Source organism: Pseudomonas sp. MN1F (assembly GCF_009391885.1).
Lineage (GTDB): Bacteria > Pseudomonadota > Gammaproteobacteria > Pseudomonadales > Pseudomonadaceae > Aquipseudomonas.
This window is the reverse complement of the sequence record NZ_VZII01000064.1, coordinates 1-53,862: the sequence shown is the minus strand read 5'-3', so window position 1 is coordinate 53,862 and position 53,862 is coordinate 1. Positions and strand designations below refer to the sequence as shown.

The 53,862-nt window shown below is 62.7% G+C and carries 48 protein-coding genes and 2 tRNA genes; 12 read left to right on the top strand and 38 right to left on the bottom strand.

All coding sequences use genetic code 11. The features are described 5' to 3' along the window. Position 1 precedes the first annotated feature (1 nt). Both F6X59_RS27205 and gltX read right to left on the bottom strand, forming a co-directional pair. A tRNA-Ala gene (locus F6X59_RS27205) sits at positions 2-77 on the bottom strand. A 233-nt stretch (positions 78-310) separates the two neighbouring features. Next, positions 311-1,792, bottom strand: coding sequence for a glutamate--tRNA ligase (gltX, locus tag F6X59_RS27200; protein WP_152959157.1), 1,482 nt, complete (start codon positions 1,790-1,792; stop codon positions 311-313). A 142-nt stretch (positions 1,793-1,934) separates the two neighbouring features. Between gltX and F6X59_RS27195 the strand changes: the two genes are divergently transcribed. Together F6X59_RS27195 and F6X59_RS27190 are read left to right on the top strand one after the other, a co-directional pair. Beyond that, on the top strand, positions 1,935-2,990 hold the full coding sequence (locus tag F6X59_RS27195; protein ID WP_152959156.1) for an HlyD family secretion protein: 1,056 nt from the start codon (positions 1,935-1,937) through the stop codon (positions 2,988-2,990). After that, positions 2,980-4,530 (top strand): MDR family MFS transporter, encoded by a 1,551-nt coding sequence (locus tag F6X59_RS27190; RefSeq protein WP_152959155.1) that lies wholly within the window; start codon positions 2,980-2,982, stop codon positions 4,528-4,530. Before F6X59_RS27195 ends, F6X59_RS27190 begins: the two co-directional genes overlap by 11 nt. A 57-nt stretch (positions 4,531-4,587) precedes the next feature. On the opposite strand, the gene uvrB is transcribed toward F6X59_RS27190, so the two are convergent. Further along, on the bottom strand, positions 4,588-6,603 hold the full coding sequence (gene uvrB / locus F6X59_RS27185; RefSeq protein WP_152959154.1) for an excinuclease ABC subunit UvrB: 2,016 nt from the start codon (positions 6,601-6,603) through the stop codon (positions 4,588-4,590). Positions 6,604-6,890: 287 nt separating this feature from the next. On the opposite strand from uvrB, the gene F6X59_RS27180 reads away from it, so the two are divergent. Next, a complete protein-coding gene (locus F6X59_RS27180; protein ID WP_152959153.1) occupies positions 6,891-8,087 on the top strand; it encodes an amino acid aminotransferase in 1,197 nt (398 codons plus the stop codon). Between the two features lie 62 nt (positions 8,088-8,149). Further along, positions 8,150-8,225 (top strand) — tRNA-Asn (locus F6X59_RS27175). Between the two features lie 82 nt (positions 8,226-8,307). Here the strand turns inward: F6X59_RS27175 and F6X59_RS27170 are convergent. From F6X59_RS27170 to F6X59_RS27150, 5 genes are all read right to left on the bottom strand, one after another. Next, the gene (locus tag F6X59_RS27170; protein WP_372240556.1) at positions 8,308-8,724 is read right to left on the bottom strand and encodes a cupin domain-containing protein; all 417 of its coding nucleotides are present in this window, start codon (positions 8,722-8,724) and stop codon (positions 8,308-8,310) included. A gap of 101 nt (positions 8,725-8,825) precedes the next feature. Next, positions 8,826-9,386, bottom strand: coding sequence for a DUF1285 domain-containing protein (locus tag F6X59_RS27165; protein ID WP_152959152.1), 561 nt, complete (start codon positions 9,384-9,386; stop codon positions 8,826-8,828). A gap of 10 nt (positions 9,387-9,396) precedes the next feature. Continuing rightward, positions 9,397-10,002 (bottom strand): DUF4823 domain-containing protein, encoded by a 606-nt coding sequence (locus tag F6X59_RS27160; protein ID WP_152959151.1) that lies wholly within the window; start codon positions 10,000-10,002, stop codon positions 9,397-9,399. A 66-nt stretch (positions 10,003-10,068) separates the two neighbouring features. Further along, a complete protein-coding gene (locus tag F6X59_RS27155) occupies positions 10,069-11,037 on the bottom strand; it encodes a GTP 3',8-cyclase MoaA (RefSeq protein ID WP_152959150.1) in 969 nt (322 codons plus the stop codon). Positions 11,038-11,145: 108 nt separating this feature from the next. Then, a complete protein-coding gene (locus tag F6X59_RS27150) occupies positions 11,146-11,781 on the bottom strand; it encodes a TetR/AcrR family transcriptional regulator (RefSeq protein WP_152959149.1) in 636 nt (211 codons plus the stop codon). A gap of 71 nt (positions 11,782-11,852) precedes the next feature. Between F6X59_RS27150 and F6X59_RS27145 the strand changes: the two genes are divergently transcribed. Continuing rightward, entirely contained in the window at positions 11,853-12,986 is a 1,134-nt protein-coding gene (locus tag F6X59_RS27145; RefSeq protein ID WP_152959148.1) for an aminotransferase class V-fold PLP-dependent enzyme, read from the top strand. A gap of 281 nt (positions 12,987-13,267) precedes the next feature. On the opposite strand, the gene F6X59_RS27140 is transcribed toward F6X59_RS27145, so the two are convergent. From F6X59_RS27140 to F6X59_RS27085, 12 genes are all read right to left on the bottom strand, one after another. Further along, the gene (locus F6X59_RS27140; protein WP_152959147.1) at positions 13,268-14,050 is read right to left on the bottom strand and encodes a TatD family hydrolase; all 783 of its coding nucleotides are present in this window, start codon (positions 14,048-14,050) and stop codon (positions 13,268-13,270) included. A 30-nt stretch (positions 14,051-14,080) separates the two neighbouring features. Next, complete coding sequence (locus F6X59_RS27135; RefSeq protein ID WP_159409411.1) at positions 14,081-15,067, bottom strand: DNA polymerase III subunit delta'; 987 nt, start codon at positions 15,065-15,067, stop codon at positions 14,081-14,083. Continuing rightward, entirely contained in the window at positions 15,060-15,692 is a 633-nt protein-coding gene (tmk, locus tag F6X59_RS27130) for a dTMP kinase (protein WP_346652831.1), read from the bottom strand. Before tmk ends, F6X59_RS27135 begins: the two co-directional genes overlap by 8 nt. A gap of 9 nt (positions 15,693-15,701) precedes the next feature. Then, positions 15,702-16,829, bottom strand: a complete 1,128-nt coding sequence (gene mltG, locus F6X59_RS27125; protein ID WP_346652832.1) for an endolytic transglycosylase MltG — start codon at positions 16,827-16,829, stop codon at positions 15,702-15,704. Positions 16,830-16,833: 4 nt separating this feature from the next. Further along, positions 16,834-17,649, bottom strand: a complete 816-nt coding sequence (gene pabC, locus F6X59_RS27120; RefSeq protein WP_152959144.1) for an aminodeoxychorismate lyase — start codon at positions 17,647-17,649, stop codon at positions 16,834-16,836. Continuing rightward, positions 17,649-18,893 carry a beta-ketoacyl-ACP synthase II gene (gene fabF / locus F6X59_RS27115; protein ID WP_346652834.1) on the bottom strand — a complete coding sequence of 415 codons (1,245 nt, stop codon included), beginning with the start codon at positions 18,891-18,893 and terminating at the stop codon, positions 17,649-17,651. Before fabF ends, pabC begins: the two co-directional genes overlap by 1 nt. Positions 18,894-19,066: 173 nt before the next feature. After that, complete coding sequence (gene acpP, locus F6X59_RS27110) at positions 19,067-19,303, bottom strand: acyl carrier protein (protein WP_060513099.1); 237 nt, start codon at positions 19,301-19,303, stop codon at positions 19,067-19,069. A gap of 203 nt (positions 19,304-19,506) precedes the next feature. Next, positions 19,507-20,247 carry a 3-oxoacyl-ACP reductase FabG gene (gene fabG, locus F6X59_RS27105; protein WP_054883751.1) on the bottom strand — a complete coding sequence of 247 codons (741 nt, stop codon included), beginning with the start codon at positions 20,245-20,247 and terminating at the stop codon, positions 19,507-19,509. Between the two features lie 15 nt (positions 20,248-20,262). Next, entirely contained in the window at positions 20,263-21,201 is a 939-nt protein-coding gene (gene fabD, locus F6X59_RS27100; RefSeq protein WP_152959143.1) for an ACP S-malonyltransferase, read from the bottom strand. A 127-nt stretch (positions 21,202-21,328) separates the two neighbouring features. Beyond that, the gene (gene plsX, locus F6X59_RS27095) at positions 21,329-22,339 is read right to left on the bottom strand and encodes a phosphate acyltransferase PlsX (RefSeq protein ID WP_152959142.1); all 1,011 of its coding nucleotides are present in this window, start codon (positions 22,337-22,339) and stop codon (positions 21,329-21,331) included. A gap of 3 nt (positions 22,340-22,342) precedes the next feature. Beyond that, the gene (gene rpmF, locus F6X59_RS27090; RefSeq protein ID WP_010223221.1) at positions 22,343-22,525 is read right to left on the bottom strand and encodes a 50S ribosomal protein L32; all 183 of its coding nucleotides are present in this window, start codon (positions 22,523-22,525) and stop codon (positions 22,343-22,345) included. A 13-nt stretch (positions 22,526-22,538) separates the two neighbouring features. Next, positions 22,539-23,066 (bottom strand): YceD family protein, encoded by a 528-nt coding sequence (locus F6X59_RS27085; protein WP_152959141.1) that lies wholly within the window; start codon positions 23,064-23,066, stop codon positions 22,539-22,541. Positions 23,067-23,162: 96 nt separating this feature from the next. Between F6X59_RS27085 and F6X59_RS27080 the strand changes: the two genes are divergently transcribed. Continuing rightward, positions 23,163-23,741 (top strand): nucleoside triphosphate pyrophosphatase, encoded by a 579-nt coding sequence (locus F6X59_RS27080; RefSeq protein WP_152959140.1) that lies wholly within the window; start codon positions 23,163-23,165, stop codon positions 23,739-23,741. 76 nt (positions 23,742-23,817) lie between these two features. Here F6X59_RS27080 and F6X59_RS27075 read toward each other — a convergent pair whose 3' ends face one another. From F6X59_RS27075 to rluC, 3 genes are read right to left on the bottom strand one after another with little or no spacing between them, the layout of a single operon-like run. Next, positions 23,818-24,852: a S49 family peptidase gene (locus F6X59_RS27075; RefSeq protein ID WP_152959139.1), complete on the bottom strand. Its 1,035-nt coding sequence runs from the start codon at positions 24,850-24,852 to the stop codon at positions 23,818-23,820. 2 nt (positions 24,853-24,854) lie between these two features. Next, the gene (locus F6X59_RS27070; RefSeq protein ID WP_346652836.1) at positions 24,855-25,535 is read right to left on the bottom strand and encodes an HAD family hydrolase; all 681 of its coding nucleotides are present in this window, start codon (positions 25,533-25,535) and stop codon (positions 24,855-24,857) included. Further along, positions 25,525-26,481 carry a 23S rRNA pseudouridine(955/2504/2580) synthase RluC gene (rluC, locus tag F6X59_RS27065; RefSeq protein WP_152959138.1) on the bottom strand — a complete coding sequence of 319 codons (957 nt, stop codon included), beginning with the start codon at positions 26,479-26,481 and terminating at the stop codon, positions 25,525-25,527. Before rluC ends, F6X59_RS27070 begins: the two co-directional genes overlap by 11 nt. A gap of 802 nt (positions 26,482-27,283) precedes the next feature. Here rluC and rne point away from each other — a divergent pair. After that, on the top strand, positions 27,284-30,496 hold the full coding sequence (rne, locus tag F6X59_RS27060; protein WP_152959137.1) for a ribonuclease E: 3,213 nt from the start codon (positions 27,284-27,286) through the stop codon (positions 30,494-30,496). Between the two features lie 98 nt (positions 30,497-30,594). Here the strand turns inward: rne and murB are convergent, their stop codons facing one another. The 8 genes from murB to F6X59_RS27020 form a co-directional block, all read right to left on the bottom strand. After that, positions 30,595-31,614 (bottom strand): UDP-N-acetylmuramate dehydrogenase, encoded by a 1,020-nt coding sequence (gene murB, locus F6X59_RS27055; protein WP_152959136.1) that lies wholly within the window; start codon positions 31,612-31,614, stop codon positions 30,595-30,597. Beyond that, positions 31,611-32,075, bottom strand: coding sequence for a low molecular weight protein-tyrosine-phosphatase (locus F6X59_RS27050; RefSeq protein ID WP_152959135.1), 465 nt, complete (start codon positions 32,073-32,075; stop codon positions 31,611-31,613). Before F6X59_RS27050 ends, murB begins: the two co-directional genes overlap by 4 nt. Then, positions 32,075-32,839 carry a 3-deoxy-manno-octulosonate cytidylyltransferase gene (kdsB, locus tag F6X59_RS27045; RefSeq protein ID WP_152959134.1) on the bottom strand — a complete coding sequence of 255 codons (765 nt, stop codon included), beginning with the start codon at positions 32,837-32,839 and terminating at the stop codon, positions 32,075-32,077. The genes F6X59_RS27050 and kdsB overlap by 1 nt, the downstream gene beginning before the upstream one ends. Further along, complete coding sequence (locus tag F6X59_RS27040) at positions 32,836-33,021, bottom strand: Trm112 family protein (RefSeq protein WP_003247142.1); 186 nt, start codon at positions 33,019-33,021, stop codon at positions 32,836-32,838. Before F6X59_RS27040 ends, kdsB begins: the two co-directional genes overlap by 4 nt. Positions 33,022-33,064: 43 nt before the next feature. Continuing rightward, positions 33,065-34,066, bottom strand: coding sequence for a tetraacyldisaccharide 4'-kinase (lpxK, locus tag F6X59_RS27035; protein ID WP_152959133.1), 1,002 nt, complete (start codon positions 34,064-34,066; stop codon positions 33,065-33,067). Continuing rightward, positions 34,066-34,500: a biopolymer transporter ExbD gene (locus tag F6X59_RS27030; protein ID WP_085675533.1), complete on the bottom strand. Its 435-nt coding sequence runs from the start codon at positions 34,498-34,500 to the stop codon at positions 34,066-34,068. Before F6X59_RS27030 ends, lpxK begins: the two co-directional genes overlap by 1 nt. Further along, a complete protein-coding gene (locus F6X59_RS27025; protein WP_346652841.1) occupies positions 34,497-35,132 on the bottom strand; it encodes a MotA/TolQ/ExbB proton channel family protein in 636 nt (211 codons plus the stop codon). Before F6X59_RS27025 ends, F6X59_RS27030 begins: the two co-directional genes overlap by 4 nt. A gap of 77 nt (positions 35,133-35,209) precedes the next feature. Beyond that, the gene (locus tag F6X59_RS27020) at positions 35,210-37,426 is read right to left on the bottom strand and encodes a DNA internalization-related competence protein ComEC/Rec2 (protein ID WP_152959132.1); all 2,217 of its coding nucleotides are present in this window, start codon (positions 37,424-37,426) and stop codon (positions 35,210-35,212) included. A gap of 142 nt (positions 37,427-37,568) precedes the next feature. Between F6X59_RS27020 and F6X59_RS27015 the strand changes: the two genes are divergently transcribed. Further along, positions 37,569-38,195 carry a DUF2062 domain-containing protein gene (locus F6X59_RS27015; RefSeq protein WP_152959131.1) on the top strand — a complete coding sequence of 209 codons (627 nt, stop codon included), beginning with the start codon at positions 37,569-37,571 and terminating at the stop codon, positions 38,193-38,195. On the opposite strand, the gene F6X59_RS27010 is transcribed toward F6X59_RS27015, so the two are convergent. The 3 genes from F6X59_RS27010 to F6X59_RS27000 form a co-directional block, all read right to left on the bottom strand. Continuing rightward, entirely contained in the window at positions 38,079-38,858 is a 780-nt protein-coding gene (locus F6X59_RS27010) for an ABC transporter permease (protein WP_152959130.1), read from the bottom strand. The genes F6X59_RS27015 and F6X59_RS27010 overlap by 117 nt on opposite strands. Then, positions 38,855-39,787 (bottom strand): ABC transporter ATP-binding protein, encoded by a 933-nt coding sequence (locus tag F6X59_RS27005; protein WP_152959129.1) that lies wholly within the window; start codon positions 39,785-39,787, stop codon positions 38,855-38,857. The genes F6X59_RS27010 and F6X59_RS27005 overlap by 4 nt, the downstream gene beginning before the upstream one ends. 144 nt (positions 39,788-39,931) lie before the next feature. After that, the gene (locus F6X59_RS27000; RefSeq protein WP_152959128.1) at positions 39,932-40,555 is read right to left on the bottom strand and encodes a glutathione S-transferase; all 624 of its coding nucleotides are present in this window, start codon (positions 40,553-40,555) and stop codon (positions 39,932-39,934) included. Between the two features lie 169 nt (positions 40,556-40,724). Here F6X59_RS27000 and F6X59_RS26995 point away from each other — a divergent pair, with 169 nt between their 5' ends. The 4 genes from F6X59_RS26995 to F6X59_RS26980 all read left to right on the top strand — a co-directional run bounded on the left by F6X59_RS26995 (position 40,725) and on the right by F6X59_RS26980 (position 45,177). Continuing rightward, positions 40,725-43,172: an acyl-CoA dehydrogenase gene (locus F6X59_RS26995; RefSeq protein ID WP_152959127.1), complete on the top strand. Its 2,448-nt coding sequence runs from the start codon at positions 40,725-40,727 to the stop codon at positions 43,170-43,172. A 78-nt stretch (positions 43,173-43,250) separates the two neighbouring features. Further along, positions 43,251-43,661, top strand: coding sequence for a PA2817 family protein (locus F6X59_RS26990; RefSeq protein WP_152959126.1), 411 nt, complete (start codon positions 43,251-43,253; stop codon positions 43,659-43,661). A gap of 171 nt (positions 43,662-43,832) precedes the next feature. Further along, entirely contained in the window at positions 43,833-44,378 is a 546-nt protein-coding gene (locus F6X59_RS26985) for a fimbrial protein (protein WP_152959125.1), read from the top strand. A gap of 58 nt (positions 44,379-44,436) precedes the next feature. Further along, positions 44,437-45,177 carry a molecular chaperone gene (locus tag F6X59_RS26980; RefSeq protein WP_152959124.1) on the top strand — a complete coding sequence of 247 codons (741 nt, stop codon included), beginning with the start codon at positions 44,437-44,439 and terminating at the stop codon, positions 45,175-45,177. A gap of 9 nt (positions 45,178-45,186) precedes the next feature. Here the strand turns inward: F6X59_RS26980 and F6X59_RS26975 are convergent, their stop codons facing one another. The 4 genes from F6X59_RS26975 to F6X59_RS28475 all read right to left on the bottom strand — a co-directional run. After that, positions 45,187-46,656 carry a hypothetical protein gene (locus tag F6X59_RS26975; RefSeq protein WP_152959123.1) on the bottom strand — a complete coding sequence of 490 codons (1,470 nt, stop codon included), beginning with the start codon at positions 46,654-46,656 and terminating at the stop codon, positions 45,187-45,189. Positions 46,657-46,719: 63 nt separating this feature from the next. After that, positions 46,720-48,879 (bottom strand): autotransporter outer membrane beta-barrel domain-containing protein, encoded by a 2,160-nt coding sequence (locus tag F6X59_RS26970; RefSeq protein ID WP_256669467.1) that lies wholly within the window; start codon positions 48,877-48,879, stop codon positions 46,720-46,722. A gap of 166 nt (positions 48,880-49,045) precedes the next feature. Continuing rightward, complete coding sequence (locus F6X59_RS26965; protein WP_152959121.1) at positions 49,046-51,022, bottom strand: hypothetical protein; 1,977 nt, start codon at positions 51,020-51,022, stop codon at positions 49,046-49,048. A 175-nt stretch (positions 51,023-51,197) separates the two neighbouring features. Continuing rightward, positions 51,198-53,862, bottom strand: a 2,665-nt coding sequence (locus F6X59_RS28475) for an RHS repeat domain-containing protein (protein ID WP_372240555.1), incomplete at its 5' end; no start/stop codon positions are given.

Here is a 53,862-nt window from a genome sequence, read left to right as displayed (position 1 = left end):
TTGGTGGAGCTAAGCGGGATCGAACCGCTGACCTCCTGCATGCCATGCAGGCGCTCTCCCAGCTGAGCTATAGCCCCACAATGTCGCTCTGAACAGAAGCGCTGGCTGGGTGCCTGGCGTTTCGTTTTCGTTCATCGCTGTGGACGGGGCGCATATTAAGATCGGATTGCAGGGCTGTCAAACTAATTTTTGAAAATATTCAAAATTTTTTTCACAGATAACAATCACTTACCGCCCTGCCCCGCTGCCTGGGGGTATTCGCTCCCGCAGGAGCAGGCGAGCCTGCTCCTGCAAGTGCCATGGGCAAGCCTCAGGCGATGGTCGCCAGCAGCTTTTCCCATTCCTTGTTTTCTTTCTTCGACACACCACCGAGCAGGTCCAGGGCCTGGCGCAGACGGTAGCGAGTCAGGTCAGGGCCAAGGATTTCCATGGCATCGAGCACCGACACCGAGCTGGCCTGGCCGGTAATGGCGGCGAACATCAGCGGCATGGCGTCACGCAGCTTCAGTTCCAGCGCTTCGACCACGGCCTGGATGCAGCCGGTGATGCGCTCTTTCTCCCACTGGCGCAGGCTTTCCAGTTTCCACAGGATCAGCTGCATCACCTGGCGCACCTGGTCGGCGGACAGCTTCTTGCTTTCGAACAGCTTGGCATCGAGCTTGAGCGCGCCTTCGAAGAAGAAACCACCCAGCGGGGCGACCTGGCTGAAAGTCTCGACCCGGCCCTGCACATGCGGGGCGATCTTCATCATGTAGTCGCTGTTGAACGCCCACTTCTGTACGCGCGCCGCGAATTCTTCCACCGGCAACTCACGCAGCCACTGGCCGTTGAGCCAGGACAGCTTCTCGATGTCGAAGATCGGGCCACCCAGGGAAATGCGCGACAGGTCGAAGTGCTCGACCATCTCGGCCAGGGAGAACTTCTCGCGCTCGTCCGGCATCGACCAGCCCATGCGGCCCAGGTAGTTGAGCATGGCCTCGGGCATGAAGCCCATGCGCTCGTAGAAGGTCACCGACGTCGGGTTCTTGCGCTTGGACAGCTTGGACTTGTCCGGGTTACGCAGCAGCGGCATGTAGCACAGCTTCGGCTGCTCCCAACCGAAGTACTCGTACAGCTTGATCAGCTTCGGCGCCGACGGCAGCCACTCTTCACCACGCAGGACGTGAGTGATGCCCATCAGGTGGTCATCGACCACGTTGGCCAGGAAGTAGGTCGGCAGGCCGTCGTTCTTCATCAGCACCTGCATGTCCATGCGGTCCCATGGAATTTCGACATCGCCACGGAGCATGTCCGGCACCACGCAGATGCCTTCGCTCGGCACCTTCATGCGGATCACGTGCGGCTCGCCAGCGGCCAGGCGGCGCTGCACTTCTTCGGCGCTCAACAGCAGGGCACGGCCGTCGTAGCGCGGGGTTTCACCACGGGCCATCTGCTCGGCGCGCATCTGCTCCAGCTCTTCGGCGGTGCAGAAGCAGTAGAAGGCATGGCCGGCATCGACCAGCTCCTTGGCGTACTTGGCGTAGATCTCGCCACGCTCGCTCTGCCGGTACGGGCCGTGCGGGCCGCCGACATCCGGGCCTTCGTTCCATTCGATGCCGAGCCAGCGCAAGGCGTCGAAGATCTGCTGTTCCGACTCGCGCGTGGAGCGCAACTGGTCGGTGTCTTCGATACGCAGGATGAACTCACCGCCGTGCTGCTTGGCAAAGCAGTAGTTGAACAGGGCGATGTAGGCGGTGCCGACATGGGGGTCGCCAGTGGGCGATGGCGCGATACGCGTGCGAACGGTGGTCATGAGAGTCTCGAACGAAAGATGAAACAAAGGCGGGATGTTAGCAGGGAGCAGGCACCGGGCTCCAGCAATGGCGCGAACGACACTTGTCGGATGGCCATCTGCCGCTGTTAAATTTAATTACATTTCTGGAACGATAGTCCTCATGCCTGCCCAACTCAAACGCCGCCTGGCGATCTTCTTCACCCTGGTGGCCCTCATCGCCCTCGCCTTCCTGGCCGAGTGGTATTTCAAAGGCCGTTTCTACGAGAGCACCGACAACGCCTACGTGCAGGGCGAAATCACCCGTATCTCCAGCCAGCTCGGCGCACGCATCGACGAGGTCCGGGTCGACGACAACCAGCACGTCAACAAAGGCGACCTGCTGGTGCGCCTGGAGGCCGCCGACTTCGAGCTGGCCATTGAGCGCGCCCGCGCCGCCCTGGCCACCCGCGAAGCCGAATATGCCCAGGCGCAAAGCCGGCTGACCCAACAAGGCAGCCTGATCGCCGCCGGTCAGGCACAGGTGGCCGCCAACCAGGCCACCTTCGACCGCTCGCGCCTGGACCTGAACCGCGCCGAAAAACTGCGCAAGCCCGGCTTCATCTCTGAAGAAAGGGTGACCACCCTGTCGGCAGACAGCCACGTGGCCGGCTCCCAGGTCGACAAGGCCCGCGCCGACCTGCAAAGCCAACGCCAGCAGATCAACGCCCTGAATGCCGACCTCAAGCGCCTCGACGCGCAGATCGCCAATGCCCGCGCCGACCTGGCCCAGGCCGAACTGAACCTGAGCCGCTGCGAGATCCGCGCGCCGCTGAGCGGCACCATCGGCCAGCGCAATGCCCGCAACGGCCAGGTAGTGCAGGCCGGCGCCTACCTGTTGTCGATCGTGCCCGATGAACACATCTGGGTGCAGGCCAACTTCAAGGAAACCCAGATCGGCAAGATGCAACCCGGCCAGCGCGCCGAACTGCTGTTCGACAGCTACCCCGACACCCCGATCGAAGGCCGCGTCGACAGCCTGTTCGCTGCGTCCGGCGCGCAGTTCAGCCTGTTGCCGCCAGACAACGCCACCGGCAACTTCACCAAGGTGGTGCAGCGCATTCCGGTGAAGCTGACGTTCGCCGCCGACAACCCGCTGCATGGGCGTATTCGCCCCGGCATGTCGGTCACCGCCACCGTCGACCTGCGCCGCGAAGACGAAGGCCACGATGGCCGGTGATCAACTGCTCCGCCCGACTGCGGAGCCGACCCGGCGCGACTGGATCGCGGTCATGAGCGTGATGCTGGGTGCCTTCATGGCGGTGCTGGACATCCAGATCACCAACTCCTCGCTCAAGGATATCCAGGGCGCGCTGTCAGCGACCCTGGAGGAAGGCTCGTGGATTTCCACCTCGTACCTGGTGGCGGAGATCATCATGATTCCGCTGACCGCCTGGCTGGTGCAGTTGCTGTCGGCGCGGCGCCTGGCGGTGTGGGTGTCTGCCGGCTTCCTGCTGTCCTCGCTGCTGTGCTCGATGGCCTGGAACCTCGAGAGCATGATCCTGTTCCGGGCCCTGCAGGGCTTCACTGGCGGCGCGCTGATCCCGCTGGCGTTCACCCTGACCCTGATCAAGTTGCCCGAGCACCACCGTGCCAAAGGCATGGCCATGTTCGCCATGACCGCCACGTTCGCCCCGTCGATCGGGCCGACCCTTGGCGGCTGGCTGACCGAGAACTGGGGCTGGGAGTACATCTTCTACATCAACATCCCGCCCGGGCTGGTGATGATCGCCGGCCTGCTCTACGGGCTGGAGAAGAAGGAAGCGCACTGGGAACTGCTGAAAAGCACCGATTATGCCGGCATCGTCACCCTCGGCGTGGGGCTGGGCTGCCTGCAGGTTTTCCTTGAAGAGGGCCACCGCAAGGACTGGCTGGAGTCCAACCTGATCGTCAGCCTGGCAGCTGTTGCCCTGATCAGTTTGATCACCTTCGTCATCCTGCAGCTTTCCAAGCCACACCCCTTGATCAACCTGCGCATCCTCGGCAACCGCAACTTCGGCCTGTCGAGCATTGCCAGCCTGGGCATGGGCGTGGGGCTTTATGGGTCGATCTACCTGCTGCCGCTGTACCTGGCACAGATCCAGGGCTACAACGCCCTGCAGATCGGCGAAGTGATCATGTGGATGGGCATCCCGCAGCTGTTTCTGATTCCGCTGGTGCCGCAGCTGATGAAGGTGGTGTCGCCCAAGTTGCTGTGCGCCCTCGGCTTCTGCCTGTTCGGTGTCGCCAGCTTTGGTTCGGGGGTGCTGAACCCGGACTTTGCCGGGCCGCAGTTCAACCACATCCAGATCATCCGCGCCCTCGGCCAGCCAATGATCATGGTGACCATTTCGCTGATCGCCACAGCGTACATCCAGCCTCAGGATGCCGGGTCGGCTTCAAGCCTGTTCAACATCCTGCGCAACCTCGGCGGTGCGATCGGCATTGCCTTGCTGGCGACCTTGCTGGATGCGCGGACCAAGGTGTACTTCGATTACCTGAGGGAGTCGGTGGTGCCGAGCAACCCGCAGGTGGCCGAACGGCTGGCACAGTTGGCGGAACGGCTGGGCAACGACAATGCGGCGCTGGGCAAACTGAGCGAGATTGCCCACCAGCAGGCGCTGATCATGGCCTACAACGATGCCTTCCACTTTGTCGGGATCGGGCTGGCGGTAAGCATGGTGGCGGTGTTGTTGACCCGCAAGCTGCCGGAAGGGTTGAAGGCTGGGGAAGCTCATTAGTCTGTACCGGCCTCTTCGCGGCGGTGCGGCAAAGAGGCCGGTACAGCCAACGGTTAATCAGCTGGTGATCAGGCGCTCGCGCAGCTGGGTAATTTCGTCACGCAGTTGCGCGGCGGCTTCGAATTCCAGGTCGCGGGCAAACTGCATCATCTTCTCTTCCAGCTGCTTGATGCGCTTGGTGATCTCGCCCGGCGTGCGCAGCTCGGCCTCGTAACGGGCGCTCTCCTCGGCTGCCTTGGCCATGCCCTTGCGCTTCTTGCTGCGCGCGCCGGGCACGGTGGCGCCTTCCATGATATCGGTGATGTCCTTGACCACGCCCTTGGGCACGATGCCATTGGCCTGGTTGAAAGCGATCTGCTTCTCGCGGCGCCGCTCCGTCTCGTCGATGGCACGCTGCATGGAGCCGGTGATGTTGTCGGCATACAGGATCGCCCGGCCATTGAGGTTCCGCGCGGCGCGGCCGATGGTCTGGATCAGCGAGCGCTCGGAACGCAGGAAGCCCTCTTTGTCGGCATCGAGAATCGCCACCAGCGATACCTCGGGCATGTCCAGGCCTTCGCGCAGCAGGTTGATGCCCACCAGCACATCAAAGGTGCCCAGGCGCAGGTCGCGGATGATCTCCACGCGCTCCACGGTGTCGATGTCCGAATGCAGGTAACGGACTCGCACATCGTGGTCGGCCAGGTAATCACTGAGGTCCTCGGCCATGCGCTTGGTCAGCGTGGTGGCGAGCACCCGTTCGCCTGCCGCGACACGTTTGCGAATCTCCGACAACAAGTCATCCACCTGAGTCAACGCCGGGCGAATCTCGACCTGAGGGTCGACCAGGCCGGTCGGGCGTACCACCTGCTCCACCACCCGGCCAGCATGCTCGGCTTCGTAGGGGCCTGGGGTGGCGGAGACGAAAATGGTCTGCGGGCTGACATCCTCCCACTCGTCGAAGCGCATCGGCCGGTTGTCCAGCGCCGACGGCAGGCGGAAGCCGTATTCGACCAGGGTTTCCTTGCGCGAGCGGTCGCCCTTGTACATGGCGCCGACCTGCGGAACGCTGACGTGGGACTCGTCGATCACCAGCAGGGCATCAGGCGGCAGGTAGTCGTAGAGCGTGGGCGGCGGCGCACCGGCCGGGCGCCCGGACAGGTAGCGCGAGTAGTTCTCGATGCCGTTGCAGTAACCCAGCTCGAGGATCATCTCCAGGTCGAAACGGGTGCGCTGCTCCAGGCGCTGGGCTTCGACCAGCTTGTTGGCCTTGTGCAGGTACTCGAGCCGGTCCTTCAGTTCTACCTTGATGCCCTCCACCGCCTCCAGCAGGGTTTCCCGCGGGGTCACGTAGTGGCTCTTGGGGTAGAAGGTAAAACGTGGCAGCTTGCGGAAGACCTCGCCGGTCAGCGGGTCGAAGGCGGCGATATTCTCGACCTCGTCGTCGAACAGCTCGATGCGGATGGCCTCAAGGTCGGATTCGGCCGGGAAGATGTCGATCACATCCCCACGCACACGGAACGTGGCACGGGCGAAATCCATCTCGTTGCGGGTGTATTGCAGGTCGGCCAGCCGGCGCAACAAGGCGCGCTGGTCGAGTTTGTCGCCGCGGTCGACGTGCAGGACCATCTTCAGGTAGGTCTCGGGGCTGCCCAGGCCGTAGATGCACGACACCGTGGTGACGATGATCGCATCGCGCCGTTCCAGCAGCGCCTTGGTCGCCGACAGGCGCATCTGTTCGATGTGGTCGTTGATCGAGGCATCCTTCTCGATGAAGGTGTCCGACGACGGCACATAGGCCTCTGGCTGGTAGTAGTCGTAGTAGGAGACGAAGTACTCGACTGCGTTGTTCGGGAAGAATGCCTTGAACTCGCCATACAGTTGCGCCGCCAGGGTCTTGTTCGGCGCCAGCACCAGGGTTGGCCGCTGCACCTGCTGGATGACGTTGGCGATGCTGAAGGTCTTGCCCGAACCGGTCACCCCGAGCAGGGTCTGGTGCGACAGGCCCGCGTCGATACCCTCGACCATCTGGCGGATGGCCTCGGGCTGGTCGCCGGCCGGCTGGAAACGGGTGACGAGCTGGAACTCGGACATGACGGACCTCGCGGTAACGCAGCAACTGTAAATTTAGCCAGTAGTCTATACCCAAATGCGCCCGCCGGGGGCCGGAATCAAGGCCAGGCTGTGAGCGTGCATTACGGTGGACCGGGCATTTCGACCAATGGTCAAAAAATATTTGCGCAAATCGCCGGAAAACCTGCGCCAAGCTGTCGCAGTGACCGGTCGGTATCACTATACTGACTCCCCGTTTGTGCACCGCTTCAGTGCATTCGGCTGGAGCGTGTACGCCCTATCACTCTCCAATCAGAGCCGAAGTAACAATGAGCCTGTTTTCCGCTGTCGAGCTGGCACCCCGCGACCCTATCCTGGGCCTCAACGAAGCATTCAACGCCGACCCACGTACCGACAAGGTCAACCTGGGCGTAGGCGTCTACTGCAATGAGGAAGGCCGCATTCCGCTGCTGCGCGCCGTGATCGAAGCCGAGACCCAGCGTGCTGCCCAGCACGCCTCGCGCGGCTACCTGCCGATCGATGGTATCGCCACCTACGACCAGGCCGTGCAGAAACTGCTGTTCGGGGCCGAATCGCCACTGCTGGCCGCTGGCCGCGTGGTCACCGTGCAGGCCGTTGGCGGCACTGGCGCTCTGAAAATCGGCGCCGACTTCCTCAAGCGCATTTCGCCGAATGCCGTGGTGGCCATCAGCGACCCGAGCTGGGAAAACCATCGTGCGCTGTTCGAAAGCGCGGGTTTCCCGGTACAGAACTACCGTTACTACGACGCCCCGAGCAACGACGTCAACCGCGCCGGCATGCTCGAGGACCTCAACGCCCTGCCGTCCGGCTCGATCGTCGTGCTGCACGCCTGCTGCCACAACCCGACCGGCGTCGACCTGACACTGGACGACTGGAAAAACGTTCTGGAAGTGGTCAAGGCCAAGGGCCACGTGCCATTCCTCGACATGGCCTACCAGGGCTTCGGTGACGGCATCGCCGAAGACGCCTTCGCCGTGCGCCTGTTCGCCGAGTCAGGCCTGGAGTTCTTCGTCTCCAGCTCGTTCTCCAAGTCGTTCTCGCTGTACGGCGAGCGCGTTGGCGCACTGTCGATCGTCACCGCCTCGAAAGACGAAAGCACCCGCGTGCTGTCGCAGGTCAAGCGCGTGATCCGCACCACCTACTCCAACCCGCCGACCCACGGCGCAACCATCGTCGCCACCGTGCTGAACAGTGCCGAACTGCGCCAGATGTGGGAAGCCGAGCTGGGCGAGATGCGCGAGCGCATCCATGGCATGCGCAAGCAGATGGTATCGCTGCTGGCCGAATACGGCGCCAACCGCGACTTCAGCTTCGTCGGCCGCCAGGTGGGCATGTTCTCCTACTCGGGCCTGACCGTTGAGCAGGTTGCTCGCCTGAAGAACGACTTTGGCATCTACGCCCTGGACACCGGTCGTATCGCTGTCGCCGCGCTGAACCAGAGCAACATTCACGTGGTTACCAAAGCCATCGTTGAAGTGCTGTAACTGATTGATTTGTCAGGAGGTCGCTTGACTTCCTCCTGGCAATCGGTAAGATACGCGCAGATTCCGCGATAGCTCAGTCGGTAGAGCAAATGACTGTTAATCATTGGGTCCCTGGTTCGAGTCCAGGTCGCGGAGCCAAACACTGAGAAAGCCCCCGAATGCGCAAGCATCGGGGGCTTTTTCGTTGTCTGGCGACGAAAATCCCTCGCCAGCCCCGACATCAGTTTCCAACCGGCTCGGTCACTGGCTTGCCATCATCCACCAAACTCCATACCAGCAACTCTGCAGGCCGGGTCTTGCTGGCATTGCGCGACACCCTGTGTACGGTGCCAGGCGCTTCGTACCAGTATTCGCCGGCCTTGTAGGTCTTCTCCCGCTCATCATTGAGCTTTGACACCACTGCGCCTTCCAGCACATAAGCCATGACCGCCCCCGGATGCTGGTGGGCAGGCGAGGCCTGCCCGGGGGCATAGCTGACCGTGAGCATGACAGCGCTCTTGCCCGGGGCATTCGAGGGTTGTTGTTGCTGCAGGACTGTTACCTGGTCAGCAGCGTCGCCGTGGGCCCAGGCTGCGGACTGACCACCGAACAGGCCAGCGGCAATGAGCAAGGCAAAAGAAAATTTGGCAGATTTCACGGGGGTTCTCCTGATTGGCAAGTGCCTGCAGGTTAGGCCCAGTGGCACAGGGCGCAAACGGCCAATCAGGAGAAAAAGCAGGGGGCCAGTCGGGAGCGCGCTCAGCAATTGCGCCCGATCGGGTAAAACACACCATGGCTCCATACCCCGAGCCATTGCGCGCCATCAATCACCCGCACCACTGCCAGGTCGACCAATTGGTAGAACACATTGCGATGGATCAACGCCTCGAGATTGCTGCGCATCAGCACATAAGGCGACGGCTCCTGAGTATCGGGATCGATCTCGACCCGCAAAGGGTTCTGCGGCCCCGCTTCGGCCTGATCCTCGACATTGCTGGTAAAGCGCAGCACCTGCGCCTCACCACTGCCCAGCACCTCCAGCGTCACGGCCACGAATGGCGCATCATCGACGCGGATGCCGACCTTCTCCACCGGGGTGATCAGAAAATAGTCATCACCATCGCGGCGAATGATCGTGGAGAACAGGCGAACCATCGGTTTACGCCCGATGGGTGTACCCAAGTAGTACCAGGTACCATCGCGGGCAATACGCATGTCGATATCGCCGCAGAAATCCGGGTTCCACAGATGCACCGGCGGCAGCCCCTTGTGCGTGGGGATCTGCGCCAATAGATCGTTGGCCTTGCCGGCATCCGTCATCACCCTGCCCTCACTCGCTCATGCCCAGAAGGCTACGAGCGTACTCGCGCATCGGTGCGCCAAGCAAATCCTGCGGCGACTGGTCGTGGAACGTCAACAAACCGCCACGGCTCTTGATCCGTGCGGTGTCGATCAGGTAACGCGTGTTGGTCTCGATCAGCATCATCTGCACGACACCGGTGTCCCAACCCACGCGGTCGACGGCCTGCTCGTCATACCATTCGTCGCCATTACCGATACGGTCATCCGTGCGGGCGAAGCGGGTATACAGCACATAGTCGGCGCCCACCGAGCGGGCCTGGGCGATCGCTTCCTCAAGCCCCAGCGGCCCTTGGGCGCGACGCACCAGCGGGAAATACTCGACGAAGCTCTTGAACGCCTCTTCGGCCACCGCATTCTGCTTCGGCACCGGGCCCTTGCCTGGCGGCATGAATGCGCCTTGGCCGATGAAGATGAACGAATCAGGCTGCAGGCGAATCGACAGGGTACGACGGGTATCGCTGTGGTCCAGCAAGCCGGCATCGCTCATGTGGTAACGGACGCCCTCGCCCATATCGCTGACATTCATGCAACCGCCCAACGCCATCAGCGTCAGCAGCAAAACCAGGCTACGCATCTTTCCTCCAGTGGCCGGTGACGAAAAACCGGCGAATAGCCGGCGGATGCAGCTTTTGCGCCAGCTTCAGCCGCCAATCACCTTCATCACTGTTACCCCCCCGGAAAACGCCAGCTCCTGCTTGTCTGCCAAAGCTTTTACCAGCAGCCGCTGCAAGCCTGGCAGGGCCTGATGGCGGGGCTTTTCCAGCAGATCGCCGACAAAGTGACGATTGCCGGAAGACAGACAGCCGTGCAGCCAGCCAGTAGAGGACAGACGCAGGCGCGAGCAAGTGCGGCAGAACGGCACGCTTTCATTGGCGATGACGCCGAAATGGCCACGCCCGGGAATCTGGTAGCGCAGCGCCGTGGCATCCAGCGGCGCGTCGACCTGCTGGTAGCCATACCGGCCGCCGATCACATCGAGCAATGCATCGAGCCCGACAAACTGCTGCAGGAACGCATTGTTGTCCCGGGCCAGGTGGCCCATGCGCATCAGCTCGATGAAACGCAGCTCGAAACCACGCGCCATGCAGTAGTCGAGCATCGGCAGCACCTGATCGAGGTTCTGACCACGCATCGGCACCATGTTGACCTTGATCCGCATGCCCATGGCACTGGCCTGGTCCATGCCTGCCAACACGCTGGCCAGATCACCGCCACGGGCGATGCGGCGAAATGCCTGGGGGTCGAGGGTATCGAGGGACACGTTCAAACGGCGAATGCCGGCCGCTTGCAGTTGCGGCAGCTTGCGCGCGAGCAGCTGCCCGTTGGTGGTCAGCGTGATGTCGTCAAGGTCGAGCTTCGACACCGCCGCCAGAAAGGCATCCAGCCGAGGGCTGACCAGCGGCTCGCCACCGGTAATGCGCAAACGCTCGATACCGGCAGCTTCGATGAGATAGGCCACACCGCGCGCCAAGCTTTCCGCCGACAGTTCATCCTGGGCCGCGACCAGGCGCTTGCCATCCGGCACGCAGTAGCTGCAGGCGTAGTTACAGGCAGCCGTCAGGCTGACGCGCAGGTTGCGAAAACGCCTGCCTTGACGATCGACGATCATGGATGACTCCGGCATTGGATGAATCGGGGCCGGCAAAACTTGACTCATGGTTCAAGTTTTTGCAAGTCCCCATTTCACGCCAGGCTCACCCGGTGACGACGAGTGCCTTCAGTGGCTGGCTTCCGGATCACGCTTGCGCTTGTTGCCCATGCGCACGCCGATATCCATGAGGAACTGGAAGAAACCTTCCTGATCTTCCAGCACATTGCTCCAGAACGGCGAGTGGTACAGCGCTACGGCGCCGTGCACCAACGCCCAGGCGGCGCAGTAGTGGAAGTACGGCGGCACGTCTTCGAGCTTGCCTTCGCTGATGCGGCCCTCGATCAGCTCGGTCAGGCGCTTGAAGTTGGACGCGCGGATGCTGTGCAGCTGCTCGACCATTTCCGGTACCTGGTTGCCCTTGACCACCTTCTCTTCCAGGCGGTCGAACAGCCGGTAGCGCTGCGGGTCGCGCATGCGGAACTCGAAGTAGGCGCGCGACAGCGCCTCCTTGTCGCGATCGACATCGGCCGAGTGCAACAGCGCGTTCAGGTCACGCTCATAGTCGAGCATCAGGCGCAGGTAGATCTCCGCCTTGGACTTGAAGTGCTTGTAGATCGTGCCTTTGCCGATACCCACGGCGTCGGCGATCATCTCGACTGTGACGCTGTCTTCACCCTGTTCGAGGAACAGCTTCAGCGCTGTGTCGAGGATTTCCTGTTCGCGACGGTGAAACTCACGGACCTTACGAGATTCTTTCTGCATAGGAAGGACTGGATGACATTGAAGCGGTTTATTATGCCTAACTTGCGGCAAATTGCACGGATCATCCAACCATGTCTATGTTTCACGATGAGTTCGAACAGGCGCCGGGGCTGCGTTACCTGAACCACGCGGCCATCGCTCCCTGGCCGCGCCGGGCCAGCGAGGCGGTGGCGCGCTTTGCCCGAGACAACGTGTACCTGGGTGCGAGCGACTACCCGGCATGGCTGGCCACCGAACGCAGGCTGCGGGAAAGGCTGGCGCGCCTGGTCAATGCGCCTTCCTGGGCAGACATCGCGCTGGTAAAGAACACCTCCGAGGCACTGTCACTGGTCGCTTTCGGCCTCGACTGGCAAGCCGGCGATCAGGTTGTGATCAGCGACGAGGAGTTTCCCTCCAACCGGGTCGTCTGGGAAGCATTAGGCGCGCGTGGAGTCGAAGTAACCGAGGCAAGCCTTGCCGGGCCTGACCCGGAAGCCACACTGCTCGCGGCCTGCGGCCCGCGTACGCGCCTGCTGGCAGTGATGGCCGTGCAGTTCGCCAGCGGCCTGCGCCTGGACCTGCCCCGCCTCGGCGAGGGCTGCCGGGCGCGCAATGTCCTGTTCTGCGTCGATGCCATCCAGCAGATTGGCGCCCTGCCCTTCGACGTGCAGCGTTATCAGTGCGACTTCGCCATGGCCGACGGCCACAAGTGGATGCTGGGGCCAGAGGGCCTGGGTGTATTCTATTGCCGCGCTGCACTGCGCCCGCAGCTCAGGTTACACGCCTATGGCTGGCATATGCTGGAGCGTCTGGGCGACTTCGACCGCCGCGAGTGGCAGCCGGCACGTAGCGCCAGGCGCTTTGAATGCGGCAGCCCGAACATGCTGGGTGCATGCGCCCTGGAGGCCAGCCTGTCATTGCTGGAGGAAATTGGCATGGATGAGGTTGGCCGGCAATTGCAGCTGCGGGTCGAGCAACTGCTTCAAGGCCTGGGCGGTATTCCCGGGGTACACCTGCATAGCCCGGCATCCCCGGAAAAACGGGCGGGCATCGTTACTTTCAGCCTTCAGGGGCAGGACAGCACGGCTGTCTATCAAAGCCTGTTGGCGGAGCAGACGATCTGCGCAGTAAGAGGGCCAGGTATACGATTTTCGCCACATTTCTATTCCAGTGAGCAGCTGATCGACGAAGCTGTGCAGCAAGTGCGGCGCCTGGCCATGCACTGAGGGAGGAAGGGACGGCGGGCGTATTCCAAATCTGTTTAAAAAACGAACAGAGAAGCACTGGCACTGTGCCAAACCTGACCAATACTTGAAGTGTTGGCGCGGCGCATCCCCCCCAAGTGGCGCGCCGATAAAGGTGCTCAGGGACCGCGTACCTTTGTTTTACTCCTAATGGTCTTAACCCGGATTCCCCCCCCAGAACCCGGGTTTTTTTTGCCCATGCCCTGACGCCTGGGCTACCGCGCACTTAGAAGCAAAAGCAGAGCAAAAGCGATTGGCTTGGTTCAGGCCACTCGTGCCAGCGGGAACAGGCGCTTGAAGTTGCCCGTGGTCTGCTCGGCCAGTTGCGCATAGCTGACCCCACGCAACGATGCCACATATTCCGCCACCTCCCGTACATACTGCGGCAGGTTCGGCTTGCCACGATACGGGATCGGTGCCAGGTACGGCGAATCGGTCTCCACCAGCAGGCGGTCGACCGGCACTTGCCGCGCTACCTCGCGCAGGGCATCGGCATTGCGGAAGGTGACGATGCCAGACAACGAGATGTAATAGCCCAGGTCCAGCGCCGCCTTGGCCATGTCCCAATCTTCAGTGAAGCAGTGCAGCACGCCCGCCTGCGGCAGGTTCGCTTCACGCAGCAACGCCAAGGTATCGGCCCGCGCCGCACGGGTATGCACGATCACCGGCTTGCCTGTCTGGCGCGAAGCCTCCAAATGCAGGCGGAATGATGCCTGCTGCAACTCCGCGGCTTCCGGTTCGTAGTGGTAGTCCAGGCCGGTTTCGCCAATCGCCACCACATGCGGGTGCGCCAGCTCGCGCAGCAGCCATTCCAGCGCCGGCGTCTCACCCGGCGCCAAGTCCAACGGGTGCACGCCCACCGAGCAGTCAACATCGGCGTACTGCTCGCTCAGGGCCTTCACCGCTCCGGCATTTTCGGCGCTGACGCCAATGCACAGGAAATGCCCGACCCCACGCTCGCGCGCTGCCTGCAGCGCTGCATCGAGGGAGCCCTGATGGGCACTCAGGTCAAGACGGTCGAGGTGGCAATGGGAATCTACGAGCATGGCAGGCGGCACACATGAAAAGATGGAAAATCAGCGGGAACCCGGCAGCTGTACCCAATGGGCCAGCAGCGCTTCCAGCAGCAATACGCGATTGAGGTTGGCCTTGCCGAGCACCTTCTGGCGCTGTTCGAGGATCCACGCCTGGACCTCCAGCACCTTGCCCTGACGGGCCTTTTGCGCCAGGTATTGCACCACCTTGCGCATGTCGGCCAAGCCCAACCCCTCTTCATCCTGGGTCAACTGGTAGCGCAGGATCAGGTGCGACCAGTCACAGAACCAGTCGAACAGCAACAACAACGGCACACTGCTCCAGGCCTCGGCCAGCTGGCTGGGCGATTGCTGCTGCTTGAGCAGCTTCTTCACCCCGTCGGTCACCAAGGCCCGTTGCTCACGCACACCTTGCGCCTGCAGACTGACAGCCATCAGCGGCGAGCCGGCAGCCAAGGTCAGCAGCTCCTCGCGCTCGGCCTCGTCGCTGTCGGGCAATGCCGTGGCCAGCCAGGCCTGGCTCTGCGCCAGGCTCGGCTGCGGGCAGACCACTTGCTGGCAGCGGCTCTTGATCGTCGGCAACAGGCGGCTGGGCTGGTGACTGACCAACAGCAGCACGGTATCGCCCGAAGGCTCCTCCAGGCTCTTGAGCAAAGCGTTGGAGGCATTGACGTTCATTGCCTCGACCGGCTCGATCAACACCACTTTACGCCCGCCCAGCTGCGCCGTCTGCACCACGAACGACACCAGTTCACGCACCTGGTCGACCTTGATCGGCTTGTCGGCCTCCTCCGGCTCCAGCACGAAGTTGTCCGGGTGGCTGCCGGCCTTGAGCAGCAGGCACGACTTGCACTGCCCGCAAGCATCCAGCCCCTGCGGCTGCTGGCACAGCAAACGCGCCATCAGCCGCTCGGCCAGGGCGCGTTTGCCGATGCCCTGGGGCCCGTGCAGCAGGTAGGCATGGGCGTGCCGGGCACGGCCGGCCAGCTGCTGCCAGAGCGCCTGCTGCCAGGGGTAGGCCTCAGCCACGGCAACGCCCCACAATGCCAGGCAGCAGTGCATCGATGGCACGCTGCACAGCCTCCAGGGGCTGGGCGGCGTCGAGCAGGCTGTAGCGTTGCGGCGCGCCGTGGGCGCGTTGCAGATAGGCTTGGCGCACGGCTTCGAAGAAGGCCTGGCCTTCCTGCTCGAAACGATCCAGGCGACCGCGCGCGGCGGCACGGGCCAGGCCGACTTCCACCGGCAGGTCGAAGACCAGGGTCAAGTCCGGGCGCAGGTCACCCTGGACGAATTGCTCCAGCGCAGCGATACGCTCTACCGACAGGCCGCGGCCACCGCCCTGGTAGGCGTATGTGGCATCGGTGAAGCGATCACAAAGCACCACCGCACCACGGGCAAGCGCCGGGCGAATCACGCCGGCAAGGTGCTGGGCACGGGCAGCGAACACCAGCAGCAGCTCGGTATCAGCGGCCATCACTTCATCACTCGGCGCCAGCAACAACTCGCGGACTTTTTCAGCCAGCGGCGTACCGCCAGGCTCGCGGGTCAGCACCACGTCCAGGCCCTGTTCGCGCAGGCGCGCGGCCAGGTAATCGCGGTTGGTGCTCTTGCCCGCGCCTTCGGGGCCCTCAAGGGTAATAAACAAGCCGCTCACAGGCAGTCCTTAATGTTGTTCGTCAGGCGTTGGCGCGTCGGCCGGCTCGGCCTCGCTGGCAGGATCCTGCTCAGCTGGCTCGTCCGCGTCCGCAGGTGCGCTTTGCGGCGCCGGGCTGGAGCGGTAATCCGCACGACGCTTGAGCTGAAACTCGCGCACCGCCGAGTTGTGATCGTCCAGGTCATCGGAGAACACATGGCTGCCATCGCCACGGGCGACGAAGTACAGGCTGGTGCCGTCGGCCGGGTTGAGCGCAGCATGGATCGCCTCGCGCCCGACCATGGCGATCGGTGTCGGTGGCAGGCCGGTCATGGTGTAGGTGTTGTAAGGCGTCGGCTCACGCAGGTCGGCGCGGGAAATCTTGCCGTTGTAGCGCTCACCCATGCCGTAGATCACCGTCGGGTCGGTCTGCAGCATCATGCCCATGCGCAGGCGGCGGACGAAAACGCCGGCAATCTGCCCGCGTTCCTGGGGGATACCGGTTTCTTTCTCCACCAGCGAGGCCATGATCAAGGCCTGGTAGGGGTCACGGTAAGGCAGGTCGGTGGTGCGCTCTGCCCACTCTTTGGCCAGCACTTCGTCCAGGCGCATGTACGCCTGTTGCAGCAGCTCGACGTCGCTCATGCCGCGCACGAAGCGGTAGGTGTCGGGGAAGAAGCGGCCTTCAGGGAACACACCGGTGTGGCCGAGCTTGTCCATCACTTCGGCGTCGGAAAGGCCATCCAGGGTGTGCTTGAGCTTTTCATGCTTGGCCACCGCCGAACGCACCTGGCGGAAGGTCCAGCCTTCGACCAGGGTGAGGTTGTACTGCACCACATCGCCACGGCGCCAGACGTCGAATAGCTCCTCCACCGTCATGCCGGGGGTGAGGCGATACTCGCCGGTATGCAACTGTGTGCCGGCCATGTTGAAGCGCCAGTACAGGCGCAGCCAGAGGGCGTCATCGAGCAAGCCGTCAGCCTGCATGCGATAGAACATGCGGTTGGGGTTGGTGCCACTGGGCACGTCGAGCAGGCGCTCTTCGGCCACATGCAGGGGCTGCTCCAGCACCGAGTTGATCTTCCAGGCCGACCAGCCCAAGGCCAGGCCGGCGAGGATCAAGCCCATTTCCAGCAGCAGCAGGAATTTGCGTCTCACGAATTCAGGTATCCAGTAACGTACGGGCAACGGCCTGCAGTTTACGGGTGAGCGGGCCCGGCGACCAGTTCAGCGCGGCAATTGCACGCACAGGCCAGACACCGTAGACACTGTTGCAGACGAACACTTCATCCGCCTGTTGCAGTTCGTCGAATGCAATATCACGCACCTGTACCGCCATGCCCAGCCGTTGCGCCTGCTCCAGCAGGGCAGCGCGCATCACGCCGGCAACGCCGCAACGGCTGAGGTCAGCCGTGAGCAGCACGCCATCGCGCACCAGGAACAGATTGCTGTATACGCCTTCGACCACCCTGCCCTGCCCATCACGCATCAGGCCTTCGGCATGTTCGCTGTCCTGCCATTCGGCACGGGCCAGCACCTGCTCCAGGCGATTGAGGTGTTTGAGACCGGCCAGCAACGGTTGCTCCCCAAGCCGGGTCAGGCAAGGGAACAGCCGCACGCCGTGCTCGGCATGTTCGACAGGATAGCTGGGCAGCGGGCTGCCCTGGAGAATCCGCCGCGGCGCAACGCCGGCAACCGGCGCGTAGCCACGCTGGCTGTCGCCACGGGTGAGGACCAGCTTGGCGACACCGTCACCCAGCTGACTGGCAAAGCGCAAAATTTCATCACGCACCAGCGCCAGGTCGGCGTCGATCATCAGCCGCTGGCAACCCAGTGCCAGGCGGGACAGATGGCCGTCCAGCAGGCTGGGCCGGCCAGCGCGCACGGCGATGGTCTCGAACAGGCCATCACCGTAGGCCAGGCCGCGGTTCTGCAAATTGATCGCAGTCGCGGGCTGGCCGTCGATCCAGCTGTGCATCAACCGGCGAACCGGCGGAACACCAGCGAACCGTTGGTGCCGCCAAAGCCGAACGAGTTGGACAGCACCACGTCGATCGGCATGCTGCGAGCTTCATGCGGCACGAAGTCGAGGTCGCAGCCTTCGTCCGGCTCGTCGAGGTTGATGGTCGGCGGCGCCATCTGGCTGTTGATCGCCAGCACGCTGAAGATCGCCTCGACTGCACCGGCCGCACCGAGCAGGTGACCGGTCATCGACTTGGTCGAGCTGACCGCCAGCTTGTAGGCATGCTCGCCGAACACGCGCTTGATCGCCGCAACTTCGGCAATGTCGCCGGCCGGGGTCGAGGTACCGTGGGCGTTGATGTAGCTGACGGCTTCAGGCTGGATGCCAGCGTCGCGCAGGGCGTTGGCCATGCAACGGGCAGCACCTTCACCGCTGTCGGGCGGCGAAGTCATGTGGTAAGCGTCGCCGCTCATGCCGAAACCGACCAGCTCGGCATAGATGGTCGCACCACGGGCCTTGGCGTGCTCCAGCTCTTCGAGCACCAGGGCGCCAGCACCGTCGGAGAGCACGAAGCCATCACGGCCCTTGTCCCACGGGCGGCTGGCACGGGCTGGCTCATCGTTGCGGGTCGACAGCGCACGGGACGCACCAAAGCCGCCCATGCCCAGGCCACACGCAGCCATTTCGGCGCCACCGGCGATCATCACGTCGGCTTCACCGTAGGCGATGTTGCGCGCAGCCATGCCGATGCAGTGGGTGCCCGTGGTGCAGGCGGTGGCGATGGCGTAGTTCGGCCCCTGCAGCCCCAGGTGGATCGACAGGAAACCGGAGATCATGTTGATGATCGAACCCGGCACGAAGAACGGCGAAATACGGCGCGGGCCTTGCTCGTGCAAGGTACGGCTGGTTTCTTCGATGTTGGTCAGGCCGCCGATACCCGAACCCATGGCCACGCCAATGCGCTCGCGGTTGGCGTCGGTGACTTCCAGGCCGGCATTACGCACCGCCTGGAAACCGGCCGCCAGGCCGTACTGAATGAACAGGTCGAGCTTGCGGGCCTCTTTGGCCGACAGGTACTGCTCAACCTCGAAGCCTTTCACCGAGCCGCCAAAACGGGTGGAGTAGGCAGACAGGTCCGTATGCTCGATCGGACCGATGCCACTGCGGCCAGCCAGAATGCCCTGCCAGGTGCTCGGTACATCGGTACCCAGTGGCGACAGCATGCCCATACCGGTGACCACGACGCGTCTACGCGACACAGTACTCTCCTTTTCTAATCACAGAGTTTCTTGCCATTGCATTCAAGCAATGGAATGAAATGGCAACAAGCTCTCGTAGCAAGCGATACGACGGCGCTGGCTCGCAAAGAAAAAACCGCACGCCGGCAAAGGCAGTGCGGTTCTTCTCGACAAGAAGCGTCGACTACAACGTCTTAAGCCTGGTGGTTTTTGACGTAGTCGATTGCAGCTTGAACGGTAGTGATCTTCTCGGCTTCTTCGTCAGGGATTTCGGTCTCGAATTCCTCTTCCAGAGCCATCACCAGCTCAACGGTGTCAAGCGAATCGGCACCCAGGTCATCGACGAAGGACTTCTCGACAGTCACTTCCTCTTCCTTGACGCCTAGTTGCTCGGCGACGATTTTCTTGACGCGTTCTTCGATGGTGCTCATACCTAGTTTTCACTCCTAATGGACATATGTCAGGCAGCTGGCCGGTGACCAAGTTTATAGAAAGACGTTCGCTTTTCAAGCGGAACGCACCTTCACTTGAGCCACCCTACCCGCTGCCTGGAATCTGGTTGCAGCTTTATAACGGATTTTAGGCTCGCAGTATGACTCTTTTTTGAAGCAATCCGTCACATTGCGTTGCAGTTTTACATGTACATCCCGCCGTTGACCGGCACGGTGGCGCCGGTAACGTAGCCAGCGCCGTCCGACGCCAGGAACGAAACCACCTTGGCGATTTCGTCAGCCTGGCCCAGGCGGCCCAGCGGAATCTGGGTCTGCAGGGCTTCGCGCTGCGCTTCTGGCAGCTCGCGGGTCATGTCGGTGTCGATGAAGCCCGGGGTCACCGAGTTGACGGTGATACCGCGCGAACCCACTTCACGCGCCAGGGCGCGGCTGAAGCCTTCGAGGCCGGCCTTGGCCGCCGCGTAGTTGGCCTGGCCGGCGTTGCCCATGGCACCGACAACCGAACCGATGCTGATGATACGACCCCAGCGCGCCTTGGTCATGCCACGCAGCACGCCCTTGGACAGACGGTAGAGGCTGTTCAGGTTGGTGTCGATCACGTCGAACCACTCGTCGTCCTTCATGCGCAGCATGAGGTTGTCGCGGGTGATACCGGCGTTGTTGACCAGAATGGCGGGGGCGCCGAACTGCTCACCGATGGCAGCCAGCACGGCTTCCACGGACTCGGCGCTGGTGACGTTCAGCTCCATGCCGGTGCCGGCGATGCCGTGCTCTTTCAAGGTGGCAGCGATACGCTCGGCACCGGAAGCCGAAGTGGCGGTACCGATCACGGTAGCGCCCTGGCGGCCCAGTTCGAGGGCGATGGCCTGGCCAATACCACGGCTGGCGCCGGTGACCAGTGCAACTTTACCTTGCAGGCTCATGCAAGCTTCTCCAAATCAGGCCAGCGCCGCACGGGTGGCGGCGACAGCATCAGGGGTATTGAGGTTGTAGGTGGTCACGCCGTCGGCGCAACGCTTGTTCAGGCCAGCCAGGACCTTGCCCGGGCCGCACTCGACCAGGTTGACCGCACCGTTGGCGGCCAGGGTCTGCACGCATTCAACCCAGCGTACCGGCTGGTACAGCTGCGCCAGCAGGTCCTGCTTCAGGGCATCGAGGTCGGCGGCGACGGCGGCGGTGACATTCTGCACCACCGGGATCTGCGGGGCCTTCCAATCGATGGCGTTGACGAATTCGGCAAAGCGCTCGGCAGCCGGCTTCATCAGGGCGCAGTGCGACGGCACACTGACCGCCAGCGGCAGGGCGCGCTTGGCGCCCTTGGCCTTGCACAGCTCCATGGCGCGGTCGACCGCTGCCTTGTTACCGGCGATGACCACCTGGCCTGGCGAGTTGAAGTTCACGGCACTGACCACTTCGTCTTCGGCCGCTTCGGCGCAGATTTCCACCACCACGGCGTCATCCAGGCCCAGGATCGCAGCCATGGCACCGTGACCGGCAGGCACGGCTTCCTGCATCAACTGGCCACGACGCTCGACCAGGCGCACGGCATCTTTCAGCGACAGGGCGCCGGCAGCGACCAGGGCGCTGTATTCACCCAGGCTATGGCCGGAAACGAAGGCCGGCTGCGCGCCGCCCTCTTCCAGCCACAGGCGCCACAAGGCGATGGAGGCGGTGAGGATCGCCGGCTGGGTCTTGTCGGTTTGGTTGAGTTGTTCTTCCGGACCTTCCTGGACCAGCTTCCACAGGTCATAGCCCAGAGCCTCGGAAGCCTCCTTGAAGGTCTCGATGACCACCGGCTTTTCAGCGCCGAGCTCGGCGAGCATGCCCAGCGACTGGGAACCTTGACCGGGGAAGACGAATGCGAGGGATGCAGACATTGAACAAGCCCTTATGATCTTGTCGTCGGATAGGGTGCGCCGGGCCTTGGGCCGGGCGCGGAATCTGAAAACTTGGATGGAAACACAGACCAAGCGGTCACATTTAAGCACTTCATCGGCGAAATGCCTAAGGCAACAAATCTTCGAGACGGCCATGCAGCCGCTGCGGGAGGTTTTCCTGGATCTCGATCAGCGCCCGCTGGATCGCGCTCTGGAAGCCCTGCACGCCTGCCGAGCCATGGCTCTTGATGACGATGCCCTGCAGGCCGAGGAAGCTCGCGCCATTGTGCCGCGCCGGCGCCAGGTCGGCCTGCAGGCGCTTGAGCAACGGCATCGCCATTGCCCCAGCCACCCGCGACAACGCGCCGCCCTTGAACAGCTTTTCGATGCGCTCGCCGATCATGGTCGCCAGGCCTTCGCTGGACTTGAGCAGGATGTTGCCGACGAAGCCGTCGCACACCACCACGTCCGCTTCGCCGCGGTACAGGCCATCACCTTCGACAAAGCCGACATAATTGAGGCCGCGGGCATTCTGCAGCAACGTGGCCGCCAGCTTGACCTGCTGGTTGCCCTTGATGTCCTCGGTACCGATGTTCAACAGCGCCACGCGCGGCCGGTGAATACCCAAGGCCTGGGCAGCCACGGAGCCCATGACGGCGAACTGGTAGAGGTTTTCGGCACTGCAGTCGACGTTGGCGCCCAGGTCGAGCAGTTGGCAGTAACCCGCCTGGGTCGGGATCGCCGCGACCATGGCGGGCCGATCGATACCCGGCAGGGTCTTGAGCACGAAACGCGACAACGCCATCAGCGCCCCGGTATTGCCGGCACTCACGCAGGCCTGGGCCTTGCCGTCACGCACCAGTTCGAGGGCGATGCGCATCGACGAGTCCGGCTTGCCGCGCAACGCCTGGGATGGCCGCTCGTCCATACCGATCACCTCACTGGCGGCGACAATTTGCAGGCGCGCGCGATCCGCAGCCGCAAGGCCGCTGACAAGATCTTCAAGGAGGGAGGGTTGACCGACGAGGGTCAGGTGCAGCGAGGGTGTAGCCGAAAGGCAGGCAATGCTAGCCTGGACAATGCTGCGGGGACCGAAGTCCCCGCCCATTGCGTCGATCGCGATGATCTGAGCGGACAAGGATTACTCGTCAGCGCCCTTGTCGATCACTTTACGACCACGGTAAACGCCTTCTGGCGAAACGTGGTGACGCAGGTGTACTTCACCAGTGGTTTTTTCTACCGACAGCGCGTTTTCCGACAGGGCGTCGTGCGAACGGCGCATGTCACGGGCAGAGCGGGATTTTTTGTTCTGCTGAACAGCCATAATTGATTAACTCCTAAACGTTTGGGTCACGCTTTAACTGCGCCAAAACACTGAACGGGTTGGACCGCGATACCTCGTCCTTGCTCGATTCGGGCTCGTCTGCGCCCGCCGGCTGCTGGCATTCTTCCGGATGGTGAGCAGGCACGATAGGCAAGGCGAGCAGCAGCTCCTCCTCGACCAAGGCCTGCAGATCCAATGGATCTTCGCCCAGTTCCAGCACGTCATAGCCTTTCGGCAACGACTGGGTATTCGCACCCTCCTTCACCACGGCGTAAGTACATTCGCTGCGGATCGGTAGGGTGACCAGCTCAAGACAACGCTGGCAAACCATTTTGACTTCGACGTCCAGCTCGCTGTGGATAACCACCACGTGCTGTTCATCTCGTTCAAAATCGAACTTCGCCTGCACCGTACCGACATTGTCGGAAAGCGGGTCGCAGAGTCTTTCCAAATCAGCGAGTTGCAGCGTACCAGTGATGGATACGCCTCGGTCGGCTAATTTGCGCGGGTCAACGTGAGGTGGAATCGGGTCATTCAACATAGGCGCAGCATTCTAGGGATGCCCCCCGCCCCTGTCAAAGGAAATTAGGCGACATCTCGCATGTTAGAATCAGGTTCAACTGACCAGGAGTCTATCATGCTGCCTCTGTTGCTGGCTTCCAGCTCTGCCTACCGGCGCGAACTGCTCGCGCGCCTGCGCCTGCCCTTCACCTGGGCAAGCCCCGACCTAGACGAGCAGCGCCTGCCTGACGAGCCCGCCGTGGAGCTGGTAAGGCGCCTGGCCAGGCAAAAAGCCGAAGCACTTGCCGCCAGCCATCCGCAGCACCTGATCATCGGTTCCGACCAGGTGGCGGTACTGGGCGAGCAGATACTCGGCAAGCCGCACACCTTTGATCGCGCCTGCGAGCAGCTGCTCGAAGCCAGCGGCCAGCAGGTGACCTTCCTGACCGGGCTGGCGCTACTCAATAGCGCGACCGGCCATTGCCAGGTCGATTGTGTGCCGTTCACGGTGACAATGCGCGAGCTGGATCGGGAGCGGGTGGAGCGTTATGTGGCAGCGGAGCAGCCGCTGGATTGCGCGGGCAGCTTCAAGGCGGAGGGGTTGGGTGTGAGTTTGTTTCAGAGCACCCATGGGTGCGATGCGACCAGCCTGATCGGGCTGCCGCTGATTCGGCTGGTGGATATGCTGACCCGGGAAGGCGTGGTTGTTCCTTAGCCCGGCGTGAGGGTTTTGCCACCAGTGAGATCGAGCGGCGCTCGATCTCACTGGCGGCGCAAAACGCGCGCAGAACTCAGCGCAACTGCGGCCCCTGGAACCCCATCCACATGGCCAGATGCTCGGCCACGCTGGCACCGATGCGCTTGGAGAAGCGATCGAACGGCGATTCCTGCACGGTGTAATCGACCAGATCCTTCTCACCCACGATCTCGCGCGCCACATAGCTGGCACTGCCCAGCCCATCCACCAACCCCAGCGCCTTGGCCTGCTCACCCGACCAGACCAGGCCGCTGAACAGCTCCGGATGCTCCTTGTCCTTCAGGCGATCTCCTCGCCCCTGCTTGACCATGGCAATGAACTGCTGGTGCGTGGTGTCCAGCACACCCTGCCAGAACGCTCGCTCATCAGGCTTTTCAGGTGAGAACGGATCAAGGAAAGCCTTATGCTCGCCAGCGGTGTAAGTGCGCCGCTCGACACCCAGTTTTTCCATTGACCCCACGAAGCCGTAGCCGGCCGCCGTCACCCCAATGGAACCCACCAGGCTGGCCTTGTCGGCATAGATCTCATCCGCCGCACTGGCGATGTAGTAGGCACCGGAAGCGCCCAGATCGGTAATCACCGCATACAGCTTGGTATCCGGGTGCTCGCCACGCAGGCGACGGATTTCGTCATACACATAGCCCGCCTGCACCGGGCTACCGCCCGGGCTGTTGATGCGCAGGACCACCGCCTTGGTCTTGGGGTCCTTGAACGCATCGCGCAGGCTCTTGACGATATTGTCGGCGCTGGCCGCTTCCTGATCGGCAATCACCCCGCGCACCTCAACCAGGGCCGTGTGATTACCACTGCGCGACGCAGCCTTGTCCACATCCATGAACGGCAGGAACAGGGCGAGAATGCCGAACAGGTAGACGAAGGTCAGCAGCTTGAAGAAGATCCCCCAACGCCGCGACCGACGCTGTTCCTGAACCCCGGCCAGCAGGGTCTTTTCCAGCAGCTTCCAGCTCTTCTGCTCGACACGCGCCTCTTCGTTCTGCGCTTCACGCGCTTCACGAGCGAGGCGCTCCTCTTCGGTTTCGTTAACCGGCGCTTTCCACTCGTCAGCCATGCTCACCTACCTTGGAATTGGACTTGCCTGGAACCAGCCAGCCACTCGCGCAGCTGGGAAAAATGATCGATGCATACCTGCGGGCCAAACTCGGCCAGTGCCTGCAGCGACATGGCACCGTAGCCCACCGCCACCGAATGCATGCCGGCATTGCTGGCCATCTGCAGGTCGAATGCCGAATCTCCGACCATCAGTGCCCGCCCGGGTTCGACGCCGCAATGTGCGAGGATTTCCTCAAGCATCAGTGGGTGAGGCTTGCCACGGGTTTCGTCGGCGGCACGGGTAATGTCGAAGAACTGCTCCCAACCATTGGCCTTGAGCACGCGATCCAGCCCGCGGCGCGCCTTGCCGGTCGCTACCGCCAGGCGATAGCCCTCGGCACGGAAGGCATCCAGCGACTCGACCACACCCTCGAACAGCGGCGAAGGCTGCTGATCCAGGGCCATATAGATGTCGGCGTAATGCTGGCGGAAGGTTTCGACCTGCAGCGGGTCGAGGTGTGGGTACAGCGTCGAGATGGCTTCCCCCAGCGCCAGGCCGATGATGCCCTTGACGGCGTCTTCAGGGCTTGGCGCCTCTGCGGCACGCTCGGCAGCGGCATTCATCGCCTCGACGATACGGCCGATGGAATCGGCCAGGGTGCCGTCCCAGTCGAAGATCAGCAACTCATAGTCACGACGCACTCAAACGCTCCACGGTCTTCGCCCAGACTTCGTCCACAGGCGCTTCGAGTTTCAGCTCGCCGCCATCTGGCAACGGCACGGTCAATGCGTAGGCATGCAGGAACAGGCGCTTGCCACCCAGCTCGCGGATCTCGCGGCTGAAGTCTTCGTCGCCATACTTGCTGTCACCGGCGATCATGTGCCCGGCATGCAGGGTATGCACGCGAATCTGGTGGGTACGGCCAGTGATCGGGCGCGCCTCGACGATGGTGGCGAACTCGCCGAAGCGGCGCAGCACGCGGAACAGGGTCAGCGCTTCCTTGCCTTCGTCATTGACTTCGACCATGCGCTCGCCGGAGCGCAGGTTGCTCTTGAGCAGCGGCGCGTTGACCTGTTTCTTCGATGTTGGCCAGTGGCCACGCACCAGCGCCATGTAGCGCTTGTCCACGCCATCACCGCGCAAGGCAGCATGCAGGTGGCGCAGCATGCTGCGCTTCTTGGCGATCATCAGCAGGCCAGAGGTGTCACGATCCAGGCGGTGCACCAGCTCCAGCTCCTTGGCGTCCGGGCGCAGCTGGCGCAGCGCCTCGATCACGCCGAAGCTCAGCCCGCTGCCGCCGTGCACGGCAATGCCGGACGGCTTGTTCATCACGATCAGCGCCTTGTCTTCGTAGACGATGGCCGCTTCCAGGCGCTGCAGCAGCCCCTGGGCCACCGGCGCCGGCTCGTCACGCTCAGGCAACCGGACAGGCGGCACGCGCACGATATCGCCGGCCTGGATCTTGTACTCGGGCTTGACCCGACCCTTGTTGACGCGTACCTCACCCTTGCGCAGGATGCGGTAGACCAGGGTCTTGGGCACGCCCTTGAGCGCCGTGATCAGGAAATTGTCGATGCGTTGGCCGGCAAGTTCCGGCGCGACTTCGATCAGCTGAACGCCGGAAGTCGGAGGGGTATTGGTCGTCATGGCGGGGATCATAACAATTATTTATGGAATTGAAGCACTTAATCATTACTGCTATAGTCGCGAACGCCGCCAAAAGCGGCAGGCCAGTGAAACCAGGCCCTGGGCCGGTTCCTGACCTACGCAGTTCTCCAGGACGCGAGGCCGTCCTACGGGGTTTTCGCCAGTTTACCGAATTGCCTGGAATCGCCACCAGCGCTGTGTAGAGAAGACCGAAAAAAAACGACAAGTGTGGTTTTTCACCTGCTTCCCGATTCTTTTCGCTGCACCTCTGCCCGCCCCCGTCGCTTCCACGCAACGCAAGGCGAATGCTTCGGAAATACCTGCCTTGGATATGTAATGGCGTCAGCTTCCCGTTTGAAGCTGGCGAAAAATGCAACCCGTTGCGGATTCAGCGCGCGGCAGCACCCGAATTATCAGGGATACGTGCAGGGTGGAGATGCACAGCCCTCGGACCGTGTAGCACCGCGTCCGGCCACCGGCCCACTGATATGGCCGGCGAGCGGATAAGGTCCTGAACAGATGCCCCCGGGCGTCCACGGCTGACGGTTGATTCCTCCTCCTGACTGAGTGCACGAGGCCCGCTTGGTTGATTCGGATACCCATTCGAAGCCACCGGGGCCTGGTAGGCACCGCAGCAAACAGGACGCGTCGTCGCGACAACGGCAGGCTGGGCAACCGGCTGGTGCCGAACGTTGCTCGACACGGGGGTGGCCCGGCCACCCTTTGCGCACCTTGGCACCGACCATGAGAAGTCGTGTGTGCCGCACGCCGTTTCCGGCAGCCCGGAAACCGACGGTACAACATGAAAAGAATGCTGATTAACGCAACTCAACCCGAAGAGTTGCGTGTAGCCCTGGTGGACGGCCAACGTCTCTACGACCTGGACATCGAGTCCGGCGCGCGCGAGCAGAAAAAGGCCAACATCTACAAAGGCAAGATCACCCGGATCGAGCCCAGCCTCGAAGCCGCCTTCGTCGACTTCGGCTCCGAACGTCACGGCTTCCTGCCGCTGAAGGAAATCTCCCGCGAATACTTCAAGAAGTCCCCTGAAGGCCGGGTCAACATCAAGGAAGTCCTGAGCGAAGGCCAGGAAGTCATCGTCCAGGTCGAGAAGGAAGAGCGCGGCAACAAAGGCGCCGCCCTGACCACCTTCATCAGCCTGGCTGGCCGTTACCTGGTGCTGATGCCCAACAACCCGCGTGCCGGTGGCATTTCCCGCCGCATCGAAGGCGAAGAGCGCAACGAACTGCGTGAAGCCCTGAACGGCCTGACCGTGCCGGGCGACATGGGCCTGATCGTGCGCACTGCCGGCCTTGGCCGTAGCAGCGAAGAAATGCAGTGGGACCTCGACTACCTGCTGCAACTGTGGACCGCCATCAAGGAAGCGTCCCTGGACCGCGCCGCGCCATTCCTGATCTACCAGGAAAGCAACGTCATCATCCGCGCCATCCGCGACTACCTGCGCCAGGACATCGGCGAAGTGCTGATCGACAGCATCGATGCCCAGGAAGAAGCCCTGACCTTCATCCGCCAGGTGATGCCGCAGTACGCCAGCAAGGTCAAGCTGTACGAAGACAGCGTGCCGCTGTTCAACCGTTTCCAGATCGAAAGCCAGATCGAGACCGCCTTCCAGCGCGTGGTCGACCTGCCGTCCGGTGGCTCGATCGTGATCGACCCGACCGAAGCCCTGGTATCCATCGACATCAACTCGGCGCGCGCCACCAAGGGCAGCGACATCGAGGAAACCGCACTGCAGACCAATCTGGAAGCGGCCGAGGAAATCGCCCGCCAGCTGCGCCTGCGTGACATTGGCGGCCTGATCGTCATCGACTTCATCGACATGACCCCGGCGAAGAACCAGCGCGCGGTAGAAGAGCGCGTGCGTGAATGCCTGGAAGCCGACCGCGCCCGCGTCCAGGTCGGCCGCATCTCGCGCTTCGGCCTGCTGGAAATGTCCCGTCAGCGCCTGCGCCCATCGCTCGGCGAGAGCAGCGGCATCGTCTGCCCACGCTGCTCCGGCACCGGCATCATCCGTGACGTCGAATCGCTGTCGCTGGCCATCCTGCGCCTGATCGAAGAAGAAGCCCTGAAAGACCGTACTGCCGAAGTACGCGCCCAGGTGCCGATCCCGGTCGCAGCCTTCCTGCTCAACGAGAAGCGCAACTCGATCACCAAGATCGAACTGCGTACTCGCGCACGCATCATCATCCTGCCGAACGACCACCTGGAAACCCCGCACTTCGAAGTCCAGCGCCTGCGCGACGACAACCCGGAAGTGCTGAACAACCAGTCCAGCTACGAAATCGCCGCCTCCGAAACCGAAGAAGCGCCGCAGCCGACCGCCACCCGCACCCTGGTTCGCCAGGAAGCCGCGGTGAAGACCGCCCCGGCCCGCGCCAACGCCCCGGTACCGAGCGCCGCCGAAGAGCAGCCCCAGCCGGCCGCCCCGCTAGCCCCTGCACCGAGCGCACCTGAGCCAAGCCTGTTCAAGGGCCTGGTGAAGTCGCTGGTCAGCCTGTTCGCCGGCAAGGAAGAACCTGCCGCCGCACCGGTCGTTGCTGCCGCCGAGAAGCCGGCCGCCGAGCGCAGCCAGCGCAACGAAGAGCGCCGTAACGGCCGCCAGCAGAGCCGCAACCGCAACGGCCGTCGCGATGAAGAACGCAAGCCGCGTGAAGAGCGTGCCGAGCGCGCCCCGCGTGAAGAGCGCCAACCCCGCGAAGAACGCGCACCTCGTGAGGAACGTGCTCCACGTGAAGAGCGTGCCCCTCGCGAAGAGCGTGCTCCACGTGAAGAGCGTGCACCACGCCAGCCACGTGAAGACCGCCGCGGCAACCGCGGTGAAGAACGCGTACGCGAACTGCGCGAGCCGCTGGACGTTACACCGGCAGAACGCGAAGAGCGTCAGCCGCGTGAAGAACGTGTAGCCCGTGAAGAGCGTGCACCTCGCGAAGAACGCGCCCCGCGTGAAGAACGTGCCCCTCGCGAAGAGCGAGTAGCTCGTGAAGAACGCGCCCCACGCGAAGAGCGCGCTCCTCGCGAAGAACGCGCCCCGCGTGAAGAGCGTGCGCCTCGCGAAGAACGCCAGCCTCGCCCAGCGCGCGAAGAGCGCCAGCCACGCCCGGCCGAACAAGCCGCCGAGCAGGCTGCCGAACTCGCCGAGGAGCAACTGCCGAACGAAGAGCTGCTGCAGGACGAGCAGGAAGGCACCGATGACGAGCGTCCGCGTCGTCGCTCCCGTGGCCAGCGTCGCCGCAGCAACCGCCGTGAGCGTCAGCGCAATGCCAATGGCGAGCTGATCGAAGGTAGCGACGAAGAAGGCAGCGAAGAACAGCCACAACAGCACCAGGCTACCGAGCTTGGCGCCGAACTGGCTGCCGGCCTGGCCGTCACTGCCGCTGTCGCCAGCAGCCACATCAGCGCCAATGCCGAAGCTGAAGCCAACCAGCAGGCCGAACGCGCCAGCGCCGAAGCCGTAACCACCGAAAACAGCGAAGTCGCCCAGCCGACCGAGCAGGTTGAAGTGGTTGCTCAAGCCGAGGAAGCTGTGATCGCTCCAGTGGTCGAAGTCGCACCGCAGCCGGTGGTTGAAGAAGCCCCTGCCGCTGCTGAGCCAGTGGTCGTTGCTGAAGCACCGATCGAAACGCCTGCAGCTGAAGCAGCGCCAGTTGTCGAAGCAGCGATCGTCGAGGCGGGTGAGGCCGAGAAGCCCCAGGTAATCGTCGAGCAAGCACCGGTTGCCGAGCAGCCAGCGCCTGTCGCCGAAGCCCAGCCTGAAGAGGCTGCAGAACCTGCACCTGTGGTCGTCGAAGCCGCACCGGTAGCTGTCGAGCCGGCCCCGGTGGAAGCAGCAGCGGCCGAAGCCGCCACCGTGATGCTGCCAAACGGCCGCGCGCCGAACGACCCACGTGAAGTGCGTCGCCGCAAGCGTGAAGCCGAGGCCGCAGCCAAAGCCGCTCAGCAAGCTGCCGAGCCAGTGCTGGAAACCGCCGATGAGCACAAGCCTCATCACGGTTGATAGCCAAGGCTGAATGAAAAAGCCCCGCCAGTGCGAACTGGCGGGGCTTTTTCTTGGCTATCTGCTTACCTGCGGGGAGGCCAACACAGGCAGAACAATCAGTAGAGGTTGGGCTCCATCTCCAGCACCACCCCGAACCGCTCCAGGATATCCGCCTGAATCCGCTGCGCCAGCGCATGCACCTGCGCCCCGCTCGCCTGGCCATAATTGACCAGTACCAACGACTGCATCCGATGCACACCGGCATCGCCCTCGCGGTAGCCTTTCCAGCCCGCCTGTTCGATCAGCCAGCCCGCGGCCAGCTTCACCTGGCCGTCAGCCTGGGGATAGGCGACCACACCCGGATACTGGGCACGAATGCACTCCACCCGCTCTGCTGACACCACCGGGTTCTTGAAGAAGCTCCCGGCATTGCCCAGCTCGGCCGGGTCCGGCAATTTCTCGCGACGAATGCTGCAAATGGCGTCACTGATCGCCTGCGCAGTCGGTTGCTCGACGCCCTGCTCCACCAGACGCTGGCGCACAGGCCCGTAATCCAGGTGGGCCTGCAAACTATGGCTCAAGGCAAAGCGCACGCGCAGGATCAACCAGCGCCCCGGGTTGCGCTTGAACACGCTGTCGCGGTAGCCAAAAGCGCACGCAGGCAGGTCGAAGTCTCGCAGCTCACCGGTATCACGATCCAGCGCGGTCAACCCGGCGAACACATCCTTGATCTCCACGCCATAGGCGCCGACGTTCTGCATCGGCGCAGCACCCACGGTGCCTGGGATCAGGCTGAGGTTTTCCAGGCCACAATAGCCTTGCGCCAACGACCATTGCACGAACGGGTGCCAGGGTTCGCCGGCTTCCGCTTCGACCACCACCCGCTCGCCGTCGTCGCTCAGCACGCGTCGACCACGGCTGGCCATGTGCAATACCACGGCATCGATATCGCGGGTCAGCAGCAGGTTGCTACCACCACCGATCACCTGCACCGTCAACTCACGCTGACGCGCCTGGGCCAGCGTCTCGCGCACTTCGTCATCGCAGTGCGCCTGGGTGAAATAGCGGGCTTTTACATCAATGCCGAAGGTGTTGTAGGCCTTCAGCGAAACCTGTTCCTGCCAAACCGCTGTCATAGCCGCCCCTTGATTTCCACGACCAGCTCGCGGCACGCAGCCTCGATCAGGTCGAGCACCTGCTCGAAGCCTTCGGCGCCGTCATAGTAAGGGTCCGGCACTTCGTCCAGGGCCGCACCGTAGCGGCGCAGGAACAGGTCGAGCTCGCCAGCGGCGTTGTGCGGGCGCATGGCTCGCAGGTGACCGAGGTTGCTCTCATCCATGGCCAGGATCAGGTCGTACTCAGCGAAATGCGCCGCCTTGACCTGCTGGGCACGTTGCTGCGACAAGTCATAACCACGCGCCTGCGCAGCCTTGCAGGTGCGGCTGTCAGGGGCCTTGCCGACATGCCAGTCACCGGTACCGGCAGACGCCACATGCACCTGCTCAGCCAAGCCAGCCACCTGCAACTGATGGCGCAGCACGCCTTCGGCGGTGGGCGAGCGGCAGATATTGCCGAGGCAGACGAACAGGACGCGCATCAGGCCTCCAGCAAGCGCCGTACGCGCTCCAGGTCTTCAGGGGTATCGACGCCCACGGCTGGCGCCTCGATGGCGTCTTCGACGTGGATACGCACGCCATGCCACAGCGCACGCAGCTGCTCCAGGGCCTCGGTCTGCTCGAGCCAGCACGGGCCCCAGCTGACGAAGTCCTGCAGGAAACCGACGCGGTAGGCGTACATACCGATGTGGCGGCGATACGGCACGCCTTCCGGCAGCACGCTGCGGTCCTTGGCAAAGACATCGCGGGCCCATGGCAGCGGCGCGCGGCTGAACGTCAGGGCCAGGCCGTTCTTGTCGCTGACCACCTTGACGGCATTGGGGTTGAACACCGTTTCCGGCTCATGGATCGGCTCGGCCAGGGTGGCGATGCCGGCTTCCGGGTGAGCGGCCAGGTTGGCAGCCACCTGGTCGATGATCACGGGCGGGATCAGCGGCTCGTCACCCTGCACGTTGACCACGATGGCATCGGCTGGCAGGCCGAGGTGCGCGGCCACTTCGGCCAGGCGGTCGGTGCCCGACTCATGGTCGGCGCGGGTCATCAGCACTTCAGCGCCGAAGGCCTGGCAGGCTTCGAGGATGCTGGCGTCATCGGTGGCGATGACCACGCGGCAGGCGCCGCTCTTGCGCGCCTGCTCCCAGACGTGCTGGACCATCGGCTTGCCGGCGATTGGCAGCAATGGCTTGCCCGGCAAGCGCGTGGAGCGCAGCCTGGCAGGAATGACCACGGTGAAATTCACGCTCATTTGTCCAGACGCTCATCGTCGGTCAGGGTACGCGCCTCGCTTTCCAGCATCACCGGGATGCCGTCGCGGATCGGGTAGGCAAGGCCCGCGCCCTTGCTGATCAGCTCGGTCTTGTCGGCGCTGAGCTTGAGCGGGCCCTTGGTGATCGGGCAGGCCAGGATATCGAGCAGTTTGGTGTCCATGGAAGCGTCCTTGAGGCCGGATGGCCGGAAGTTGAAGAAGGGCTCAGGGCGTGCGCAGCAAGCGCTGCAGCTGGCTGTCGAACCAGGCGCCGAAGGCCGGCGTGGGCTGTGCCTCGACAGCCAGGTACCACCAGTCATCGGCAGCGAAGGCCCGGCATTTCACCGCATCCTTCTCGGTCATGACCAGCGGCAACGGCGGGCTGAACGCCAGGCTTTGGGCGCTGAACTGCGCATGGTCGGCAAAGGGATGCGGCACCGGCTGCCAGTTTAGCCCCAGCAGAGTATTGAAGAAACGTTGCGGGTTGCCGATGCCGGCCACCGCGTGCAGGCGCTGGCCTGCCGGAAAATGATCGAGCTCGCGGCGCTTACCGCTGCGCAGGTTGACCAGGGCGGATGGCTGCAGGCGGAAAGCAAAACCCTCGGCGCAGTCTTCACTGGCGCCGTTGAACAGCACGGCGTCAGCTTCCTGCAGGCGCTCGGCAGGCTCGCGCAGCGGCCCGGCCGGCAGGCAACGGCCATTGCCCAGCCCACGGGCAGCATCGATCAGCACCAGTTCAAGGTCACGGGCCAGGCGGTAGTGCTGCATGCCATCGTCACACAGGATCAGGTCCAGTGGCTCGCTGGCCAGCAGCGCCTGTACTGCGGCGCAGCGGTCAGGGTCGATCATCAGCGGCACGCCGGTGCGCTGGACGATCAGCAAGGGTTCGTCACCGGCCTGTTCGGCTGGCTGGCTCGCCTCTACCCGCCAGGGGTATTGCGGCGGCTTGGCACCGTAGCCACGGCTGACCACACCGACCTTGAGGCCCTGGCGGCGGCAATGTTCGATCAGCCAGAGGATCATCGGCGTCTTGCCGGTGCCGCCCACCGTGATGTTGCCCACCACGATCACCGGCACCGGCGCCCGATAGCTGGCACTTTCACCACTGAGAAAACGCGCACGCTTGCGGGTCACCACGCGCCGGTACAGCGCTTCGAGCGGACGCAGCAGCGCCAAGGCCGGATGCCCGGCGTACCAGGCGGCAAGCAAGCGGTCGGCGAGCGCCATCAAGGTGTCCCCTGGGCGGCCTCGACGGTGGTCATGCGCAGGTGGCTGAAACCGAGCTTGCCGGCAGCATCCATTGCGGTGATCACGGCCTGGTGCGGGGTCTTGCCGTCGGCGCTGATGGCCAGCGGTAGCTTGTTGTCGCCGCCGGACTCACGCTCGATGGCCTCGGTCAGGGTCGCCAGGTCGCTCTTGGGCAGCAGGTGGTTGTTCACCGAATACACGCCATCGGCGCTGATGGTCACTTCCACCAGCTTGCCCTGGTCCGCTGGCGCTTGCTCGGCGCTGGCCGCCTCGGGCAGCTCGACACGCAACTGCGTCTCGCGGGTGAAGGTGGTGGTAACCACGAAGAACAGCAGCAGGACGAACACCACATCAATCAGCGATGCGAGGTTGATGTCGACGTTCTCCCGCTGGCGATTACGCCGGAACTTCACGCCTTGCCTCCGGCCACTTCCACTTCGCGGTCGCCCTGGATCACTTCCACCAGCTTGATCGCCTCCTGCTCCATGCCCACCACCAGCTCATCGATGCGGCGCAGCAGGAAGCGGTGGAAGAACACTGCCGGGATACCGACCATCAGGCCGGCCGCAGTGGTGACCAGAGCCTTGGAGATACCACCGGCCAGCACAGCGGCGTTGGCGGTCATCTGCGAGCCCATGAAGGCGCTGAAGATATCGATCATGCCCAGCACGGTGCCCAGCAGGCCAAGCAGCGGCGCCATGGCCGCGATGGTGCCGAGGGCGCTGATGTAGCGCTCGAGTTCGTGGATGACGCGCGAGGCGGCTTCTTCGATGCACTCTTTCATGATCTCGCGGCCATGGCGCGAGTTGGCCAGGCCCGCCGCGAGGATTTCGCCCAGCGGTGAGTCGGCGCGCAGGGCCTTGAGCTTGTCACTGGTGAGTTGCTTGTCCTTGATCCACATCCACACCTGGCCCAGCAGGTGCGGCGGGGTGACGCGGCTGGCGCGCAGGGTCCACAGGCGCTCGACGACGATAGCCATGGCGGCGATCGAGCTCAGAATGATCGGCAGCATCATCCAACCACCGGACTTGACCAATTCCCACACAGTAAACGCCCCTCTGGAAAAAGGCCGCCACTCTAACACAGGAGCGCAAGGGGCTCATCTGCCGGAGGTCAGGGAAATCAACCGCAGCCTGCATCACGCCAGAAACGTCGCTGCCGGCGCACACCTTCAACTTCACCTTGCCCGCCCAAAACCAAGCGCAAAGCCCCGTCCACCGCCGTGTCATGCACCACTACCCCATGCCGCCCATACCGCTCGACCACTTGAGCATGCGGATGCCCGAAGCTGTTGTTACGCCCCCGCGAAATCAGCACCCCACGCGGTGCCGTGGCGCGGACGAAGGCTTCGGTGGACGATGTACGGCTGCCATGGTGCGGCGCCTGCAGCCAATCGATAGCGGGCGTTTCGGTATCCGCCAGCCAAGCCCGCTCAGCGCCGGCCTCCATATCCCCCGCCAGCAACATCCGCTCGCCTTGTGCCTCGACCATCAGCACGCAGGAACGGTCGTTACTGCTTTGCCCGTCCACCCAGCGCCACAGCGAAAAATGCACGCCGTCCCAGGTCCATTGCTCGCCACTGGCACAAGGTTGCAACTGCACATCATCCAGCGCTTCTCCGCCAATCGCCCGCTTGACCGGCAAGCCTGCCTGGATGGCCGCAGCGCCCCCCGCATGGTCGGCATGGGCGTGGCTGATCAGCATCAGGTCCAGGCGGTACACCCCCAGCTTGCGCAGGGTCGGCAGCACCACCCGTTGCCCCAGGTCGTTTTCGCCCTTGGCCGGCCCGGCGTCGTACAGCAGGGTGTGGTGCCGCGTGCGCAACAGCATCGCCAAGCCTTGGCCAACGTCCAGCTGCCACACCTCGACCTGCCCATGCGGTACCGAATCCCGCGGCAGCCAAAGGGCCAGCAGCATGACCCCACCAAGGCCACGCAACGGCACACCACGAGGCAATAGCAGCAGCAGAGCCCCAATACAAACCAGTAACCAGGCCAACACTGGCAGAGCTGGCGGAGTCCATACCGGCTGCCATTGCGCCATCAGGGCAAGCAGTCGAAACAGCATTTCCAGCAAGCCCCCCGCAATCCACAGCAACCCCTCGCCAATGCCCGCCAGCGGCAACAACAGCGTACCGAGCAATGCCAGTGGCAACACCGCCAGGCTGACCCAGGGCACCGCCAGCACATTTGCCACAGGCGCACTCAGGCTGACCGGCAACCCCGTCGCCAGCAACACCGGCAGCAGGCCAACAGCGATCACCCACTGGGCCCGCGTCCATGCCTGCCAGGGGCGCCAGCCGCCAAGCCGTGCAGCAAAGCTGTAGATGAGGATCGCCACCGCCGCGAACGACAGCCAGAAGCCGGGGAGCAGCGCCGCCAGGGGTTCGGCCAGCAATACCAGGTTCAACGCCAGCAGCAGTGGGAACATCGCCCCCAGCTGGCGAAAGCGCAGACGCCACAGCAGCACCACCGCCAGCATCAAGCAGGCACGCTGCACCGGCACGCCCGCACCGGCCAGCCAGCCATAGCCCAACGCCGCCACCAGTGCCAGGCCGCACGCCCACGGCAACCATGGCCACCCCCGCGGCCAGAGCCCCCAGCGCGCCAGGCTCGCGACCAAGGCATACAGCAAGCCCGCGACCAGGCCGATGTGCTGGCCGGAAATCACCAGCAAATGCACCGTGCCGGTGGCCTGCAACGCTTGCCATTGTGCGCGGGCCAAGCCCGCTCCGTCGCCGAGCACCAAGGCGACCAATGCCGCTTCCTGCCCGTGGGCATCGACCTTCAGCAGGCGCTCGCGCAGTGCATCCCGCCACCCCGGTGCCACCGCGTGCACCCGCTGGCCCGCCTTGACCGTGCCCGTGGCGCCGATCCGCCTGGCCAGCAGCTGCGCCTCGCGATCCGCGCCATGCGGGTTCAGCAACCCAGCCGGGCGCTGCAAGGTCACCGCCACGCGCCAATGCTCGCCGGCCCGTATGGTCGGGCCATCGAACCAGCTCAGTTGCAGGCGCCGAGGCAGCTCGGCGCGGCGCGAATGCGGCTGTGCCAGCTCGAAGCGTACGCCCTGTGCGGTAGGTGTCGGCAACCCGACAACCTGGCCTTCCAACCATAGCGTGCGGCCATCCAGGCCCGCTGCCAGGCGGTCGTCCAGCGCCTGCTGGGCCGACCAACACGCCCAGCACAGCCCCAACAGAAAACAGCCCAGCGGCCGCAGCCTGGTGAACAGGCAGGCCAGACCACCCAGCAACAGCAGTAAAAGCCACCCGACCGACGGCAACTCGGGGAGATAGCCCAGGCACAACAGCCCGAGCGCGAGCGCAAACATCCCTGTGCGCATGAGGTAGAGCTCCAGAAGCACAATCGCTTACTGAGGCTTAGACGAAAAGCCGGCATTGCCCGCTCAACAATTGTCACAAACTCTAAACGAGGCTGAACGCGAATCGAGGCATACTGCCCCGATCAACGCTCCGGGAGCCTACATGCCGCGCCGACTTTTCAAACGCTACATGCCGGACCCGACCAGCATTCGGGAACACAAGTCCTTACGCTTTTTCGGCAAGCTGCTGCATGACCCGAACCTCTGGCACCTCAACCGCCACTCGGTGGCGCGGGCCATGGGTGTGGGCCTGTTCGCGGCGTTGATCCCGATCCCCATGCAGATGCTGCTGGCCGCAGCACTGGCGATACCGGTACGCGGCAACCTGCCGATCGCCGTCAGCCTGGTCTGGCTGACCAACCCGCTGACCATGCCACCGGTGTTCTTCGTCACCTACATGACCGGCGCCTGGCTGATGCAGATCCCACCGCGCTCCCTGCCCGACGAACTGACCTTCGAATGGATCACCGACCAGCTGGCCACGCTGTGGCAGCCGTTTCTGCTGGGCTCGGTGGTGTGCGGGGTGGTGCTGGGCGTGGTCGCCTACTTCGCCACCCTGCTGTACTGGCGCTGGTGGATTGGCCGGCAGTGGCGCCGGCGCAAGCAACGGCTGTCAGGCGCGCATGCCGCGGCCGCTGACCAGCAGGCGAACGCACAGCACGTAGAGCACTGCAGTGGCCACCAGCATGAAGGTGATCGCCGTGCCAATACTGATGTCCGACACCCCTAGGATGCCGTAGCGGAACGAGTTGACCATGTGCAGCACCGGGTTGGCCAGCGACACGGTCTGCCAGAACGGCGGCAGCAGGTTGATCGAGTAGAACACCCCGCCCAGGTAGGTCAGCGGCGTCAGCACGAAGGTCGGGATGATCGAGATATCGTCGAAGTTGCGCGCGAACACCGCGTTGACGAAGCCCAGCAACGAGAAGATGGTCGCGGTCAGCAGCACCACGATGACCGTCACGCCCAGGTGATGCACCTGCAGGTTGGTGAAGAACATCGACAGGATGGTCACGATCACGCCCACCGCCAGACCACGCAGCACGCCGCCCAGCACATAGCCGACCAGAATGGTGTGCGGCGACACCGGCGACACCATCAGCTCTTCGATCGAGCGCTGGAACTTGCTGCCGAAGAAGCTCGACACCACGTTGCCATAGGAGTTGGTGATCACCGACATCATGATCAGCCCCGGCACGATGTACTGCATGTAGGTGAAGCCGCCCATGTCGCCGATCTGCCGACCGATCAGGTTACCGAAGATCACGAAGTACAGGACCATGGTGATCGCCGGCGGCAGCAGGGTCTGCGGCCAGATGCGCAGGAAGCGCCGCACTTCGCGGTAGACAATGGTCTGCAGGGCGACCCAGTTGGTGCGCAGTTCCACACTCATACGGCCACCTTCGACAGGTTTTTTTCCACCAGGGACACGAACAGCTCCTCGAGTCGGTTGGTCTTGTTGCGCAGGCTCTGCACCTCGATGTTCTGCAGCGCCAGCTGGCCGAACAGTGCGGTGATGCCGATGTCTTTCTCAACCTGCACTTCCAGCGTATGCGGGGTCAGCAGCCGGCACGGGTAGCCCTGCAACAACGGCGCCGCAGCCAGGTCCTGCTTGAGGTCGAGGACGAAGGTCTCGACATGCAGCTTGCCCAGCAACTGGCGCATGCTGGTGTTCTCGACGATGGTGCCGTGGTCGATGATGCCGATGTTACGGCACAGCTGCTCAGCCTCCTCCAGGTAGTGGGTGGTGAGGATGATGGTGATGCCCTTCTGGTTGAGCTCGGTGAGGAAGCTCCACATCGAACGGCGCAGCTCGATGTCCACGCCCGCGGTGGGCTCGTCGAGGATCAGCAAGCGCGGCTCGTGGATCAACGCGCGGGCAATCATCAGGCGGCGCTTCATGCCACCGGACAGCGAACGCGAAGGCACGTCGCGCTTGTCCCACAAGCCCAGCTGGGTCAGGTACTGCTCGGCGCGCTCCTTGGCGACCTTGGCCGGAATGCCGTAGTAGCCTGCCTGGGTCACGACGATGTCGAAGCACTTCTCGAACTGGTTGAAGTTGAACTCCTGCGGCACCACACCCAGGCAGCGCTTGAGCGCCGAGGGCTCACGGTCCAGGTCGTGGCCGAACACGTTGACCGTGCCGCTGGTCTTGTTGACCAGGGTCGAGAGGATGCCGATGGTGGTGGACTTGCCGGCGCCATTGGGGCCGAGCAAGGCGAAAAAGTCGCCTTCGGCGACATCAAGGTCGATGCCCTTGAGGGCCTGGAAGCCGTTGCCGTAGGTCTTGGTCAGCTGTCGGATGGACAGGGCGGAACTCATAGCGGGTCACTTACCGAAAAATTAGGTTCAGGACACGCCAGGGCAGATCACTGGCGCAGTGAGTGCGGCCATGGTGCAAGGCCAGGCCGCACAAGTACAGTCATGTGTATTGATAGTGACTATCGAAACAGCCGTGGTGTTCGATCAGGTCAGCGCGGTCATCACCGCAGCCTGATAAGCCGGGCGGGCCTTGAGGCGCTCATACCAGGCTTCCAGGTGGCGCATGGCCGGGCGCTCGATGGGCAGTTCGAACCAGGCGTAGACGAAGCTACCCAGTGGGATGTCGCCCATGCCGATCTGGTCACCGGACAGGTACGGTTGTTTGGCCAAGGTTTCATCGGCGATGGCCAGCAACTGGGCACATTGCTTGTGTGCGGCGTTGATTGCCACCCAGTCGCGCTGGTCTTCCGGGGTGCGCAGCAGGCCCCAGAACAGGGGGCGGAACGGGCCGGCGAAGGACGAAGTGGCCCAGTCCATCCACTTGTCGGCCAGGGCGCGCTGGCGTGGGTCTTCCAGGTACCAGCCCTGCTCCGCGCCGTATTCGGCGCACAGGTAGCGGACGATGGTGTTGGACTCCCAGAGCGTCAGGTCACCGTCTTCGAGCATCGGTACCAGGCCGTTGGGGTTGCGGGCGCGGTAGTGCGGCTCATTGACCACGCCGAAGGCGCCACCGGCGTCGATCGACTCGAAATCCAGGCCCAGTTCATGGGCGACCCACAGCGCCTTGCGCACATTGCTCGAATTCTTGCGGCCCCAGATCTTCAGCATGGCAACGTCCTTATGAATGCGGAGGTGGGACAGTCTACTCCCGGCACAAGCAAACAATGAACTGAAACTCCCGCCGCCACACCCTGTCACTGTTCTGATCCTGCCGTTCACAGCGTTGCGTCTAAGCTGTCTGGGACGGCTCAAGCCCTGGTTCCAAGGAGGACCGATTATGTTGCTGTTGTGGTTGGTAGTGCTGGTAATCGGCGCGGCGTACCTCACGCACCGACGTCTGGCGCCCTTGCAGATTCTCGGCATCATGGCGGCCTATGTGCTGCTGATGGGCATTTTCAGCCACGCCCCCGGCTGGCTGCTGACCCTGATCTGGATCATGCTGGCGCTTAAAATCGCCCTGGTGGCGCTACCGGAGTGGCGGCGCAAGGTGTTCACCGCCCCGGTGTTCAACTGGTTCCAGCGCACCCTGCCGCCGATGTCACAGACCGAGCGTGAAGCTATCGACGCCGGCACCGTGTGGTGGGATGGCGAGCTGTTCAGCGGCCGCCCCGACTGGCGCACCCTGCTCAGCTATCCGGCACCGAAGCTGACCGAGGAGGAACAGGCTTTCATCGATGGGCCGACAGAAGCGCTGTGCGCCATGGTCAGCGACTGGCAGATCGGCCAGGACCTCGACCTGCCGCCCGAAGCCTGGGCGCATATCAAGCAGAACGGCTTCTTCGCCCTGATCATCCCCAAGGAATATGGCGGCAAAGGCTTCTCCGCCTACGCCCACTCCCAGGTAGCGATGAAACTCGCCACCCGCAGCGGCGACCTGGCCTCCACCGTGATGGTGCCCAACTCCCTGGGCCCGGCCGAGCTGTTGCTGCACTACGGTACCGACGAACAGCGCAACCACTACCTGCCGCGCCTGGCGCGTGGCGAGGAAATCCCCTGCTTCGCCCTCACCGGTCCGCTGGCCGGCTCCGATGCCGGCGCCATGCCCGACACCGGGGTGGTCTGCAAGGGCCAATGGCAAGGCGAAGAAGTCATCGGCCTGCGCCTGAATTGGGAAAAGCGCTACATCACCCTCGGCCCGGTCGCCACCCTGCTGGGCCTGGCATTCAAGGCCTACGACCCGGACCACCTGCTGGGCGAAGAGGAAGAGCTGGGCATCAGCCTGGCCCTGATCCCCACCGATACCCCCGGCGTGGAGATCGGCAAGCGTCACCTCCCCCTGGGCGCCGCGTTCATGAATGGCCCCAACAGCGGCAAGGACGTGTTCGTGCCGTTGAGTTTCCTGATCGGCGGCCAGGCCATGCTCGGCAAAGGCTGGATGATGCTGATGAACTGCCTGTCGGTCGGCCGCTCGATCTCCCTGCCCGCCGTGGGCACTGGCGCCGCCAAGTACACCAGCCTGGTCACCGGCCAATACGCCAATATCCGCGAACAGTTCAACGTGCCGCTGGCAGCCTTCGAAGGCATTCAGGAATCGCTGGCACGCATCGGCGGCAACGCCTGGCTGATGGACAGCGCGCGCCTGCTGACTGCCAAGGCCGTGGACCTGGGCGAAAAACCCTCGGTACTGTCGGCGATCCTCAAGTACCACCTCACCGAACGCGGCCGCGAGTGCATCCAGCACGCCATGGACGTGCACGGCGGCAAGGGCATCATCATGGGCCCGAACAATTACCTGGGGCGCAACTGGCAAGGCGCGCCGATCTTCATCACTGTGGAAGGTGCCAACATCCTGTCGCGCAACCTGATGATCTTCGGCCAGGGCGCCATCCGCTGCCACCCGTTCGTACTCAAGGAAATGGCCCTGGCCGGGCGGGAAGACCATGACCAGGCGCTGCGCGAATTCGACGACTTGCTGATGAAGCACATCATGTTCGCTGCCGGCAACGCAGCCAGCACGCTGGTATTCAACCTGGGGCTGGGGCGCCTGGAAAGCGTGCCGGGCGATGCCTTGAGCCAAGGCTACTTCCGCGCCCTCAACCGCCAGGCATCCGCTTTTGCGCTGCTGGCCGACCTGTCGATGATGCTGCTGGGTGGCGCGCTCAAACGCCGCGAACGCCTGAGCGCACGCCTGGGTGACGTGCTGAGCTACCTGTACCTGGCCAGCGCCGCGCTCAAGCGCTATCACGACCTCGGCTCACCGGAACACATGCAGCCCTTGCTGCGCTGGGCCATGGAAGAAAGCCTGGGTCAGGCGGAAAAGGCCCTGGACCGGCTGCTGGACAACTTCCCCAACCGCTTTGTCGGCTGCGCCCTGCGCGTATTGGTATTCCCCTTTGGCCGCCGCCATACCGGGCCGAGTGATGAACTGGATGCCGAGGTGGCGGCATTGATCGGCCGCAGCAAAGGCGATCCTGCACTGGAAGAGCTACTCGCCGGCTGCTTCAGGCCACAGGCTGACGGTGACCCGGTGGCGGCGCTGCAACGGGCCTGCGACTTGCTGGATGAAGCGGCGCCGCTACACAAGGCGCTGCATCAGGCAACCAAGGAAGGCAAGGTGCGGCCGGCACCTGGGCAGCCGGTGATCGATGCAGCTGTTGACGCCGGTGCATTGCAACCTGGCGAAGGGCAGCGGCTGCAGGCAGCGGAACAGGCTCGACGCAAAGTGATCGATGTGGATGCCTTCGACAAGGCGCAGTTACTGCCGGAACAAGGCAAGGTCCGCTGAGGCATGGGGCCGCTTTGCGGCCCCTTCTCCATCCCGCGTATACTCCGCGCCCGTTTCAACCATCCCGAGGACCGCCCCATGGCCAATCCCCACCTGGAATACCACCTGCAACTGCTGAACCACCTGCGCACCATCCTGGTAGCCCTCGGTGAGGCCGAGCAGGTGCCGGAGGAAAGCCACGCCCTGTTCCTCGAACGCTTCGACGAACTGCTGACCTTGCTGCCGCAAGAACCGCTGGAAAGCCAGTACCTGGGCCAGGACCTGCTCTGCCAGGTCATCCAGCGCTACCCGCAGATCGCCCACCTGGTGCCGCGCGACCTGTTGTGGTTCTTCGGCGGTGACTGCCTGCACTACATGCCCGACGAAGAGCTCGCGCTGTACCAGCAACTGGAGGAACTGCGCTACGAAGCCTCCGAGCGGGGCGAGCCATTCGACTGGCACCAGCAGAAGCAGCTGCTGAGCCTGCCAGACAACAGCCACAATCACTGACGCCACGCTCCCCTGCCAAATGACAGGGGACATCGTTGTAAATATCCCCCGATTTGCGCGACTCGGCTTACAGCTAGACGCCGTCGCAGTCCCTACCCTGATCGGCGCACCGGAATCATCCAGTCGCCGTGCGTATGGCGCACGCCAACCCTCAGCGTAGGAACGAGCTTCATGAAAATAAACATAATCCCCCTGGCCCTGGCGTTCGCCAGCACGGCTGCCTTGGCAGCGCCAGAAGTCGGCACCATCAATTTCTATGGCAAAGTAGATGCTGGCAGCCCATGCCCCATTGAGGTCATCGACCCCTCCACGGGCGCCAGCCGTATCGAATTGGGCTCCCCCAACTCGGCCCACTTCGCGAACGTGGGCGACAAGTTCGAAGTGCGTGATTTTGCGCTCCAGATCACCCCCAAGGCCGGTGTCTGTACTATCCCGCCAGGCACAGAAGTGGACGTCGTGTTCGCCGCACTAGGCAGCCCTGTCGGCGCGGCAAACGACCTGTATCCGCTGTTGCCGGGCTCCACCCCGGATATCGCCGTCTCGATCCTCGACAAGAACAACACGCGCCTGGCTCCCGGCGATGCCTCGGCAAAATACCAGATAGACGAATTGCGACCCACGCTCATGGCGTTCTCCGCCCATTACGAAGCCATCAAGGTACCGGTTACCGAGGGGTCCGCGCTGGCCAACGTGAACTTCACCGTCAACCTTCCATAACGCTGCAATCCGGGCACGCAAGTGCCCGACCTTGCCCCACAATCGCCAGGCCAATCCCATGCCCCTCACATTTCCTCTCCTGCGCTCGGCCGCCTGTCTGTTCGCCCTGCTCGGCTGCCTGAACCACGCCCATGCGGCGCTTACCCTCAGCAACAACCGCATCATCCACCAAAGCGACAAGAACAGCAGTTCGGTCACGGTCGGCAATCATGCCAAGAAAACCTATGCGGCGCAGGCCTGGGTCAATACCGAAGCAGACGATACCACCACCGCCGTGCCGTTGATCGCCTCGCCCGCCCTGTTCCGTATCGCGCCGGGCGACGAGCAAGCGGTGCAGATCAACCGCCTGCCCAACGACCTGCCGCAGGACCGCGAGTCGCTGTTCTTCTTCAACCTGCAGGAAATCCCCCAGACAGAGCCTGGTGAGGCGAGCAATACCCTGAACATTGCGCTGCGCACCCGCATCAAGCTGTTCTACCGGCCTAGCCAGTTGAAGGGCAACCCTCAGAGCCTGATCAAGGACCTCACCTGGTCAGTGCAACGCATCGAGGGCAAACCGCACCTGGTAGTGGACAACCCAACACCCTTCCACTACACGTTCGGCCTGCTCGAAGTGACCGGCAACGGCAAGTCCGAACAGCTCAAAGGACGCGAAATGGTGCCGCCGTTCGGGCGCCAGCGCTACGCACTCGCCAGTACCGCGCCGTCAGCCAAGCTGTCGGTGACGTTCACCACCTTCAATGATTACGGCGGCGTCAGCCCGGCGATTACCCAGCCCTTGGGCAACATCACACCTTGAGGCAGCCCGTTATTTGAGGGTCAACTTCATTTCCTCGAAGCTCGGGACAAGTGGCCAGGTATGACCATCGTCATAGCTGAGCGTACAGCTCACTACCAACTGCGTTCCGAGCTCCAGCCCCTTCACGAAATCCAGGTCGATGGTCACGTCATCTCGGCTGCCGATACCCCCGGTCACGTCCAGGTCGATCAACTTGTAGCGGGTCAGTACGGGATGAGTGACCCAACCGGAGGGTGTCTTGCCTCTCGCCTCGAGCGTGATCCGCTGGTCGGTGGAAATATGCTTCCACTTGGCCAGGGTGACCCGAGGGTTGGAGGTCAACTTCCACACTTCCAGTGAGTCGCCGGTACGCTCCGGGATCTGCGGCGCGGGCAGCTTGTTACGGGGCATGGGTAGCACTGTCACCTCACGCTCACCGGAGTCCAGCGTGTCGTCAGGTAAAACAATCCGATAACGCAACTTCACCACCTGGCCTGCCATGGCGACCACATTGCGCATCGGAACAGCATATTCGCGCTGCCCTTCGACCCAGGGTTCGAGCCAGCTTCCGAAACTGCCCTCCTCCCCCAGGAGCAGCTCCACATGCTCCCCAGCTTTTATGACCGCGTCCGCTGGAATGATCACATCGAGCGGCGCGGAAAAGTCCAACAAGGCCAGTTCGACCGACGTCCTGTCACCCAACGTGGGGGTTTCCAAGGCTGGAGTGTGACGCGGCAATGGTTGCGCAGCCACATCCAGGCTCGCTGGCACGGGATAGGGGCTGGAATTGCCAGCGCGGTCGCGGATGAGATAGTGCGCATAGCGCAGACCGTCGAGTCGGTCGCGGATCATCCCGCCCTCATAGACGAACTGCAGGGGCTTGCCAAGGTCGTCTTCGCTCAGCGTCCAGTGACCGGCCTCATTGTTCTGGTACGGGGCACTGTCCCAGTAGTAGGTGATCTCATCCCCCACCTCGGCAACCGCGTAATCAGGTATCAAGGCCAGCAATTGGTCATCGTGGCGGAGCAGGAAATCCTCCGTAAGCTGACCGCCGCCCAACGCGGGAAACTGCAAGCGCCCATCATCGTCGCCCAGTTCGGGTTTCGTCTTGTCGACCGTCACGGTGAGCTCACCCGAGCTCAGTTCGGCGTGGTTCCACACATGCCCTACATAGTCAAACCGTAGTGTCCCCTCTGCGAAGTAGCGAGGCTCGATGTCCACGAAGCGCTCGCTTTCGGGCAAAGCCTGCGTCCATTCCCTGTGGCCCACATTGACCGCTTCGCCGTCGTTATCGACACAGTAGATATCGACCCACTCGGGCCAATCGGGACTGGGTTTGGAATGGGTCCACAAGGTGAATTCGACACGCACCGGACCGGCCAGCGCCTCGATGGGGATCAGGTTAGGCGCCCCGCCCGGAATGTCCTTCATGGCATCCGGAATGACCGGTGCTGGCAGATCCGCGACAATGTCTGCCGATAGAGTGTTTGTCATACGCATGGGCCTGCTCCCAATCCGCAGCAAAAAAAAGGGTAGGCCCATTGCCTACCCTGTATTCAGGTCCTACCAGCTGTAGCGCACCCCGACATTCGCCCCCCAGGGCTGTTCGATGTGATCGCCATTGCTGTAGTCGAAATCGGCATGCAATTGCAGCCTTTCGTTGAGCGATACGGCCAGCCCCGCCCCCAGCTCACCGCGCGAGCCGGACAAGTCGTTGTCGAAGCGGTTGTCATTGACCTTGACGTCGTTACCGTTGACGAACTCATGGGCATAAGCCAGGCGCAGGTAAGGCTGCGCAAAGCGGCCCTGGCCCAGATCGAAGGTACGCCCCGCGGTGGCACCGACCTTGCCCAGCAGCGAGCGGGTGTCATCACCCTGTGCCTGCAGGCCGTTGTCCAGGTGGTAGTCCTTGCCCTGGATGGTGACGGCGGACCATTGGGTATAAGGCGCGACGAAGTAGCCATCGTCCAGTTCGAACTGGCGGCCGAACTCGGCGGACACACCCAGCCCGAGGTTGTTGTAGTCACCTTTGGTACGCTTGCCGTCACTCAGGGTCACATCGGACGAATTGTCGAACCGGTTGAGCTTGACCACGCCATCGAAGTAGTAACCGCTGGCGGCGTCCAGCCATGTCCCATACAGGCCCAGGTAGTAACTCTTCACCTCGGCCGAGGCACCGCGCTCAAGATTCAGGTCCGAGCTGCTGTGGCCCGCCATCACACCCGCCAGCCATTGCCCGTCACCAAATGGCAGTACGCCATCAGCGCCGAGCGAGAAACCCTGCTGGACCTGCTGATAGTCACTGCCGGTTGCGGTCGCGACATTGAACTTGTTGCCATAGGCCCTGCCCCAGGCGCCCGACTTGCCTTGATCCCGACGCACCTCACCCATGCGGCTGCGCAACGTCGTCAGTTCGCCATACCAGACCGTGGGCGAGGTGTTGAACAGGGCAAGGACAGAAGCCGTTCCCGGGCTGATGATCTTGCGCGAACCGTCGAGGTACCAATCGTTGCCACGCTGCACCAGTTCGTAGGAAAACGCACCAAGATCGACAGGCCCATTGAGCAACGAGAACTGCGCATCGCCGCTGGCCGTGTGAACCAGATGCAACTGGTTTTCCGCCACCGGATCGGCGCCGCTGCTACCCACCAGCAGGCTGTGCTGCCCCGTGGCCGAGCCGGTCACGTCGAGGAAATCGGTTTGCCCCGTACTGAAATCGGCATCCATGATGAAGGTACCGTTACCGCTCAGTTCGCCGACCGTCAGGCGCTGGTACTGCCCGGCCTCGCCGAAGCGCACCGAGCCTGCATTCAGGGCCAGGCTGCCCACGCTGCTGTCTTCGACCATGTTCCAGCGCGCCTGGTTGGCCACGGACAAGGCCTCGACATTGTCCAGGCGCCCGGTCAGGCTGGCATGGTTGTCCAGGCTGATGCTGGCGCTGGAGCCCGCTTCCACTTTGACGTCCCCTACCAGGTCACTGGCATCGACCGCCAGGGTCGCCGCCGAGTTGCCCTGCACTTCCAGCAAGACGCCATTGCTGCCTACCAGGTTGGACCCCGCCCCCACCTTGATGTCGGCCTTGGCGGCAAGGCCGGGATCGCCCACGACGATCGCCGACCCGTTCCTGCCCTCCACCGTACTGCCCACCAGGTTGACTTGCGCCGCATCGCTGAAGGTGTCGTCAGCGGATACCTGCACGCCGGCACCGGCCCCCACCAGGTGGCTGCCCTGGGCATTCAGTTCGGCATTGCCGAACAGCACAGCCGCACTGGACGTGCCGGTGCCCACCAAGGTACTGCCCTGCAGGTTCAGGACCGAGTTGCCCGAAAGCAGCGCCCCGCCTTGTGCACCTTCCACGTAGCTGTCAACCACGGTGGCCGTGGACCCGTCGAGGCCCCTGCGCTGCAAGCGCAAGCCTGTCCTGTCGCTGACGATCCTCGACCCGCCGTCGATGTTGGCCTTGGCATTGACCAGTGCCACGCCATTGGCACCGTTGGCCGTTACGGTGCTGCCTGTCATCTGCAGGCTCGCCCCTTCACGTACATCGATAGCTTCGGTCGTAGCCTGTTCGGCGACCAGTTTCCCACCCGGGCTGACCCGATAGCTGTCCACCGGGGTGCCCTGGCCGATGTTCAATTCTCCTTCGACCAGCGTCAACGCGTAGGCGCCTGGTGATGCCGTGACCGCCGAGGCCAGCAGCAACGCACGGGCGAGCGGATGCATTCCTGAATATCCAGGAGTCATGGGTTTACCTCGTTAATGCTTCGTTCAAATGAAAGTACGGTTAAGACGAAGTTACGAGCCTACAAACTTAGATCCGAAATACCTGTAGGAAAATTCTGATACTGCACAGGATTTATCCTCACCGTCGCGTGCATCGCAATGTTATTCAGGGTTTGGGCCGTAACGGGCAACTTCCTATCCCGTTGTGCATGACAACGAAAACTTCACGCACAGCTGACTCCCTGGGTTTTCCACCTACAGTGAAAGAGATTTTCACTCGCCCACGACCCTCCGGTTGCGCGGGCGTATAAACCTGTTTCACGTATGTTTCGAAGGGGATCCGCCAGACAAAGCCATTTATATTTGTCTCGTCCAGCGTAATGACGGGCTCGTAGAGGGCGCCGTCGACCGGGTCGTTACTGCCATCCTCGCCATCGCCGTGCACTGCAGACCAGTGCATGGTTATCTTGTCAGTTACGACGAGACCGTATTGGGTGAGGTCATCAACCTGAACTCGCACGGCCGGGTCCGTGTCATCGTCATCTTCATAAATTGATTGGCAAGTCAGCAGCGTCAGTCCACCACTTTGCACAACCCCCAGGAACTCAGGCTGGACGGGATACACACCCACAGCCTCGACCAACACATTGGTATCGAGCGACCGGATCGGGTTAGGGTTACTGGGTCGCTCTACCCGGTAATGGACGGGCACGTTGCCATTGCGGCCGGGCTTGATGACGTCATCCCAGCTGACCGTTTTGGTGATCGTGGTCCCGGGTTCGCCAACCTGGACCTCATGTTCGAGACCTGCAATCAGTGCCCCCCCCCAATAAAACGTGAGCACATCCTTCGCTTGCAAGGTGGCGTTGATCACAAGCGTCAGCGTTGCATCCTCGAACTCGTCATCGGGATCGGTCAGGTGGTTGTCCTCACCCGATGCACTCGTAATCGTCACCTTTTCCAGGTACTGGTTTTCCGGGTCGGGTACTTCGGGTTCAGGATCCACGGGGTCCACCGGCCCGAAGCGCTCGAGGTTGACCTTCACAGTGGTATCCATCGTGCCTTGCGGCACGGTGCCACGCCGAAGCTCGTAGGTGACTACGGTGTCCTTTTCCCCCGTGCCGTCTACGCCATAGTCCGCATACAGCACTTCTTTGCTCAGGGTGAATTCCACCGGGAATGTGCCCGTATCAGACATCGCACGCCATTCCGAGGCGGGCTGGTTCCCCCAGATGACGCGCAGTTCGTCCTTAGGCTTCCAGTTGTCAAATGCCAATACCTGCACAATGACCCCGGCAAAAGCATCGTCCTTGATGATCCGTCCTTTCGCAGCCTGCGGCACGACAGGGGCCTTGAGATTGGCAGGTAGAGCGCCCAGAGCGACGCCTACGTAGGTCGGAAAGGAAAAGTTGCTTCTATTGCCCGCCTTGTCGATCAATACATACACGACTGCGATGCCGCCATCCCCGGCGTCATCAATCACTGCTTTGGAAACAGGAATGTTCTGGGGGCGTGACGTGACCTCCACAGCAATATGCGGATCAAGATCTTCGGGAATCTCGGTAACTGAAGCGTCCAGCCACCAGACTCCTACCTTGTCTTTGGGCTTGAAATCAGCGTAATCGGGCAACTCGATTACAACCTTGTCTTTATTGGCATCCGTGACCGGTGCGATATCCGCCATCTTTTTGGGCGGTGTCTGGTCGTAAGGGGCCTTGCGGTCGAAGATAAGGGTCAGGGGCAGCGAGTCACTGAAATCTCCGTGACCATGTTCAACCTCATAGCCGAACGTATGAACACCCTCTCCCAAACTCTCTATGAAGTCTTTCGGCACAGTAATAGGAAAGGGGAATAGCGTTTCGTCACCCTTTGTAAAGAAGTCAGAGCTCAGCGCATTACCACTTGGCAAATGAATAAGCTTTAACTCATCTTGGAACAGCGTACTTCCTGGCAATTGCCAGGGATCTTCAACAATAACAACCAGCTCCAAGTCCGGCTCTGCGAGGTACTTCCTGAATACAGTGTTATCCGCTCTATCCGCTATCAACTTGTCGTCTACGATCAATGCATCCAGCGTCGCCCTGCGCACTCGAGGGGCGACGGGGTTGACGTCAGCGGATACCGAATCTTCGTTATCGTTCATGATTATCTCCCGGAGAAATACGCATGCATCGACGGTTCAATTAACCTTCGACCTACTCCCATACTGTTATCCCCCCCGCCGTCACGCAACTGGCATTTTTATCAGGTTGACAATTAACTTACCCATAAAAAAGCCCGCCTTCACGGCGGGCTTCAAACAACTTCAGCGGGCAGACTCAATATTCCTCGCTGGTCAACCTGTCCAGCGGATCATAACCGTATTTCACCACTTCCGCGTTCGCCACACTGACGCACCACAACAGCCTGCCGCCCTTCTCCCTCACGGCCGTCAGCAACTCCCCTGCCGGGCTACGCATGACCCTGAAGGTATCGACCGGGTGGGTCGCCGAGGGCACATCGACCCTGATCACCCTGCCCTGCTCGTCAGCAGTGAAGCGCCGACCGTCCTCGTCCCATACCCGATTGCCGTGCTGGTCGAACGCCTCTTCGATCAGCGCCGGTACTTCGACATTGATCAAGCGGCCCAGCCCATCGTAGGTCAACACCCGGCCGGCATCATCGAGCGTGAGGTTGCCGTCCTTGTCATAGTCCAGCGGTATAGTGGCCGGATAATCCGGATGATCATTCTCGATACGGCTCAGTTGCGCCGGGTCTTCATTTTCGAAGTAATACCTGGCCTGATTGAGCCCCTCGGCAAAGCGCGTATTCACCCGAGTAATGTTATCGATTTCATCGTGCCGGAAGACTTGCTCCTGCATGACGTTGCCGTACTGATCCACCGGAGAAAGCCTGCCCTCGCACAGATACTTGCGCAGCCGGCCACGCACGTCGTATTCATAGGTTTCATGGCGCAGCACCTCGTGAATATCGCCTTCGGTCAGTGTCTTCCAGACAATCGCGTCTTCGACATCGTAGCCCTGTGTCAGTGACTGCAACGTACCGCCAATGTCGAACTGGCGTTGCACTTCCCTGTCGAACGCGTCGAACATCATGACCGTTTCCAGGCGTTGCCCCCCGCCCTGGGTCAGCGTCCTGCACATCCGCCCCAGGCCATCGTATTCGAAGGTGGCGACCGAAGTCTCCAGGGTCGTCTGCCGCAGCCTGCCATAGCCGTCATATTCATACACTTGAGGCACATCGCCCACGTCGGTGTAGCCCAACTGGCGGCCCAGCAAGCTGGTCTGGTAGTGCATCTCGGAGGTCTCACCCTGATATTCACGGGTCTCGCTCAGCACTTCCCCATTGCTGGAGTACTTGCGCTTGAGTACCAGCCCTTGTTCCTCGCAGCGCTCGAGGAGCGCATTTTTGTGGTCGTAATCGTAATCGGCCTCGATGCCCTCGGCAGCGATCCGCCGAAGCTCCGGCTCGTCACTCAACTCAGGCCGGTACCGATACTCGATCAGTTCCTTTCTTGGCGTCAGTACTGTATTGGGCTTCATCTGCCCTGGCTCGAACCCGAACACGCGCACGCGCCCTCCAGTAATCGACTCGACCATGCGGTCCAAGCCGTCGAAACGCTGCTCGCCCAGCACCACGCCATTAACACTGATCTTTACAGGCAAGTCCTCGCGGCTATGCGGGGCGTAGTCGCGATGCACCACGCTGTCATCGGCGAGGGTTTCATCCACCAAGCGGTTGAACACATCATAAACATAGTGCTTGGTTTCATTGCGCGCATTGACCTCCCGGGCCTTGCGTTGCAAGCCGTCGTAGTAGGTCTGGCTGACGCTGTACGACGCATCGCTGGCGTCGAGCCGTTCGATGCGAGCCGGTTCATCGAACAGCGTCAACCAGGTGACAGTGGTGCCGGTAGCCTGCTGGCGATCAGCAGACTCGCGCCATTGCGTTCTGATGGGCCCTTTCGAGGCCGAGGTGCCAATCGGATCGTAGCGGTCATGGTGACGTACCTCATCGACTGCGATTTCGCAGTACTGCCGGCCCCAACCGTCGAACAGCCTCTGCCGCGGCAAGGCCAACTCGCGTGGCGGCTGGTTCGGGTAGTCGAGCCAGTCGTAATCGGTTTCGCTTACCTTGTCACCCAGCGCGTCGTAGCTCGCGGCATAGGTGGGGCGCAAGGCCGCGCGCTTGCTGATGTCGGCGTTATCAGCATCCTGGCGGAACTGCGCGATGGCACGGTTGAGCCCGTCGACCAGCGTGCGGGTAATCACCCCTTTGACATCCTCGGCCGTTTGCGTGGCCTGCCCGCCGGCCTGGCTGACCAAGGTATAGGTGTACTTGCGCGAGGCCTTGAACCCATTCTCGTCATCATCATCGGGCGAGACTGTTTCGACAAGCACCCGGCGCAAGGCGTCATAAACGTAGGCGATCTTCACCTCATTATCGTCATAGTTCTGCAGCGGCTGGTTGATCAGTACGGAATGAAGGAGCGTCTGTATCTTCTGAGCGTGACGAACAGCGCCATCTTCAAGCTCAAGGCCATGGTCGAAGCCCGTGAGGGTACGTATTTCTTCAAGCACCTCCTCACCCAACTCTGGGCGCTTGGCAAAACGGTGCTCGGTGGTCGTTTCGTGGTCGTTGAGTATCTTCCTCTCCTCGACCATGCGGCCGTGTTGCAAGGGCTCGCCAGGCAGGTCCTGGTACTTGCGGAAGGTGAATTGCTGCGGTTGTTCCTGCTCGCTCACCAGTTGCGACAGTTCTTCCTCATGGGCCACGAGCCAGCCCTTGCCCAACGTCGACCCAGTCAAAGCCTTCAGGGACCGGTAACGATACCGCGTGCGCGACTTGGCTGCCTTGCCCTCGTCGGTCCTGGCCGGGTGCTCGGTACTGGTCTTGCGGCTGCGGGTGAACAGTAGTGGGTCGGGCGGGCAATCTTCACCTTCACCGGTCTGTGGATAATAGGTATGACGGGTATAGACCGTG

What these genes read in the sequence shown, in the direction of transcription:
- gltX (WP_152959157.1), bottom strand. Translation starts at nt 1,792, where the DNA reads ATGACCACCGTTCGCACGCGTATCGCGCCATCGCCCACTGGCGACCCC.
- F6X59_RS27195 (WP_152959156.1), top strand. Translation starts at nt 1,935, where the DNA reads ATGCCTGCCCAACTCAAACGCCGCCTGGCGATCTTCTTCACCCTGGTG.
- F6X59_RS27190 (WP_152959155.1), top strand. Translation starts at nt 2,980, where the DNA reads ATGGCCGGTGATCAACTGCTCCGCCCGACTGCGGAGCCGACCCGGCGC.
- uvrB (WP_152959154.1), bottom strand. Translation starts at nt 6,603, where the DNA reads ATGTCCGAGTTCCAGCTCGTCACCCGTTTCCAGCCGGCCGGCGACCAG.
- F6X59_RS27180 (WP_152959153.1), top strand. Translation starts at nt 6,891, where the DNA reads ATGAGCCTGTTTTCCGCTGTCGAGCTGGCACCCCGCGACCCTATCCTG.
- F6X59_RS27165 (WP_152959152.1), bottom strand. Translation starts at nt 9,386, where the DNA reads ATGACGGATGCCGGCAAGGCCAACGATCTATTGGCGCAGATCCCCACG.
- F6X59_RS27160 (WP_152959151.1), bottom strand. Translation starts at nt 10,002, where the DNA reads ATGCGTAGCCTGGTTTTGCTGCTGACGCTGATGGCGTTGGGCGGTTGC.
- F6X59_RS27155 (WP_152959150.1), bottom strand. Translation starts at nt 11,037, where the DNA reads ATGATCGTCGATCGTCAAGGCAGGCGTTTTCGCAACCTGCGCGTCAGC.
- F6X59_RS27150 (WP_152959149.1), bottom strand. Translation starts at nt 11,781, where the DNA reads ATGCAGAAAGAATCTCGTAAGGTCCGTGAGTTTCACCGTCGCGAACAG.
- F6X59_RS27145 (WP_152959148.1), top strand. Translation starts at nt 11,853, where the DNA reads ATGTCTATGTTTCACGATGAGTTCGAACAGGCGCCGGGGCTGCGTTAC.
- F6X59_RS27140 (WP_152959147.1), bottom strand. Translation starts at nt 14,050, where the DNA reads ATGCTCGTAGATTCCCATTGCCACCTCGACCGTCTTGACCTGAGTGCC.
- pabC (WP_152959144.1), bottom strand. Translation starts at nt 17,649, where the DNA reads ATGCACAGCTGGATCGACGGCCAGCCCGCGACTGCGATCAATTTGCAG.
- acpP (WP_060513099.1), bottom strand. Translation starts at nt 19,303, where the DNA reads ATGAGCACCATCGAAGAACGCGTCAAGAAAATCGTCGCCGAGCAACTA.
- fabG (WP_054883751.1), bottom strand. Translation starts at nt 20,247, where the DNA reads ATGAGCCTGCAAGGTAAAGTTGCACTGGTCACCGGCGCCAGCCGTGGT.
- fabD (WP_152959143.1), bottom strand. Translation starts at nt 21,201, where the DNA reads ATGTCTGCATCCCTCGCATTCGTCTTCCCCGGTCAAGGTTCCCAGTCG.
- rpmF (WP_010223221.1), bottom strand. Translation starts at nt 22,525, where the DNA reads ATGGCTGTTCAGCAGAACAAAAAATCCCGCTCTGCCCGTGACATGCGC.
- F6X59_RS27085 (WP_152959141.1), bottom strand. Translation starts at nt 23,066, where the DNA reads ATGTTGAATGACCCGATTCCACCTCACGTTGACCCGCGCAAATTAGCC.
- F6X59_RS27080 (WP_152959140.1), top strand. Translation starts at nt 23,163, where the DNA reads ATGCTGCCTCTGTTGCTGGCTTCCAGCTCTGCCTACCGGCGCGAACTG.
- F6X59_RS27075 (WP_152959139.1), bottom strand. Translation starts at nt 24,852, where the DNA reads ATGGCTGACGAGTGGAAAGCGCCGGTTAACGAAACCGAAGAGGAGCGC.
- rluC (WP_152959138.1), bottom strand. Translation starts at nt 26,481, where the DNA reads ATGACGACCAATACCCCTCCGACTTCCGGCGTTCAGCTGATCGAAGTC.
- rne (WP_152959137.1), top strand. Translation starts at nt 27,284, where the DNA reads ATGAAAAGAATGCTGATTAACGCAACTCAACCCGAAGAGTTGCGTGTA.
- murB (WP_152959136.1), bottom strand. Translation starts at nt 31,614, where the DNA reads ATGACAGCGGTTTGGCAGGAACAGGTTTCGCTGAAGGCCTACAACACC.
- F6X59_RS27050 (WP_152959135.1), bottom strand. Translation starts at nt 32,075, where the DNA reads ATGCGCGTCCTGTTCGTCTGCCTCGGCAATATCTGCCGCTCGCCCACC.
- kdsB (WP_152959134.1), bottom strand. Translation starts at nt 32,839, where the DNA reads ATGAGCGTGAATTTCACCGTGGTCATTCCTGCCAGGCTGCGCTCCACG.
- F6X59_RS27040 (WP_003247142.1), bottom strand. Translation starts at nt 33,021, where the DNA reads ATGGACACCAAACTGCTCGATATCCTGGCCTGCCCGATCACCAAGGGC.
- lpxK (WP_152959133.1), bottom strand. Translation starts at nt 34,066, where the DNA reads ATGGCGCTCGCCGACCGCTTGCTTGCCGCCTGGTACGCCGGGCATCCG.
- F6X59_RS27020 (WP_152959132.1), bottom strand. Translation starts at nt 37,426, where the DNA reads ATGCGCACAGGGATGTTTGCGCTCGCGCTCGGGCTGTTGTGCCTGGGC.
- F6X59_RS27015 (WP_152959131.1), top strand. Translation starts at nt 37,569, where the DNA reads ATGCCGCGCCGACTTTTCAAACGCTACATGCCGGACCCGACCAGCATT.
- F6X59_RS27010 (WP_152959130.1), bottom strand. Translation starts at nt 38,858, where the DNA reads ATGAGTGTGGAACTGCGCACCAACTGGGTCGCCCTGCAGACCATTGTC.
- F6X59_RS27005 (WP_152959129.1), bottom strand. Translation starts at nt 39,787, where the DNA reads ATGAGTTCCGCCCTGTCCATCCGACAGCTGACCAAGACCTACGGCAAC.
- F6X59_RS27000 (WP_152959128.1), bottom strand. Translation starts at nt 40,555, where the DNA reads ATGCTGAAGATCTGGGGCCGCAAGAATTCGAGCAATGTGCGCAAGGCG.
- F6X59_RS26995 (WP_152959127.1), top strand. Translation starts at nt 40,725, where the DNA reads ATGTTGCTGTTGTGGTTGGTAGTGCTGGTAATCGGCGCGGCGTACCTC.
- F6X59_RS26990 (WP_152959126.1), top strand. Translation starts at nt 43,251, where the DNA reads ATGGCCAATCCCCACCTGGAATACCACCTGCAACTGCTGAACCACCTG.
- F6X59_RS26985 (WP_152959125.1), top strand. Translation starts at nt 43,833, where the DNA reads ATGAAAATAAACATAATCCCCCTGGCCCTGGCGTTCGCCAGCACGGCT.
- F6X59_RS26980 (WP_152959124.1), top strand. Translation starts at nt 44,437, where the DNA reads ATGCCCCTCACATTTCCTCTCCTGCGCTCGGCCGCCTGTCTGTTCGCC.
- F6X59_RS26975 (WP_152959123.1), bottom strand. Translation starts at nt 46,656, where the DNA reads ATGCGTATGACAAACACTCTATCGGCAGACATTGTCGCGGATCTGCCA.
- F6X59_RS26970 (WP_256669467.1), bottom strand. Translation starts at nt 48,879, where the DNA reads ATGCATCCGCTCGCCCGTGCGTTGCTGCTGGCCTCGGCGGTCACGGCA.
- F6X59_RS26965 (WP_152959121.1), bottom strand. Translation starts at nt 51,022, where the DNA reads ATGAACGATAACGAAGATTCGGTATCCGCTGACGTCAACCCCGTCGCC.